General features: G+C 37.4%; 50 protein-coding genes (1 of these 50 running past the window's edge). 31 read left to right on the forward strand and 19 right to left on the reverse strand.

The window, feature by feature from the left end:
* The 4 genes from BTO08_RS04985 to BTO08_RS05000 form a co-directional block, all read left to right on the forward strand.
* Positions 1–914: the 3' portion of a hydroxymethylglutaryl-CoA reductase gene (locus BTO08_RS04985; protein WP_105060137.1), read on the forward strand. Its footprint begins 346 nt before the window's first position; only the last 914 of its 1,260 coding nucleotides appear in the window; the start codon falls outside the window, past its left edge; the stop codon is at positions 912–914.
* A gap of 39 nt (positions 915–953) precedes the next feature.
* Positions 954–1,637: a potassium channel family protein gene (locus BTO08_RS04990; RefSeq protein ID WP_045128437.1), complete on the forward strand. Its 684-nt coding sequence runs from the start codon at positions 954–956 to the stop codon at positions 1,635–1,637.
* A 63-nt stretch (positions 1,638–1,700) separates the two neighbouring features.
* Positions 1,701–2,897, forward strand: a complete 1,197-nt coding sequence (locus tag BTO08_RS04995; protein WP_105060138.1) for a YcjF family protein — start codon at positions 1,701–1,703, stop codon at positions 2,895–2,897.
* On the forward strand, positions 2,881–4,422 hold the full coding sequence (locus tag BTO08_RS05000) for a GTPase family protein (RefSeq protein WP_105060139.1): 1,542 nt from the start codon (positions 2,881–2,883) through the stop codon (positions 4,420–4,422). The genes BTO08_RS04995 and BTO08_RS05000 overlap by 17 nt, the downstream gene beginning before the upstream one ends.
* Positions 4,423–4,482: 60 nt before the next feature.
* Here the strand turns inward: BTO08_RS05000 and BTO08_RS05005 are convergent, their stop codons facing one another.
* The 3 genes from BTO08_RS05005 to BTO08_RS05015 form a co-directional block, all read right to left on the reverse strand.
* Entirely contained in the window at positions 4,483–5,511 is a 1,029-nt protein-coding gene (locus BTO08_RS05005; RefSeq protein WP_105060140.1) for an acyltransferase, read from the reverse strand.
* A gap of 202 nt (positions 5,512–5,713) precedes the next feature.
* Positions 5,714–6,394: a DUF3334 family protein gene (locus tag BTO08_RS05010; RefSeq protein ID WP_105060141.1), complete on the reverse strand. Its 681-nt coding sequence runs from the start codon at positions 6,392–6,394 to the stop codon at positions 5,714–5,716.
* A gap of 167 nt (positions 6,395–6,561) precedes the next feature.
* The gene (locus BTO08_RS05015; protein WP_105060142.1) at positions 6,562–6,921 is read right to left on the reverse strand and encodes a glutathione S-transferase N-terminal domain-containing protein; all 360 of its coding nucleotides are present in this window, start codon (positions 6,919–6,921) and stop codon (positions 6,562–6,564) included.
* 315 nt (positions 6,922–7,236) lie between these two features.
* Here BTO08_RS05015 and BTO08_RS05020 point away from each other — a divergent pair, with 315 nt between their 5' ends.
* The 8 genes from BTO08_RS05020 (at position 7,237) to BTO08_RS05060 (ending at position 17,388) form a co-directional block, all read left to right on the forward strand.
* Positions 7,237–8,205, forward strand: a complete 969-nt coding sequence (locus tag BTO08_RS05020) for a response regulator (RefSeq protein ID WP_105060143.1) — start codon at positions 7,237–7,239, stop codon at positions 8,203–8,205.
* Positions 8,202–9,221, forward strand: a complete 1,020-nt coding sequence (locus tag BTO08_RS05025; protein ID WP_105060144.1) for a GGDEF domain-containing protein — start codon at positions 8,202–8,204, stop codon at positions 9,219–9,221. The genes BTO08_RS05020 and BTO08_RS05025 overlap by 4 nt, the downstream gene beginning before the upstream one ends.
* Before the next feature lie 65 nt (positions 9,222–9,286).
* Entirely contained in the window at positions 9,287–9,631 is a 345-nt protein-coding gene (locus BTO08_RS05030; RefSeq protein WP_105061311.1) for a DUF3802 family protein, read from the forward strand.
* A gap of 324 nt (positions 9,632–9,955) precedes the next feature.
* Positions 9,956–12,037 carry a methyl-accepting chemotaxis protein gene (locus tag BTO08_RS05035; protein WP_105060145.1) on the forward strand — a complete coding sequence of 694 codons (2,082 nt, stop codon included), beginning with the start codon at positions 9,956–9,958 and terminating at the stop codon, positions 12,035–12,037.
* 93 nt (positions 12,038–12,130) lie between these two features.
* The gene (locus BTO08_RS05040; RefSeq protein ID WP_105060146.1) at positions 12,131–12,856 is read left to right on the forward strand and encodes a tRNA-uridine aminocarboxypropyltransferase; all 726 of its coding nucleotides are present in this window, start codon (positions 12,131–12,133) and stop codon (positions 12,854–12,856) included.
* A 232-nt stretch (positions 12,857–13,088) separates the two neighbouring features.
* On the forward strand, positions 13,089–13,997 hold the full coding sequence (gene nagK, locus BTO08_RS05045) for an N-acetylglucosamine kinase (RefSeq protein WP_105060147.1): 909 nt from the start codon (positions 13,089–13,091) through the stop codon (positions 13,995–13,997).
* Between the two features lie 604 nt (positions 13,998–14,601).
* Positions 14,602–15,885: a DEAD/DEAH box helicase gene (locus BTO08_RS05055; protein WP_105060148.1), complete on the forward strand. Its 1,284-nt coding sequence runs from the start codon at positions 14,602–14,604 to the stop codon at positions 15,883–15,885.
* A 186-nt stretch (positions 15,886–16,071) separates the two neighbouring features.
* The gene (locus BTO08_RS05060) at positions 16,072–17,388 is read left to right on the forward strand and encodes a GGDEF domain-containing protein (RefSeq protein ID WP_105060149.1); all 1,317 of its coding nucleotides are present in this window, start codon (positions 16,072–16,074) and stop codon (positions 17,386–17,388) included.
* Positions 17,389–17,450: 62 nt separating this feature from the next.
* Here the strand turns inward: BTO08_RS05060 and BTO08_RS05065 are convergent, their stop codons facing one another.
* The 4 genes from BTO08_RS05065 to BTO08_RS05075 all read right to left on the reverse strand — a co-directional run bounded on the left by BTO08_RS05065 (position 17,451) and on the right by BTO08_RS05075 (position 21,432).
* Entirely contained in the window at positions 17,451–18,863 is a 1,413-nt protein-coding gene (locus tag BTO08_RS05065) for a basic amino acid/polyamine antiporter (protein ID WP_105060150.1), read from the reverse strand.
* 193 nt (positions 18,864–19,056) lie between these two features.
* Positions 19,057–19,518 carry a cell division inhibitor SulA gene (locus BTO08_RS05070; protein ID WP_105060151.1) on the reverse strand — a complete coding sequence of 154 codons (462 nt, stop codon included), beginning with the start codon at positions 19,516–19,518 and terminating at the stop codon, positions 19,057–19,059.
* An 895-nt stretch (positions 19,519–20,413) separates the two neighbouring features.
* Positions 20,414–20,566, reverse strand: a complete 153-nt coding sequence (locus tag BTO08_RS22295) for a hypothetical protein (RefSeq protein ID WP_198038414.1) — start codon at positions 20,564–20,566, stop codon at positions 20,414–20,416.
* A 146-nt stretch (positions 20,567–20,712) separates the two neighbouring features.
* Entirely contained in the window at positions 20,713–21,432 is a 720-nt protein-coding gene (locus BTO08_RS05075) for a sulfite exporter TauE/SafE family protein (protein WP_105060152.1), read from the reverse strand.
* Positions 21,433–21,633: 201 nt separating this feature from the next.
* On the opposite strand from BTO08_RS05075, the gene bla reads away from it, so the two are divergent.
* Both bla and BTO08_RS05085 read left to right on the forward strand, forming a co-directional pair.
* Positions 21,634–22,521 carry a class A beta-lactamase gene (gene bla / locus BTO08_RS05080; RefSeq protein ID WP_105060153.1) on the forward strand — a complete coding sequence of 296 codons (888 nt, stop codon included), beginning with the start codon at positions 21,634–21,636 and terminating at the stop codon, positions 22,519–22,521.
* A gap of 156 nt (positions 22,522–22,677) precedes the next feature.
* The gene (locus BTO08_RS05085) at positions 22,678–23,220 is read left to right on the forward strand and encodes a prepilin-type N-terminal cleavage/methylation domain-containing protein (protein ID WP_105060154.1); all 543 of its coding nucleotides are present in this window, start codon (positions 22,678–22,680) and stop codon (positions 23,218–23,220) included.
* Between the two features lie 42 nt (positions 23,221–23,262).
* Here BTO08_RS05085 and BTO08_RS05090 read toward each other — a convergent pair whose 3' ends face one another.
* Both BTO08_RS05090 and BTO08_RS05095 read right to left on the reverse strand, forming a co-directional pair.
* On the reverse strand, positions 23,263–24,126 hold the full coding sequence (locus BTO08_RS05090; RefSeq protein ID WP_105060155.1) for a MurR/RpiR family transcriptional regulator: 864 nt from the start codon (positions 24,124–24,126) through the stop codon (positions 23,263–23,265).
* A gap of 28 nt (positions 24,127–24,154) precedes the next feature.
* Positions 24,155–25,426, reverse strand: a complete 1,272-nt coding sequence (locus BTO08_RS05095; protein WP_105060156.1) for an amino acid deaminase — start codon at positions 25,424–25,426, stop codon at positions 24,155–24,157.
* Between the two features lie 176 nt (positions 25,427–25,602).
* Here BTO08_RS05095 and BTO08_RS05100 point away from each other — a divergent pair, with 176 nt between their 5' ends.
* From BTO08_RS05100 to BTO08_RS05140, 9 genes are all read left to right on the forward strand, one after another.
* A complete protein-coding gene (locus BTO08_RS05100) occupies positions 25,603–27,042 on the forward strand; it encodes an N-acyl-D-amino-acid deacylase family protein (protein WP_105060157.1) in 1,440 nt (479 codons plus the stop codon).
* 54 nt (positions 27,043–27,096) lie between these two features.
* Complete coding sequence (locus tag BTO08_RS05105; protein WP_105060158.1) at positions 27,097–27,489, forward strand: RidA family protein; 393 nt, start codon at positions 27,097–27,099, stop codon at positions 27,487–27,489.
* Between the two features lie 100 nt (positions 27,490–27,589).
* A complete protein-coding gene (locus BTO08_RS05110) occupies positions 27,590–28,549 on the forward strand; it encodes a sugar kinase (RefSeq protein WP_105060159.1) in 960 nt (319 codons plus the stop codon).
* A 151-nt stretch (positions 28,550–28,700) separates the two neighbouring features.
* The gene (locus tag BTO08_RS05115; RefSeq protein ID WP_105060160.1) at positions 28,701–31,157 is read left to right on the forward strand and encodes a family 20 glycosylhydrolase; all 2,457 of its coding nucleotides are present in this window, start codon (positions 28,701–28,703) and stop codon (positions 31,155–31,157) included.
* Positions 31,158–31,230: 73 nt separating this feature from the next.
* Positions 31,231–32,277, forward strand: coding sequence for a lactonase family protein (locus tag BTO08_RS05120; protein ID WP_105060161.1), 1,047 nt, complete (start codon positions 31,231–31,233; stop codon positions 32,275–32,277).
* A gap of 100 nt (positions 32,278–32,377) precedes the next feature.
* Positions 32,378–32,971: an alpha-ketoglutarate-dependent dioxygenase AlkB family protein gene (locus BTO08_RS05125; protein WP_105060162.1), complete on the forward strand. Its 594-nt coding sequence runs from the start codon at positions 32,378–32,380 to the stop codon at positions 32,969–32,971.
* Between the two features lie 138 nt (positions 32,972–33,109).
* Complete coding sequence (locus tag BTO08_RS05130) at positions 33,110–33,568, forward strand: hypothetical protein (RefSeq protein WP_105060163.1); 459 nt, start codon at positions 33,110–33,112, stop codon at positions 33,566–33,568.
* A 498-nt stretch (positions 33,569–34,066) separates the two neighbouring features.
* Positions 34,067–35,941, forward strand: coding sequence for a 2-oxoacid:acceptor oxidoreductase subunit alpha (locus BTO08_RS05135; RefSeq protein WP_105060164.1), 1,875 nt, complete (start codon positions 34,067–34,069; stop codon positions 35,939–35,941).
* Positions 35,928–36,896 carry a 2-oxoacid:ferredoxin oxidoreductase subunit beta gene (locus BTO08_RS05140; RefSeq protein ID WP_105060165.1) on the forward strand — a complete coding sequence of 323 codons (969 nt, stop codon included), beginning with the start codon at positions 35,928–35,930 and terminating at the stop codon, positions 36,894–36,896. The genes BTO08_RS05135 and BTO08_RS05140 overlap by 14 nt, the downstream gene beginning before the upstream one ends.
* A gap of 90 nt (positions 36,897–36,986) precedes the next feature.
* Here BTO08_RS05140 and BTO08_RS05145 read toward each other — a convergent pair whose 3' ends face one another.
* Positions 36,987–38,276 (reverse strand): hemolysin family protein, encoded by a 1,290-nt coding sequence (locus tag BTO08_RS05145; RefSeq protein WP_105060166.1) that lies wholly within the window; start codon positions 38,274–38,276, stop codon positions 36,987–36,989.
* Between the two features lie 398 nt (positions 38,277–38,674).
* Between BTO08_RS05145 and BTO08_RS05150 the strand changes: the two genes are divergently transcribed.
* The gene (locus tag BTO08_RS05150) at positions 38,675–39,043 is read left to right on the forward strand and encodes a spore gernimation protein (protein WP_105060167.1); all 369 of its coding nucleotides are present in this window, start codon (positions 38,675–38,677) and stop codon (positions 39,041–39,043) included.
* Between the two features lie 365 nt (positions 39,044–39,408).
* Here BTO08_RS05150 and BTO08_RS05155 read toward each other — a convergent pair whose 3' ends face one another.
* Entirely contained in the window at positions 39,409–39,801 is a 393-nt protein-coding gene (locus BTO08_RS05155; RefSeq protein ID WP_105060168.1) for a nitrous oxide-stimulated promoter family protein, read from the reverse strand.
* Positions 39,802–40,042: 241 nt separating this feature from the next.
* On the opposite strand from BTO08_RS05155, the gene BTO08_RS05160 reads away from it, so the two are divergent.
* Positions 40,043–40,336 carry a hypothetical protein gene (locus BTO08_RS05160; protein WP_005367981.1) on the forward strand — a complete coding sequence of 98 codons (294 nt, stop codon included), beginning with the start codon at positions 40,043–40,045 and terminating at the stop codon, positions 40,334–40,336.
* 185 nt (positions 40,337–40,521) lie between these two features.
* Here the strand turns inward: BTO08_RS05160 and BTO08_RS05165 are convergent, their stop codons facing one another.
* Positions 40,522–41,397: an NAD(P)-dependent oxidoreductase gene (locus BTO08_RS05165; RefSeq protein WP_005367980.1), complete on the reverse strand. Its 876-nt coding sequence runs from the start codon at positions 41,395–41,397 to the stop codon at positions 40,522–40,524.
* A gap of 304 nt (positions 41,398–41,701) precedes the next feature.
* Here BTO08_RS05165 and BTO08_RS05170 point away from each other — a divergent pair, with 304 nt between their 5' ends.
* The gene (locus BTO08_RS05170) at positions 41,702–43,039 is read left to right on the forward strand and encodes a PLP-dependent aminotransferase family protein (RefSeq protein WP_105060169.1); all 1,338 of its coding nucleotides are present in this window, start codon (positions 41,702–41,704) and stop codon (positions 43,037–43,039) included.
* 129 nt (positions 43,040–43,168) lie between these two features.
* Positions 43,169–43,807, forward strand: coding sequence for a thiopurine S-methyltransferase (locus tag BTO08_RS05175; RefSeq protein ID WP_105060170.1), 639 nt, complete (start codon positions 43,169–43,171; stop codon positions 43,805–43,807).
* 104 nt (positions 43,808–43,911) lie between these two features.
* Here the strand turns inward: BTO08_RS05175 and purT are convergent, their stop codons facing one another.
* The 7 genes from purT to sbcB form a co-directional block, all read right to left on the reverse strand.
* On the reverse strand, positions 43,912–45,090 hold the full coding sequence (gene purT, locus BTO08_RS05180; RefSeq protein WP_105060171.1) for a formate-dependent phosphoribosylglycinamide formyltransferase: 1,179 nt from the start codon (positions 45,088–45,090) through the stop codon (positions 43,912–43,914).
* 193 nt (positions 45,091–45,283) lie between these two features.
* On the reverse strand, positions 45,284–46,168 hold the full coding sequence (locus BTO08_RS05185; protein WP_005367974.1) for a DMT family transporter: 885 nt from the start codon (positions 46,166–46,168) through the stop codon (positions 45,284–45,286).
* A gap of 149 nt (positions 46,169–46,317) precedes the next feature.
* Entirely contained in the window at positions 46,318–47,205 is an 888-nt protein-coding gene (gene cdd / locus BTO08_RS05190; protein WP_005367973.1) for a cytidine deaminase, read from the reverse strand.
* Positions 47,206–47,434: 229 nt separating this feature from the next.
* The gene (locus BTO08_RS05195; RefSeq protein ID WP_005367972.1) at positions 47,435–48,118 is read right to left on the reverse strand and encodes a CidB/LrgB family autolysis modulator; all 684 of its coding nucleotides are present in this window, start codon (positions 48,116–48,118) and stop codon (positions 47,435–47,437) included.
* Positions 48,115–48,459, reverse strand: coding sequence for a CidA/LrgA family protein (locus BTO08_RS05200; RefSeq protein WP_005367971.1), 345 nt, complete (start codon positions 48,457–48,459; stop codon positions 48,115–48,117). The genes BTO08_RS05195 and BTO08_RS05200 overlap by 4 nt, the downstream gene beginning before the upstream one ends.
* Before the next feature lie 125 nt (positions 48,460–48,584).
* Positions 48,585–49,106, reverse strand: a complete 522-nt coding sequence (locus BTO08_RS05205) for a hypothetical protein (RefSeq protein ID WP_105060172.1) — start codon at positions 49,104–49,106, stop codon at positions 48,585–48,587.
* Positions 49,107–49,345: 239 nt separating this feature from the next.
* The gene (gene sbcB / locus BTO08_RS05210; RefSeq protein ID WP_105060173.1) at positions 49,346–50,767 is read right to left on the reverse strand and encodes an exodeoxyribonuclease I; all 1,422 of its coding nucleotides are present in this window, start codon (positions 50,765–50,767) and stop codon (positions 49,346–49,348) included.
* 582 nt (positions 50,768–51,349) lie between these two features.
* Between sbcB and BTO08_RS05215 the strand changes: the two genes are divergently transcribed.
* From BTO08_RS05215 to BTO08_RS05235, 4 genes are all read left to right on the forward strand, one after another.
* On the forward strand, positions 51,350–53,605 hold the full coding sequence (locus tag BTO08_RS05215; protein WP_105060174.1) for a retron Eco8 family effector endonuclease: 2,256 nt from the start codon (positions 51,350–51,352) through the stop codon (positions 53,603–53,605).
* A 136-nt stretch (positions 53,606–53,741) separates the two neighbouring features.
* Positions 53,742–54,923, forward strand: a complete 1,182-nt coding sequence (locus BTO08_RS05220; protein WP_105060175.1) for a reverse transcriptase family protein — start codon at positions 53,742–53,744, stop codon at positions 54,921–54,923.
* A 1,106-nt stretch (positions 54,924–56,029) separates the two neighbouring features.
* Positions 56,030–56,332 (forward strand): hypothetical protein, encoded by a 303-nt coding sequence (locus tag BTO08_RS05230; protein WP_105060177.1) that lies wholly within the window; start codon positions 56,030–56,032, stop codon positions 56,330–56,332.
* A gap of 482 nt (positions 56,333–56,814) precedes the next feature.
* Positions 56,815–57,567 (forward strand): SDR family oxidoreductase, encoded by a 753-nt coding sequence (locus BTO08_RS05235; RefSeq protein WP_045084525.1) that lies wholly within the window; start codon positions 56,815–56,817, stop codon positions 57,565–57,567.
* The last annotated feature ends 104 nt before the right edge of the window (positions 57,568–57,671 follow it).

The following is a 57,671-nucleotide window of genomic DNA, read 5'->3' on the forward strand; positions in this document are numbered from 1 at the left end:
CAACAGAAGCTGCATTAGTTGCATCCTATCATCGTGGAGCCTTACTAATTAGTGAAGCGGGAGGAGCAAGTGCAATTTTGTTAAACGAAGGTGTAACACGTGCACCGGGATTTGCATTTGAATCACTTGTGCAGGCGAGTAAGTTTATTACTTGGGTCACAACACAATACGATACTTTTAAAACGATTGCAGAATCAACTACGCGCTACGGTAAGCTATCAGACATTAATTTGAGCATGGAAGGTAATCATGTTTACTTAGTTTTTGAATATCTAACCGGTGATGCATCAGGTCAAAATATGGTAACGATTTCGACCAATGCCGTTTTTGAATATATTCTTGCTAATACGCCTATTAAACCTGTTGAGGCATTCTTAGACTGTAATTTATCCGGTGATAAAAAAGCAACAGCACAAACGTTGCGTTCGGTTCGTGGGAAGAAAGTGACTGCTGAAGTACATTTAAGCCGTGAACTAGTGAAGAAATATCTTCATACAACGCCTGAAAAAATGGTCGACTTTGGTAAAATGACGACAGTAGGCGGGGCATTAAGCGGTACTATCGGTGTTAATGCACATTATGCGAATGCACTTGCTGCATTTTATATTGCGTGTGGGCAAGATGCGGCATGTGTAGCGGAATCTTCTGTTGGTATAACGCGAATGGAACTAAATCAACAAGATGGGCTCTGTGTATCTGTAACATTACCAAATTTGATGGTGGGAACAGTCGGTGGAGGAACACATCTCCCGAGTCAAAAAGCGTGTTTAGAGCTATTAGGTTTATATGGAAGTGGCCAATCGCAAGCATTAGCAGAAGTGTGTGCGGCACTATGTTTAGCAGGTGAGCTTTCAATTATTGGGGCTTTTTGTTCAGGCCATTTTGCCAAAGCGCATCATCGGTTAGCACGATAAGTCTAATCAAGTCGTTCATTGCATGGAGTGTAGAACGCTGTGTTACAAAAAAAGATAGAACAGATTAACTCGCAGAATAATTTCTTTTTTCTGACGATAGCTTTAATAAGCTTATTAATTAGTGCATCACTAGAGAAAGTGATCCCCCATGGTTTTGTTCAATATGCGTTAGAAGCCTTTACTGTCATTACGTTTCTTGTCTGCTTATTAAGTTTACGTTTTGATAGATCATGGTTTCGGTTTTTAACATCTTTGGTCGGAATCTGGATTATGGCAATGATTGCTAGGATCCTCTTAGGTATTGAAGAAATTGAAATTATTATGCTATCGCTGATGTTTGTTTTCTTCTTTGGCACGTTTAAGTCTATTATGCGTCAGATCTTGTTCACAGGCTCAATAAATACCAATAAGATCATTGGCTCTATGGCATTATTTTTATTGCTCGGCTTAATGTGGGCGATTGCGTATTTGATTCTTATCCGTGTTTTTCCCGATTCAATTCATGGAATCAATTCAGGGCCATGGCATGAGAATTTCTCTGATGCGGCGTATTTTAGTTTTGTTACCTTAACGACATTAGGTTATGGCGATATTTTACCGGTTACTCCGATTGCGAAAGTCTTCGCATATTTAGAAGCCATTGTCGGCGTATTTTATATGGCAATCGTAGTATCGAGTTTAGTCAGCTCTAGTGGTAGTAAGCATTTAGGTCGTGATGAGTAGTTAACTATCGTTTGATAAAAGCGATAGTCGTTGTTTTTGAACGTTATTGAGTATTTATAAACAATGAATCGTTTTTTTAAAAAAGTTTATGACTATATTAACCCAACGGTTAATCCAGAGCTTGAGCCTGCATTCGATGAATGGCAAAAGCATATTCCAACATTATGGCTTTTAGGTAAAACCGGTGCGGGTAAATCGACGGTTATTCAAGCTATTACAGGAAGTAGTTCGGTTGAAATCGGTAATGGTTTTCAACCGTGTACACGTACTGCAGAAGTTTACCAATATCCAACAGATAGCCCTTTAGTCCGCTTTCTTGATACCCGTGGTTTAGCAGAAGCTAATTATGATCCTGCTGAGGACATAGCGATGTGTAGTGGCAAAAGTCACGCATTGATCGTTATCATGAAAGCTGAAGAACCTGAGCAATCATCAGTTCTTGACGCGTTAAAAACAATTAAGCGTTCAGGAAAAATTAAGCATTTATTGGTTGTTCATACCGCAATAAATAGCCTGATTGATAGCCAAGAGCGTGAGCGAGCTATTTTTTATAACCATCAGCGAGTGATGGAGGTATGGGGTATTAAAGAGTCCGTTTGGCAAGCGAAAAATACGGATGAAAAATTAAATACTTATCAGCCAATTAGTGTTGATTTGATCCCTGATGATCAACAGTATATCGGCTTAGATACCTTAAATGCTGTTCTTTCTGAAACGCTGCCTATGTTGAGCTTGCTTTCAAATAAACAGGCACACAGTAATAGAGAAGAGCAAAACTTCGAGCGATTACGTAAAGAAGTCTTATGGTATGCAGGCGCTGCAGGCGCGAGTGATGCGATCCCAGCTATTGGATTATTTTCGGTTCCTGCGATTCAAGGAAAAATGTTACACAGCCTTGCCAATCAATATGGTGTAACGTGGAATAAGAAAGACTATGCAGAATTTATTAGTATGCTTGGATCTGGTTTCTTACTGCATTATATCTCCAAGCTAAGCGTTAATCAGTTAGTGAAGTTTATTCCTGCTTACGGGCAAACTGTCGGTAGTGCGACGGCTGCCGCAATGAGCTTTTCATCCTCTTATGCGATTGGTCGTGCAGCCGCTATGTACCTCTATCACCGTAGTAAAGGTGAAACCGTATCAAAAGAGTTATTAAAAACAACATATCAGCAAGCGTTTAAATCAGTTAAAAAAGTAGCTGAACAGCAAGTTAATCAAAATAACCTTGATAGTAAGGATAACCATGAAACGCGTAAATAAGAGTTATCAGCTTGTTAGTCAGCTATCAGATGGTTTTATTCCGCTGGTGGCTGTTGCTATTTTATTACCAGTTATCGTGTTATCAGGCTTTGGTATTGTCGCTTTAATCAATAATGGTCAATGGATACTGTTTTTCGCTTTAATTGCAATTTCGTGTCTAATTGTTTTTGTCCCTTATTGGTTTATTCGTCGTAAAAGAGTGGTGAATGATGCGGTCAGTGATGATTTAGCTCCATTGCATGTGGAAGGTAATCCACAATGGGGAGCGCATGAAAATCAGGTGTGGCAAGAAGTGACATTCATCATTCAACAACAACTGAGTGATGCACCTGAGTGGGAGTCATTACAAGCGCATTCATATGTCTTAGTTGCAGAAGTCGCGGATCGTTTTAATAAAGGTAAATCAGCCCAACACCTATCTTTTACTGCCCCTGAGTTTTTACTTATGGTGGAAGAAGTGAGTCGGCGTTATCGTTATTTTTTACAAGAGCATGTGCCATTTGCTGAGAAAATAACTTTAAAAAGCCTTCAGCAAGGTTATCAATTAAAGGATAAAGTGGGCTATGCGAAATCTGCCTATGATGTCTATCGATTATTTCGTATCGCAACTCCAACAGGATGGTTAGCAGAAGCGCGTGGATTAGTTTTAGGTAAGCTGTTTGATGATGTTAGCTTAGAAGTGCAAACCAAACTAAAAATGACCTTGCTACAAGAAGTTGCCTCAGTCGCAATCGATCTTTATAGCGGTCATTTCAAACTTGATGATGCTTCCGTTCCGCACAGTAAAATGCATGACAAAGATCAACAGGCAGCAGCGGTTCCTATTGAACCACTACGTGTTGCAGTAATAGGTCAAATTAGTGCGGGTAAATCATCTGTGGTTAATGGTTTACTCGGGGAAATGTCGGCAGAAATTAGTGCGTTACCTTCAACAGATAAAGCAACAGCGTATCGCTGCGAAGTCGAAGGAACTGATGTTATTAATTTAATTGATCTACCTGGTATTGACGGTACTGAAAGTATTAATCAAATGCTGCTAAAACAAGTCACGCAGAGTGATGTAGTTTTATGGGTACTTAAAGCGAATCAATCATCGCGCCAAGCTGACATCATGTTAAAACAGATGATTGAAGAATTTTATACACAACCGAAAAATCAGCATCGTAAAGCACCAAAGATTGTTGTTCTTGTTAATCAGGTGGATAAGTTGAAGCCTGTTGATGAATGGTTACCGCCTTATGATTTGAATGATATCCAAACCAATAAAGGGAAAATCATTTTAGATGCCGTTAATTACAACCAAAACTTGATGAAAAGCGACATTATCATTCCATTATCTGTTAGTAGTGAAAAACTGACTTATAACTTAGATGTGCTGCAAGAGAAGATTCAAGAGGTATATCAAGAGGGCATTAATACTCAGTTAAATCGACGTCGTATTGATGGTGATCGTATTGATTATACAGAGCAAGCTCAACGATTATATCGATTAGGCAAACTGGTTTTTGATACTGCAGTAAAATAAAAGTATATAAATGAAAAAAAGCCCTCAAGTGGAAACGAGAGGGCTTTTTTTATCATGATGTTAGCGAACTAAGAGGTACCCAAAAGGAAGTTTCCGTATTAGCTTCACTAAGATTAATGAAATGATAAAAGCAAAAGGTAATGCTAAAAAGCTGGATAATATCGGGTTGATATTAAGCATGAAAACCAAGTTAAAAAAGTAAATGACGATGAGCAAGTGACAGAGATATATGCCTAAAACATCTTTACTAAATGCTGTTGGCTTTAATCGCTCTCCAAAGTTAGGCTTTTCTTGAAGAAACAAGAAAATCCCTACAGCCCATATCGGTGAACTCAATAAGAAATCATGGTAAAAGGCGCCATTAGCGAAGAAATAGAGGTAATTTGCTTCAATTAAAAATATAGCAAAACCAATACTCGCAACAGTTAGGCTTAGCTTGGTGTTCAATGTTATCTGGCGACGATGTATTTCATAACCTAATACAACAAATAACGTACTAAAAAAAGGACCGTTACGGGTTAAAATTGGTGCTTCTATATTTGTAATTGGAACATAACTGCCTGCAGCACAACCATAAATGAATAATATAAAACCAACAGGTAATAGTAGGTTATCAAGGCGATATTTATGTAACAACGTTATGATGCCTATCGCGCAAATTAGAGCAGGAATGTACCACAAGTGTACAAGAGAACCTTCAAACAAAGTATTTAGTGGGTTTGCTAGTAAATTATTCCAGTGATTACTGCGTTCGGCAAGGTAACCGTCACTGAGTAGTATCGAAAAGTTAAATGGGATTATTAGAAAAACAACACTCCAACTTAACCACATAATGATCAGAGGTTTTGCGTACTTTGCAAAAACATCTTCTTTTGACTTGCTGGCGACTAATTTGGGGTAATAAAAATAGCCTGCAATAATGAAAAATAGCGGTACAGCAAAACGACTCATTTGATTTAAGAACATCCCAACAATGGGCTCTCCGAAAATCAACGGTGTTTTCATAAAGACTTGACTGTGTAAGCCTATAATTGCGAGTAAAGCAATGAGTCGCCCAGATTCAAAACTAGTAATACGCTTGTGTGTCATTACAGCATTCTCATCAAATAATTTCGCAAAGAAGGTAAACTTAAAAGTCTATTTTGTAAATTAAACTGGAGGGAAAAAGAGTGGTTAGCTGGAGGAATAGATATAAAATGTGATTAGTATCTCATACCGATATTTGTTTCGAGAAAAGACAATACATGAGAGCAATATATTGCCTTTTGCATGGTTATTAAAGCCTATTAGATTAAATACCTAGCTGATCAAAAAGATCTTGGTCGTTAATATCATTTAATTTTTGATTTTTAGCATTTTCTTTTTGTTGTTCAAGCTTGGCTGACTCAAATATGCTGTCGGTGTCTTGAGTATCTTGTTCAAACTCTTCCAGTTGGATAAATTCAGTTTTATCCATAGCAAATTCAAGATAGAAAATGTTGTTCTTGGCTGTAGTAAAGCTAACACGTCGAGCTTGAGGACGATCTAAGTTGGTATCAACAGATAATAAGATTTGTTTGTTGAGGGCTAACATCTTTGGTTGGTTTTGAGTAATTGAGACTTTTAATTCACGTCCGATCTTACCCGTAAAATCTCCAACGACTTGATTCATTAATTCACCAAGAATATTCGCAACTTCATCAGATGTATGGTGGAGGGCGAGCTCATCTTCAGAAATCCCCATACGTTGCATATATTCTTTATAAAGCTCCATTGCTGCTTGGCTGGTAAAGTTTGTAACGACTAAACCTGTAAAACCGCCATCAAATAGAACAAAGCAGCCAATATCAGGCTTTAAACTTGTTTTATTAATTTTTTGTACCATAGCAGAATAGGAAACGTCAGTTTCTGTTGCTTTAGATAAGACATCGGAAAGTGATTGGCATAGTTTTAATAGAATATCATCAGTAGTGACGGTTTTTAATTTTCTCATTGTACGTCCTGTTGTATCAAGATGTTGAAGGCAGCCACTAAATAGTTGTTTAAATAAAGTGGAGAAGATGCCGATAAAACAATAACGAATTGTTTATCGGCATCAAAAGAGGGAACTTTAGTCGTTGTTATTGAATGGTTATTTTGGGGGAGTGTTAACTCAGCAACCTAGCTATTAAAACGTTTTTGAAGATAGGCAATAATATCGCTAGACTCATACATCCACTCAACTCCGTCTTCGTTTTCAATGCGTAAACAAGGAACTTTACGCTTACCTCCTTGTTCGATTAACTCTTGTTCCCAAGGTGATACCTTTGCATCACGTGTTTCTAACGGTAAGCTTAGGCGCTTAGCTTCGCGACGTACCTTTACACAAAAAGGGCAAGCATCAAATTGATATAGCTTGAGTTGAGCTACCGCCTTGTTGACCTCATGTTGCTGCTCGGAAGAACGTTTTATCCCGCGAGGAGAAAAAATAAAATTTAGGACAAGAATAATACGCCCAAGAATCCAGCGAATAACCTTCATACTGACAAACCTTACATAATTAATATAGTGTTAATTTATTATCATTCATCCAAATGGACAGTACTAGAATACCGTGAAATTATAGTTATTTATAGTCATCATATATAACAACAACATCATTCAAAGAGTATAAAGCCAAGGTTATCCGAATATCATCGATAAACTCATCACTCTGTTGTAATGTAATTTTTGGAACCAAAGTCAAAAATTCGACCGATGTCACTTATCAACTAAATTTCATAATCAAATGATAGATATTTGTAGCAATATCTCTATGATATTTTTATTAATGTTAAAAAGATCTAATCTATTATTATGGCTAAAAATATACTAATTTGTGATGATTCACCGCTAGTCCATAAATCAATGACGCGTTTATTGAAGGATAGCTATGACATAAATTTATATTATGCTGAAAATGGTAGTGATGGTCTGGATAAAATAGCTAAAAATAACATTGATGTCGTTTTCTTAGATCTTACTATGCCTATTATGGACGGTTTTGAAGTATTAAAACGGCTTCCTACTCTCGCCTATAAGCCTACAATCGTTATTATTTCTGCAGATGTTCAAAAAGAAGCAGCAAGACGTTGTTTGATGCTTGGTGCTGATTATTTTTTGTCAAAGCCATTTGAAAAGAAAAAGCTCAAAAAACTGTTATCGGATTTACACATAACGGAGTTAACAAATACAACTGCGAATGAAAGTGTATTATCTGTAGATTATATTGAAGGCTTTAGGGAAATCGCAAATATCTCACTCGGTCGTGGCGCTGCAATTATTTCAGACCATCTTGGTGAGTTTATTAAAATGCCATTGCCGTATGTCGCAACAATGCAAAGTAGCGACCTTGCTATGACAATTGCTGATATTCGTAGTGATCATCAATCAATTGCAATTGCTCAACGGTTTGTTGGTGGTGGTATTCATGGTGAAGCTTTAGTTGATTTACGCGGTAAAGATATTCTTTTATTTGGCGAAAAATTGGGTTTTAGTCAAACAAATGAAGATAAAAATGAAGTTGTTATTGATATTAGTAATATCATGGTTTCTTCTTTTCTCGTTGCGTTATCAGAACAAATAAGTATTCCATTCTCAGTTCGGCAACCAATCATTTTGGAAGAGTATATGAATTTGAGCCATAAAGAGTACGAAGAGAATGATTTCTTTACAGTGGAATACGTATATAAAGCTGAAACACTGGATCTTGAATGTGAAGTACTATTTATGATGGATAGCCACTCCACTAAAGTTATTCACCAGATTATGGAAACATTAAATTGAGTGATATTTCATTAGCTGATTTTCATTTAACCATGCAGGTCCTTGATCATTTAGATGCAGGGATTGTGATATTGGATAAAGATTATAATGTATATGCATGGAATACATTTATGCAGGCATATAGCGGTATATCAACCGATCAAATAATGGGTAAGCCTTTATTTGATGTCGTAGCGAATTTACCTGAGAATTGGCTAAAAAATAAGATATCTTCAACATTTAAATTAAGAATGCGATCTTTCTCTGCATGGGAAGATCGGCCTTGGGTATTTAAGTTTAGTAATTTCAGTCCAATCTCTGGAGGCGCTGATTTCATGTATCAAAACATGACATTAACGCCTTTGAAGTCTTTGACTGGTGAATATACTCATATCTGTTTAACGATTACAGATGTAACCGATATAGCAAAAAATAAAAATCACCTAAGGGAGTCAAACGAGCAATTAACGCACCTTAGCATCACAGATCGATTAACCCAGTTGTATAATCGTGGTCATTGGGAAAATTGTTTAGTTGAAGAGTTTGAACACTATCAGCAAATGCATCAACCTATGACATTAGTTATGTTTGATATCGATCATTTTAAAAATGTAAATGATACTTATGGTCATGTTGCTGGTGATGCAGTCATTAAAACGATTGCCCATATTGTACGTAAAGCGAAACGCCAAAGCGATATAGCAGGGCGGTATGGGGGAGAAGAGTTTGGTGTGATTCTACCGGGAACAACGGCAGATATGACCAGCTATTTTACGGAAAGGTTACGTAAAAAAGTTGAAAAAGCGAATGTTGTTGTTGATGGTAAGACAATTAATGTCACTATAAGTTTAGGTGTGTGCCAACTACACCCAGGTATTACCAACTATGAGTCATGGTTAGAACAAACAGATTCTGCTCTGTATGAATCTAAGAATAAAGGGCGAAATCAAACGACAGTAATGCAAGCAGATGGTAAATTTATCTCTCTAGAGACAAATGTAAAAAATATCAATGAATTCAACAGAAACATTGGTTAATGGAAAAATAAATAGTACAGTATATTAAATTTTGCTGATTATATATGGATAGTATTGTGGAAAATCTGGTCGTAAATACAGAAGGATATGAAGCTTTAGTTGAATATTTAGCATCAAGCTTAACCTTGTTTGAAGGTTTATCTGTATCTGTAAATAGCATTACTATAGAAGATGTTGTTACTGATTTGATTGCAACACAATTGATGACAGTATTTTCGCAAAATCCTGATATTGAGCAAGACGTCCGCTTTCAGTTAATGCAAGAAGCTGATGCAGTTCTTGCTGATCTTAATCAAGTTCTTGAAGGAATTTGGTTATGTGAAGCTTCTGATGTGCAAATTAGTTTTTTAGAAGACTTTATTAGTTTAGTAAAAAACTTATTCGACTCCGCAATTTCAAAATTGTCTTAATAAAAATTTTAATGTAATTAATCTTTTTAATAAATGCAGAAAAGGAATGAGGTATTTAACACCCCATTTTATTTCAACTTTTTTCTGCATTTATTCATATAAATACCTCAAAAAATCCCTATATGGAATGTGAGTTAAGTATTATTTAATGCATGTTGATTACCCTTATAAATAATAATGTTAATAAAATAAATAATTGAAATATTTCTTTAACAATTAATTATTACCTTAATGCTCTAAAGAGAGTATTCATAATATTAATAATTGGTAGTTAGCATTTTGCTTATTGCTTTTCTCTCTTAACAATGTTCTGAGGATAGGTTAATGAAGCAAGTACATCGCGCAAAAAAATTATCTGTTGTTTTAAGGATACAGTTTGTTTTAGCAATACTAGTAACAATCAGTGTTGTGCTTTCTTTTTCGGGTAATAATGGCTTAAATAACATGACCCGTGAATTTGATGTATTAAGCAACCAAGCGGTTCCTGTATCACTAAAAAATGCCACCATTGTGACAAGTGCATTAGAAGTTGAACAAAGTTTAAGTGATATGTTGATGAGTGATAATGAACAGTCACTGAATCAAACATTTGCTATTTATAAGAATATGCATAGCCAAGGTGAAGATGCCGGTAAAGAGTTAGAAGTTTTAGCAACAAATTATAAGATAAACTGGTTAAAACAATATGCAGATAAATACTTGTCTGAAGTTGAATCTATTAATGAGTTAGCATTTGATATTTATTCCATTCAAAAAGAAATTATTTTAAATAAAGAAAAGCTATCAACTGAACGTTCAACGATGAACTATGCGGTTTCATCTGTACGTTCAGAAATGAGTCGTGTCGGTATAACATTATATTCTGATAACGAGTACGCGATGAGTAATGTCACTAACTTTTTAAATCATGCTGTTGAGTTAAGCGGCAACTTGATGTTGTTAGTGACAGAGCCTGATGTAGTTAAAGCAAGATTGATAGCAAAAGATCTTAAACGTACGAACTTATCAGGGATGAAATATGCTTGGGGTGAACTGGTACGTGAAAATGATGCGATAAATGATTTTTCTAGCCTCACAGTGCCTTTTGAAATGGTAAAAAAGTTGTTTGCCGATCAAGGGTATATTGAACGTTATTTAAATGTATTGAAACTCGATGAAGAACAAAGCATTAAATATACCGAAGTTAAACACCAAACAAGTTTGATTATGGATTTGCTCCAAGTGATCACCCAACAATCACATGGCTTAATTAAAAATGGTGAAAATGGGTTCACACATGCAAGTAATGATGCACGACAAATGTTCCTAATTTTCAGCATCATTGGTTTAATTATTTCAGTGTTTGCAGGATCGTGGATAAGCCGCGTCGTCAGAAAGTCTATTGAACATATTAGTGACGTAGTAAATAAAATTAGTGAAGGAAACTTAACAGTTAAAGCAAATACTAATGCTGCAAGCGAATTTGCTCAGTTAGCAGAAGTGCTCAATGATCTCTGCGATCATGATAGAGAATCACTGCAACAATTAATTACTAACAGTAATGAGTTAACCAGTGCGGCTGAATTAAGTATGCGTGCTTCCACAACTTCACGTGTTGCGCTACAAAATCAAAGTGAAGAATTGGCTGTTGTAACAACATCGATGACACAACTTGAGGGATCTATTCGAGAGATCTCGCAAAGTAGCTCTGAGTCAGAAAAACAAGCGCAAAAAGCTCAACAGTTGGCATTAAATGGTGTTGGGATCATAGAGTGCAGTACTCAAGGCTTATTAGCGCTAGAAGAGCAATTCGCAATCAATGAAAAGCGAATGCAAGAGTTAGATAACTACGTAAAAGAAATTACAGAAGTGGTAGAGCTGATTAGTTCTATTGCAAATAACACCAATTTACTGGCTTTAAATGCAGCCATTGAAGCAGCAAGAGCGGGAGAACAAGGCCGTGGCTTTGCTGTTGTTGCAGATGAAGTTCGTCAATTGGCAAGTGAAACAAATCAACAAACAGAGTCTATTCGCAATACGATAGCATCGCTTCATAAAGCGGCAGATGACGTCAATGAAGCGATGTTAGTGAGTCGCAAAGAAATGATGTCGTCTATTGAACGTAGCAGTGATGTGCAACAAGCTATCAATTTGATCAAAAATACCATTTCAGATATCAATCAACAAATGGTGACGATAGCTGTCGCGACACAACAACAAGAACGAGCGTCACAACATGTAGCCCAAAATTTGGAGCAGGTTGCAAGTCGTGCCCAACAAAATAATCACCAGCTTGATACGCTTGTTGATGAAGCTGAACGTGTCGCTGTCATTGCACAACAACAACAAGGTATGTTGAGCCGTTATCATTTAGAGGATGAAAATGATCCCGTCTTATCATTCGAAACACCAGTATCGACTAATTAATAATCAGAGAAGAACTGGATAGAGTTAATTTTTGTATGTTGCGCATGGTATTCGGTAGAATGCGGCAGTTCATTTTGTCTCAGGTTATCCTTCATGCGCATACATGCTGTACATACATTATATGACGAACGTTTAGCGCGTTCGACTCGTCCATTTTTAGCTCGCGGTTGTAAAGTTGAGCGTTGTCGTCAATGTATGCTGCGAACTCATCTCTGTATTTGTGAGTATCGACCATTAGCAACATCGAATGCTGCGTTTTTACTCGTAATGTTCGATGACGAGATCTTAAAACCAAGCAATACAGGCCGTTTGATTGCTGATATTTTTGAAGATACCTTCGCTTATATTTGGTCTCGTACTGAGCCGAATACAGAGATGTTAGCACTGCTTAATGATCCACAATGGCAACCTTATGTGGTTTTCCCTGCTGAATATGCAGAGCCTGAACGTGTTGTCGAAAACGTTGAACTGCCAGACGATAAACGTCCCTTATTTATCATGCTGGATGGTAGTTGGGCTGAAGCAAAAAAAATGTTTCGTAAAAGTCCTTACCTAAATAATTTCCCAGTCTTATCGATAAACCCTGATAAACCATCACGTTATAAAATGCGTGAGGCGTCTAAGGATAACCAATTAGGTACAGCAGAAGTTGCTGCTAAAATTGTTGATTTATTTGGTGAGCATGAAAATGCTGAAATGTTAGACCTATGGTTTGATGTATTTCGTGAAAATTACATCGCAGGTAAAATGAATCGACTATTGCCTGATGACTCTGCCTTAAAAACACTTCAAAGTTTTATGCTTGATTACGGAAATTAAAGACAAACGTTACATTGTCACTTGCTGTTAATGAGAGACGTTGTCATTTAACCAGTGATGATTATGTAATTTAGCTAATTTTTTTCTTTAAACGAGATCTTTACACCTGATCATGAGGCTAAATTTGCTATTAGTCACAGATAGAGTGGTGCTTAGTGTGGATAATTTTCAAAGTAGTGAAAGTTTTGTACACTGGTCGGGTGTTGTTGAGCATTATTTGTGAGGTTATAGGATGTACTACGGCTTTGATATCGGCGGTACCAAAATTGAATTTGGGGCATTTAATGAAAAGCTTGAGCGTGTAGCAACAGAGCGTGTGGCAACACCAGGTGATGATTACAATAAGCTAATCGATATAGTTGTTACTTTGGTTCAACAAGCCGATGAAAAATTTAGTTGTGAAGGCTTGGTAGGCATAGGTATTCCTGGTATTGAAGATGCACGAAATGGCGTTGTATTGACGTCTAATATTCCTGCTGCAAAAGGGCGTACGTTACGTGCAGACTTAGAAGCGAAACTGGGTCGTAAAGTGGCACTTGATAACGATGCGAATTGTTTTGCATTATCTGAAGCGTGGGATGATGAACATAAAGATTCGCCATCAGTTCTAGGTTTAATCCTTGGTACTGGCGTTGGCGGCGGTATGGTATTTGATGGCAAGGTGTTTTCTGGCCTAAACCATGTAGGTGGTGAACTAGGCCATGCTCGATTACCGTTAGATGCATGGTTGTTTTTAGGTGAAAATGCACCGTTACTGGGTTGTGGATGTGGTCAAAAAGGCTGTATTGATAATTATCTTTCGGGTCGTGGTTTTGAATTGTTATACCAGCACTATTACGGTGAAAAGTTAAAAGCAATTGAAATTATTGGTCATTATCGTGAAGGTGAAGAAAAAGCAGTTGAGCATGTAGAACGTTTCTTAGAGTTGCTTGCTATCTGTTTAGCTAATATCTTTACCGGCTTAGATCCGCACGTTGTGGTACTTGGTGGTGGTTTATCTAATTTTGATGTTATTTACGATGAATTACCAAAGCGTTTACCTAAATATTTACTGTCTGTGGCTGTTGCGCCAAAAGTAGTGAAAGCAAAATATGGTGATGCGGGTGGCGTACGTGGTGCGGCATTCTTAAATATAAAATAATATTTTTTAGATTTAATCAAAAGGGCTCTTATAGAGCTCTTTTTTGTTAAACGAGCCTCATAATTTTACCTCTGTTTAAAATTCTTATTTTTAAATTGCTAGTATGAATATACTTCAATAAGGAAACGAATATGGACATTGCAGAGCTTGAGCAGGAATTAAAAAAAAAACTCGCAGCCTTATGAGATAAAATCTTATGGTTTAGACATTAAGTTTGGTTTTCTCTTAGGCAGTTTTTCAGTGTATTACGATAAGAAACGCGACGATTTACGATTTGGTTCGCCACTGAGGTGGATATTATATTTAATTTCATTCAGTGCATTAGGCTATCTTATGATGAGCTTCGACTATTCTCCACTACAAGCATCTTTCCTGTTTATCATTGTGATTATAAATTTTGTTTTTGCCATTATCAGAGAACTGCGAATTTATAGACTAAAAAAACGGCTCTATATCCAATAACATCCTTTCTTCAAATGTGCATTGTTGGTGATTTTTATATATTGTTTCAATTGATAAAAGATCGCTTATTTCCTTTTATGGTAGAATCACGGCTCTTACTTGTATCGAAAGTTATAAGTGTTTTTACTGTTAGGAAATCATTATGTCGTTTCAATCCCTAAACCTTCATCCCAATTTGTTAAAAGCATTGACTGAATTAGGTTATTCAACACCTACAGATGTACAGCAACAAGCAATTCCATTGGCATTGAAAGGTGATGATGTAATGGCAGGTGCACAAACTGGCACAGGTAAAACAGCAGCATTTGCACTTCCACTATTACAACGCTTAATGAGTTTACCATCGCAAACTGAGCAGGTATCGACAGCGGTCGAAAATAATCAGAAATCACGTAATAAAATTCGTGCTTTAATTTTGACTCCAACACGAGAATTAGCTCAACAAGTATTTGATAGTATTACAACGTATGCCAAATATACCGAGTTAAAAGTGGCGGTTGCTTATGGCGGTACGAGTATGAATGTACAAGTTAAAGCCTTAAATGCAGGCGCTGAAATCTTAGTCGCGACACCTGGACGTTTACTTGATCACGTCTTTAATGGTTCTGTCTCTCTATCTGAAGTTGAAACGTTTGTATTAGATGAAGCAGATCGTATGTTAGACATGGGGTTCATTGTTGATATTCAACGTATTATGAAGCGAATGCCAGCTGAGCGTCAGACATTATTTTTCTCTGCGACTTTTTCAAAGCAAGTTAAAAAACTAGCATTTGATATTCTCACCAATCCTAAAATGGTAGAAGTGACGCCAGCAAATACTGCAGCTGAAACCGTTGAACAAATGGTTTACCCCGTTGATAAACATCGTAAAGCTGAATTACTTGCATATTTAATTGGTTCTCGTAATTGGCGACAGGTACTGGTTTTCACCAAAACCAAACAGGGCTCTGATCAATTAGCTAAAGATCTAGGCCTTGATGGTATTAAAGCATCATCGATCAATGGTGACAAAAGCCAAGGTGCCCGCCAACGTGCATTAGATGATTTCAAATCAGGTAAGACTCGCGTACTAGTTGCGACTGATGTTGCAGCAAGAGGCTTGGACATTGAGCAACTTGAATATGTGGTTAACTTTGATATGCCTTTCAAAGCTGAAGATTATGTTCACCGTATTGGTCGCACAGGTCGAGCAGGGATGACAGGGCATGCGATTACTTTGATGAGCCTTGATGAAGAATGGGCATTAAAAGCGATTGAAGATTTATTAGATAGCCGTCTACCACAGCAATGGCTTGAAGGTTATGAGCCTAACCCTGCATTAATAGAAACACAATCTGTTCACCGTGGTGCGGCAGCTGAAAAGAGACGAGCAAAATCGAAAAGTAAAATTCACCAGAATAGAGGTAAGCATAGAAATCGTCGATAATATACGGTTAAACGATAATGACAAACTCAAGATAACTTATTGTTTTAGTGGTGTTAATTTTCTTCATTAAAAGTATAATAAGGCTTGCAGATTGACGATTATCTTATTGTTATTATCGTTGAGCTTTGCTAGTTTTGCTATTAACTTACATGCATATTTTTTGCTTTATTTGTCTTTGAGGTTTTCATGGCAGGTTTAACAAAACCAGTCCGTTATACTGTATTCTTTCTTGTTATTTTCACCTGTATTGTTTACGTGTGGTTTATGCTTGGCGGTGCAAAGAAAGAGTACATTGTGACACCTGTAAATAGTACATATCAACTTATTGATGATACAGGGCAGAATGGTGCAACAGAGTCGTCTTTAAAGATAGATAGAAGCGGCGCATTACTTGAGTGTAATATAGTTAATAAAGCGCAATGGCCTTTTTGTGAAATTGCCATATCACTGACAGATTCAGTTGATAAAGGCATTGATCTTAGTGATTATGATAGCGTTGGGATTGATATTGATTATGATAGCCCTTTAGATGGAGAAAGAGTTCGTATTTATTTACGTAATTTTGATCCAGCTTACGCGAAGTTATCAGATCCTATTTCTCTAAAGTTTAATGCAATTGAGTATGCCCCTGGAGAGGATAAAGGACTGATCAAATTTCCTCTTCGCTCTTTCCAAGTTTTATCATGGTGGATAGCGGATTACGAAGTGCCTGTTGATAAATCCAGTCGACAGTTTGATAACATTTCAATCATTGAAATTGCTACAGGCAGTTATGTAAAAGAAGCCAATTATTCTATTAAATTAAATAAACTGATTTTTTATGGTGAAAGGATCAATGAACAAACGTTAGTAAAAGTATTGCTATCGCTATGGGTGATAACAGCAATATTTTTTATTATTATTGATCGTATTTATCTACGAAAACAGATTAAAGAAACGGAAGAACGTACACAGCGGTTACGTGACGCTAACCGTGTTTTATACGAGAAAAGCTTAGTGTTTGAAGAGCTGGCATTTACGGATCCATTAACACGTACGCGTAATCGACACGAGATCAATGAATGGTTAGCAGAAGTTACAACACACTCTATTGATAACAAAATTTCTTTCTCAATGATGTTTATCGATATCGACCACTTCAAACAAGTAAATGACAAGTATGGTCACCGGTTGGGTGATGAAGTGTTAAGACGATTTGCAAGTTTGATCAATAAGCGTGTTCGAAAATCTGATGTCTTTGCACGTTGGGGAGGAGAAGAGTTTGTAATTTTTTGCCCAGCAACACCTCTAGGTGCAACCGCTGAACTGGCCGAATCTATACGTGAATGCATTGAGAATGCAGTATGGGATAACGGGATGAAAGTGACTTGTAGCTTAGGTGTCGCAGAACTTGAAAATGAAGATTATAGCCACTTCATTGAGCGTGCTGATGAAGCATTAATGAAGGCTAAAGAACGTGGAAGAAATCGAGTTGAGATAGCTTGGAACGAGCGACAATTATAAGTTAATCAGATGATGTAAAAAAACCGTGTTGATTTATCAACACGGTTTTTTGTTATTACAAATTAGATGACTAATTTTCCTGTTGCAAGTAAGTAGATTCCAAACGCTGAAATAGTAATAAGGAATAAAACAAAATAGATTTCTTTACCTACAAAAACAGGCTTATTTTGTTCACGTTTTGCTTTGATAAAGAAAAATAGCCCCGGTAAATACAGAATTGCAGATAATAGCAAATGGTGTAAACCTGATGCGTACAGAAGCCAAATACCGTACACGGTTGCAAAGATACCAACCCAGAGTAAAGTGCCTCTATTTTTAGTTTTTATCGCTATTTTTAACGTATATGCTGCAACTAGAAAGTAGGGGATTAAAATCATTTCAGAGGCAATGACCAGAATGTTATTGTAGGTTCCACCTGCAAAAGTCACTGCAAATAAAGATATCTGAATACAAATAGTCGTTAGGTTTAATGCGGTAACAGCTGTACCAGCTTCATTTTGTTTCTTATAAATTTTAGGAAATACATTGTTATTCGCGGCAAGAAATGGTGCTTCTGTCGCTAAAACCGTCCAACTAAGGAAAGCACCACATACAGAAATAAGTAAGCCACAGCCAATTAGTACGGCTCCCCACGGGCCTAAAATGTGTTCTAATACTTTAGCCATTGATGGATTTTGTAACTTAGCAAGCTCTGGTGTGCTGATGACACCCATAGAAAGAAGCGTTACAAAAATATAAATAATAAGAGCTGTTAATAGACCGAGAATAGTTGCTCGACCGATATCTTTACGATCTCTAGCTCGTGATGAAACAACGACAGCGCCTTCAACACCAATAAAGACCCATACAGTGATTAACATAGTGGATTTTACTTGATCAAGCAGATCATGTTTGGAGCCAAACTCAATGCCGGTAAAATCAAAAATGAATGTGTGCCATTTGAAGGCAAGCATGGTGAAGAACACAAATAAGAAGAGCGGAACTAATTTAGCGATGGTTGTTACCATATTAATTTTTGCTGCTGTTTTAACACCTCGCAAAATTAAGAAGTAGACTAGCCATAAAATAATAGAAGCACCAACAACAGATTGCCAGGTATTACCAAGCCCAAAAATGACATCATTAGGTTTATCGAAAAACATACCTAATGTGCTAAAGACAATCACCAAATATGAGACATTTGCTAACATTGCACTAAGCCAGTAACCCCATGCGGAACAAAATCCGATGTAGTCACCAAAACCAGCTTGCGCATATCCAAATACACCGCTATTGATTTCAGGTTTTAGAATCGAAAGGTATTGAAACGATAGGGCGAGAAAGATCATGCCGATACCGGTGATCATCCATCCAATCATTACAGCCGCTGGACTTGCAACGAGTGCCATATTTTGAGGAAGGCTAAATACGCCGGCACCAATCATTGAGCCGATCACGAGTGCTGTTAGCGCTCCTAATCCAAGCTTATTATCCATGTTGTAACCTAATCTTTAATTATCATATTAATAAGATTATATGGGCTTTTTATGTACCTAAAAACTATTATCTTAATAAAATGATAGTTTGTATGTTTATTTAGGATAGTACAGGGACGATATTTAAATTTATTAACGTTAACCACATTAAAAACACGTTAATTTAACCATTTTGTTACGAATTCAGTTCATGTTAGTGCACGGTTAAGTGGGCTGTTGTATTTTTATTTAGAACAAATGCCATTGCTTTTCCGTGTGTCGCCGCAGAGTTTATAAGGGGAGTATCAAACTGTTCGATTTCACCTGCAACAATAACAGCACTGCAATTTCCCATCTCTAATGCCTTAACCATTAAATTATGTTTACTTTGATGAGCTGGTGTTTTTAACAGTAAGACTTTGTTGATGTCGATACCTGCATTTTTCAATAATGATTTATCGATTAGTGCGTCATAACCTATGAACATAATCCAACGGTTTTCACTATTTGCTTTTTTTAATAGTCGTAAGAAATATGCTAATTGAGTTTGCTGCTCTGCACTATAACTCACTTCAATTGGTTGTCCTGCCGCAGCGGAAAGTGGTTGCTGAGTTGAATCTGCTGCAAATGTTGATTTGTAAACTTGTGAAGCAGTAATTGATGAGTGGTAGTTCATTAGTGCTTTCCTCAACTAGTGGTTATATATACATACTGTATGCGTGTACAGTAGTTTTATTTGACTCCTGATGCAAGTGTTTTTTGTGTGATCTTTTTATATCTTGTGTGTTTTTTTATAGGTGGTGTTTGAATTTAAATTCACTTAACAAGCTGATTTTAAATGAATATTTAAGTGAATTTTATTTGTGTTATTTTGTTTTATGAAAACTGAAAATTATCATTAGTTAAAATATTGCGCTATGTCACAGGTGTTTACACAGTAATTCATACAGTGTTTTTTACAGTGGTTGGGTTAAAACCAGACACATTATTAAACGGTTAATTTAATGTTTAGGTTGTCTGTGGACGATTAATCATCGTAATTAATGGCAGTAATGTGAATAGAAGATATCTCTTTGACTCATTCATCATGGTATTACACATAACCGATGTATTGTGTTGTATGAGCAGCACACTATCAAATGAGACATTTATGTGTATCAAGAAGGGCTTGTATTTAGGGGAAAAAGATTAATGAGTTCTAATCTGGAGAAGGCAGTCATTTACTTCTATACGATTTGGTAATAAGGAAATAACGTACTTGGGTATGCTTATATGCAATTAATGTAGTATATAACTACCTGATTAATTTGATAAATCAAATATAAATTTCTTTATAAATACAATGTGAAAGTAACAATATTATTTTTATGAGTTTAAAATAATATTATTTAAATAAAGAATATTATATGGATGCAATGAAGTTTACATTTTAGGAATAATTAAGGTATGTAAGGATAATTTTTATCAATGAATTTGAGATAAATAAAAAGAATCAGTTTTCAATAGAGCCGCATTGATATGATGAGATCAATAAGCATCTATTATATAGATGCTTATATAAAGAAATTAGACTATAAACAATATGCGACAATCGCTTTTTCGTAAGTGAAGCCTGTGTCATTTTCAACCCAGCACTCAATACAACTTCCTTCAATATCATCTGTCGTGATGCAGTCTTCAACAATACCGAACTTTCCATTCGTTAAGGCAACAACAATATCCATATTATACCCCTTAAATAACTGATAAAAATTAATTTTTGTTAACATATATTTATCAAGTTGTATCGGTAATGGTCAATCATTTTGTTTGGTTTAATTGATGCTATGGGTACTAATTTTAGTGATATGTGATATTGAGTACATATTTACTAGTGAATACTTTCATAGATGGCAATGATGCCACAGATTAAGCACAAGATAAGAGCAGCGTATCGAATCTTTTCTTTCGGTAGAGACTGGGTAGTTTTGAGTGCTAACCAATATCCCAGCCACGCACTTGGAATTAAAGGTAGAGTGATCCAAAGTTTATCTAAGGAAAGAAAACCGACAGGAATTTGCGCCGCTAAAGAAACAATAGAACTAAAAACAAAGAATGCAGACAGGTTACCACGTAACTGGTTGGCTTCCTGATGTTGTAACAATATAGCCATTGGCGGTCCACCAATGGCAGAACTTGTACCGAATAAACCTGAGAAGAATCCAGCAATAACCATTCTACGAGGCGTCGGTTCAATCCGATAAGGTAAGACACTCACAACCACAGCAAGTAGTACTAGTAAACCAATCCACAATGTTAGGACGTGAGCCGAAACATAAACCAGTAAAGCCGCACCTGCAATAGAACCAGGAACTCGCCCTAAAATTGCCATTTTTAAACCACCAAGTTCAATGCTACTTCGATGTTTTAAGGCGTTAAGTAACGAGATAAATAAAGCAATAAGGCAAATAGGGGCAGGGACATATTGTGGAGCATAAACAATCAAAATAGGAGCTGAAACAATCGCTAAACCAAAGCCGATAGCTGTTTGGACGTAAGATCCGATAAAGATCGCTGTAATCGCAAGTAAGGTGGTAGGTTCAATAGTCATTATATTTATGTAGTAGTTTAAATATGGATGGTTACATAGATTATGTAAATACTAAATCAAACTAATACTAATAATGAATAAAGTAAAATAGTAAATGAAAATATAGATAATTATCCGATTTTAATTAACTTTATGTTACAAAAGTTACTTTTAATAGATTTTTTTACTGATAAAATGCATCAGTGATTATCAGGGGGATACATGAGTTATTTATCAAAAAAAGTATCAAAACACATTATTGGTTCAGTATTAACCGCCTCTCTTTTGGGCTTTTCTAGCGTCAGCCTAGCGGAAAATATGACAGTTAATTCAGCGATTGAACATGCTGAAAAGCAATTAGATGCAAGAATTGGAGTATCAGTATTAGATGGCAAAGGAAAACAGTTATTTGGTTATAACAGTGATCAACGTTTTCCATTAATGAGTACTTTTAAAACACTTGCTTGTGCAAAGTTGCTACATGATAACCAAATCAATAATGGCATGATGGATAAAACCTATCTGATCAACGCCGATACAATTTTAGATTATGCGCCAATATTTAAAGATAAAGTCGGGACTGAAGTATCATTAAAAGAGGCATGTTTTGCCACCATGACTACCAGTGATAATTCAGCGGCGAATTTAGTACTAAATCATATTGATGGTCCTGTTGGTGTAACGACATTCTTAATTGACAGTGGTGACAACGTAACAAGATTAGATCGTGTTGAACCATTACTCAATGAGGCAACACCAGGCGATAAACGTGATACCACTACGCCTTATGCGATGAATAAAACCATTTCCAATTTAGTATTAGGTAGTGCTTTAAACGAATCCTCAAAACAACAACTGAAAGATTGGATGGAAGCAAATAAAGTCTCGAATGGCTTGTTGCGCTCAGTTCTGCCAAAAGGGTGGGAGATTGCAGATCGGTCAGGTGCTGGTGGTCATGGCTCTCGTGGTATTACTGCGGTGGTATGGAATGAACAAAAACAACCTTTAGTGATCAGTATTTACCTAACAGGTACTAAAGCGAGTATTCCTGAGCGAGACGAAGAAATAGCTCAGATTGGTCAGGCTGTTTTTAAGCAGTTTGGCGCTTAAAACACACGAATAAAAAGCACAGTGTAATATAGGTTGTGCTTTTTTATCTCTTGATAGTGGTAACATTTTTCTAACACTATGTTTGCTATTTATCGCTTAGTCAATAGGATATAGAAATACACCATAATGAATTGATGCAAATAAAGGATAACTATAGTGAAAATTAGAGGTTTTAGTCTTATTGAACTAGTTATCAGCATCGTTATTGTTGGAATTATTGCTGTTTTCGTTGCCCCTAAGTTTTTAAATATCAGTAGAGATGCTCGCATTGCTTTATTAAAAGGTGTGAAGTCTTCACTGATAACGGCAAGTGATTTTGTCCATACTCGTGCCACTGTTCTTGGTGTTGAAAATGATCTTAATAAGTCAGTGATAGATGCTGGTGATGTTAATATAGAAATTGTTATGGGTTATCCAACAGGGCATTGGATGCGTAGCATGCGCTATTTACTGACTCTAAATGATATATCCTATACAAGAGGTCGAGATACCCAATGCCAATCGGAGTGGTGCGGTTTGGGTAATCAACGAACAGTACCTAGTGGTCAAATACCGCCATTACCAGCAGGAAGTACCACACCGAAAGTCGGTAAAATATTTCCTCGCGGCTTTAGTTATAACGATCAGTGTGGAGTTTACTTTGTAAATTATTACGATGGGGAACCACCTGTTGTCGGTATTGAAGATAAAGATTGTTAACCCAGTATTTCTCTTTAAACAGCCACATAGATATTTCTCTTATTAATCACCCAGTGGTTGTCTATCGAGTCCCCCGCGATGGGCATCAAGGGCTATTTTTAACCGTCGTAGTTTATCTCTTGAACGTCGTTTGTTTTTAACCGCAATGGCCATTGATATGACATCAACCAGTGCCAGCATGGCGTAGCGTGAAGCTGATGGTTTATAGATAAAGTCTGTTTCTTGATGTTTAATTGGTAGCACTAAACTAGCTAATTCCGCGAGTGGGGTATTACTCGGAGTTATAGCAATAATCTTTAAGCCATACTCTTTGGCTAACTGCGCGGTTTCAACCACGATTGGCGTGTAACCGGTAGATGAAATCATCACTAAAACATCACTACTTTCGGCGGTTGCGGCTATCATTCGTGATAACAGCCCATCGTTATAAGCTACGACTGGGTAGCCTAATCTAAATAGACGGTGCTGCATTTCTTGTGCGGCAATTGTTGAACCGCCGCCCATTCCAATAGCGATGACTTGCCGAGCGTTGTGTAACCAATCAGCAGCGGTATCAATATCTTTTTCGACAATTAAACTGCGGTTTACATCTAACGACTGTTTGATTGATTCATAAATACCTTGATAACCACCTTGATCCGGTGGCTCTAGAATAAATCGCTGACCGACAGATAAGCTTTGCGCGAGTTTAATTTTCATGTCACGCACATTTTTACATCCAATCGCTTTAGCAAAACGAGTAATAGAAGCTTCACTAACATCAGCGCCTTGTGCTAATTCAGTAATACTGGCATTGGCTGCGCTTTGGATGTCATCCATGATCCATTGTGCGACTTTCTTTTCTGCATCACGAAGGGCATTATAACGCTCTGTTATTTGAGAAATAATATCGACATCTACACTCATATTGTTTTCCTCTTGTTAATTAGTGCGTTTAAAACCACGTTTTTACCCAGTGAGTGACGCGATCGTTATCATCAGATACAGCGACAGCACGCCATTTATCAAAGGTTAGACAAGGGTGAGAAGTTGAAAATACGAGGACATCACCTACTTGTAGGTCGCAATCACTTGAAACAGAGAGAAGTGCATGTTGATCCATCACAGCCGTTGTTTCTACCTGATCAAAAACAACAGGTTCACCATTACGATAAGCTCTTTCAAGAATAGGTAATCCTGCATCAAAAGCTGCATCACGTTTGCCAAAGCCGACAATCACTTTATTCGGCTCTGGTCGAGAAACCACATATGCCCAAAGCTCTAGTGCTGATGCTAAATCACCACCTAAATCACACGCTATTCCCTGATTTTTTTCAGCACGCTGCATGACTTTATTTTGCGCATCAAGATAAATGCCCGTGTCATGGATGGCATAACAACCGGGACGAATAACAGCCTCTAGCTCTCGATGCTTATTAAAGCATTCAGCAACAACGTCATACCAAGCAGAGCCAGCGCCTGTGACTAATGGTACTTCTTGAATGAGGTGTTCTTGTTGTAATTGAATGGTGATTGCAATAGTACGATTGAGAAAGTCTCTGACTTGTTGTTCTGCATTATTGCCATGAATAACCCCTTCGTAGACTTCAATACCTCTTAAGTTTAAGTGGGGGCTTTGGTGAATATGTTGTGCTAACGCCATGATTTCTTGCGCAGTGCGACAACCGCAGCGGCCGCCATCAACACCGATCTCAATTAATATATTCAGTTTTTGCTCATGGCTGGCAAAGAAGTCTTCCAAGGCTTCAACATTGCGTTTTGAGTCGACACAACAATAAAAATCCACATCATAATGTTTGATTAATTGCGAGATGATCATCATGTTTGCGCGACCCACTAATTGATTCGCCATAATGATATTTTTTGCCCCGCTGAGTACTGCTATTTGGGCCTGAGCAGGGCTTGCAATAGTGATACCCCACGCGCCGTGTTCAAGTTGTTGGCGGAAAAAAGCGGGTGTCATGGTTGTTTTACCGTGAGGCGCCAATTTTACGTTATGGTGATTAGCAAATCGTTGCATCCACTGGAGGTTATTATCCAGCAAAGAAGCTTTAATCACTGCTGCAGGTAAGGCGATTTCTTCATCAATAAGGCTGTAATTCCGATTTGACTTAGTCGTAATTGGTTGCGATTTATCACCAAAACTTGGCGTAGTAAAACAGTTATCATGATAGTTTGTATCATGTCTCAGGTTTTTTTTATCCATGTTGCACCTTTTCTAACATTGTTTAACTCATTGATAATTATTTCATAAGTATGTAAAGGGTAAGTTACATGTTAGAAACTATCAAACAATTGTTACCTTTTTGTGTGTTTTATCACTGATTAAAATCCGCATTTCTTTACTATGTCCGCATCTTATAAACCTAGAGCGTGTTCAGTATGCTGTGCGATACCATCATTAAAAAAGCAGTCATTGTTGACGGTACTGGCGCGGCATCGTTTATTGCCGATGTCGCCATTTGTCAGGAACGTATTCAAGCGATTGGTCAATTAGATGGTTATGGCGCTAAGCAGGTTATTCACGCTGAAGGACGAGTGTTGTCACCGGGTTTTATTGATGTTCACACCCACGATGATACCAATGTGATCCGTGCGCCTGAATGTCTTTCTAAAATTAGCCAAGGTGTCACAACCGTGATAGTGGGTAATTGTGGCATTAGTGCGAGCCCGACTATTCTTAAAGGCGAGCCACCAGAGCCGATGAACTTATTGGGTAAAAAAGACGATTTTCAATATTCAAGTTTTGGCGATTATGTAAAAGCGGTACAAGCAGCGGAGCCTGCGGTGAATGTAGCTGCGTTGGTGGGGCATACCACATTACGCAATAACGTGATGGATAATTTGCAACGTACTGCCACAGATGAAGAAATTGAATCTATGCGCCACAGCTTAGCTACAGCGATGAAACAAGGTGCTTTGGGGTTAAGTTCAGGATTAGCTTATCAAAGCGCAAAAGCTGCAACAGCAGATGAAGTCATGAGATTGGCAACTGTGCTAAGTCAATATGGTGGTATTTATACAACCCATATGCGTACAGAGTTTGAAGCAATCATCAGTGCGATGGAAGAAGCCTTTGAAACAGGAAAACATGCGCAAGTACCTGTGGTTATATCTCACTTAAAATGTGCAGGAGCTGGTAACTGGGGGCGTACGGTAGAAGTGTTATCCTTGATGGATAAAGTCTCTGAATATCAAGATATTGCTTGTGATTGTTATCCATATTCAGCCAGTTCATCAACGCTAGATTTAAATCAAGTTACAGATGATTTTGATATTTTAATTACTTGGTCTGAATCCAAACCAGAACTAGCAGGTAAAACCCTAAAGGTGATAGCTGAAGAGCTGAACCTTTCATTAGTAGAAGCAGCAAAAGTATTACAACCGGCAGGGGCTGTTTATCACTGCATGGATGAAGACGATGTAAAACGAGTTTTGAAATATAAATTGACCATGGTGGGGTCTGATGGTTTACCGAATGATCCGAAGCCACACCCTCGTTTATGGGGAGCGTTCCCACGAGTATTAGGTCAATACTGCCGTGAAGAGCAGTTATTTTCATTAGAAGAAGCGGTTCATAAAATGACGGGAATGTCGGCGAATCGATATCAATTAAAAGATCGTGGTGAAATAAAAATAGGGGCGTTTGCCGACTTAGTTTTATTTGATCCTGATACCATAAAAGATACAGCCACATTTCAAAACCCAATATCTATTGCTAATGGTATAGAAAGCGTCTTTGTAAATGGACAATTAACATATTCAAATGGCAACGTCAGTGGCAAAAGGAAAGGTGTATTTTTATTTAGAAATAACACCTAAGAAAATAATTAAAAAATAAATTTAAATAATAACTAATTATCGGTGGAGAGTAGTATGTCAATCAAACGTTATGGTGTAGAAGGTGGGGTAGGCACAGGAGGTCAACACTTGCCATTTGCTCGCGCAACCGAGGCTGGAGGCTTTCTTTATGTCTCTGGTCAAACACCTATGATTGATGGTGAAGTAGTTGAGGGTGGAATCGTTGATCAGTCTCGTTTAGCGATCCAAAACTGTATAGATATCATGGACGAAGCAGGCTATACCCTTGCCGATGTTATGCATGTAAAAGTCGTGCTTACTGATGCTCGTTATTTCCAATCTTTCAATAAAGTGTTTCGTGAATTTTTTGGTGAACATCCACCAGCACGTATTTGTATGGTGTGCGATTTGGTTGTTGATGTAAAAGTCGAAGTCGATGTGACTTGTTACCGAGAAGAACGACGTTAACTCAAGACTTAAGGTTTATTTCGAGTGCCTAAATGCCATCTCTTCAATTATTTAGGCACTCTTTTTTTATTTATATATTTACATATTGAGCTTTTAATTAATGCTTAACTCCACTGTAACCAAAATCGCATTTTTTGGTGAGTGTATGATCGAACTTAGCGGCGATCCTATTCGCAAAGGCTTTGGTGGCGATACATTAAATACTGCGCTTTATCTTTCAAGATTAACTCGCCAACACGCAGTACATGTTTCTTATGCGACAGGATTAGGTGTCGACACATTATCTCAAAAACTACTGGAAATATGGCGTCAAGAAGGTATCCACACCAATTTGGTTGAAACCTTTGCTCCGCAATTACCCGGTTTATACATGATACAAACGGATGAGGTTGGTGAGCGTAGCTTTCTCTATTGGCGAGATAACTCGGCAGCAAAACACTATTTTTCAACCTCATCGCTGAATAAATTAGAAATTGCATTACAAAATAAGCAATACGATTACTTTTACCTGAGCGGTATTAGCCTTGCTATTTTAGACCAAGCAAGCCGCTTGCGACTTAAAGATCTGCTTGAAGCTTTTTCGCAAACAGGTGGAAAGATTATCTTTGATAATAACTATCGCCCTAAATTATGGTCGAGCGAAGAAGCGCAACATTGGTATAGCCAAATCTTACCGCTGGTTGATATCGCGTTAATTACACAAGACGATGATGTATTGGTGTGGGGAGATGATGAAAGCGTTACTGCTCGTTGTTTACGTATGGGCTGCAATGAAATAGTGATCAAACGAGGCTGTGAACCTTGCCAGCTTATTTGGCGACAAGATCAGTATGTTTACCACACTTATGTTGCGGCAGAGCAAGTTAGTAATGTGATTGATACTTGTGCTGCAGGTGATTCTTTTGCTGCGGGTTATTTAGCTGGGCGAGTTACAGGGCAAAGTTATCAAGATTCAGCAATGTTAGGGCATGCTTTAGCGGCAATTGTGATCCAACATTCAGGTGCGATTATCCCCGAAAATGCAATGAAACATTTAACCTTACCCTCAAAAAGTGCGTAACGTTATTCTTTTGAATACGAGAAGTGATTGAGCCAGTGGCTGAATTTTTCAGACGTTGGCTGATATTGGTGAAAACAGTAATTAGGATTAATTGCATTAAAGTGCAATATGTTTTCAGTTGTACAATAAAATAAATAGTAGGTTCTGACGCATGTATAAAGGGACATTAGCATTACTTATTTCTAGTTTATTCACTCTTCCAACGGCAGCGATAGCAATGACGCCAAATAGCGATTTAAATTTAATGCCTTATCCACAGAATGTGGCTCTTAAAGAAGGTAAAGTCACTTTGGATAAATCTTTTTCGATTTATATCAAAGGTTATAATTCGCCCCGTGTTCAATTCAATGCTAAAAGAGCCATGGAGCGACTTTATCGTCAGACAGGGTTGCCCATGTTGAACTGGCAAGCACAATCTGAACAAGATGCGACGTTAGTGATTAATATTCATCATCGCCCCAAATCAGATGTTCAGAATATTGATAGTGATGAGTCATACAAGCTTGATGTTGGTAACGGTAAAATTGTAATTAATGCTGAGCGTCCTTATGGTGCATTTCATGGCCTAGAAACCCTGCTTCAAATGGTTTCTACGGACGCTACTGGTTATTTTGTTCCTGCTGTTTCTATTCAAGATAAGCCACGCTTTCCTTGGCGTGGGGTATCTTACGATACTTCAAGACATTTCATTGAGATTGATGTGATCCTTCGTCAATTAGATGCAATGGCATCAGCCAAACTTAATGTTTTTCACTGGCATCTATGGGACGATCAAGGCATACGTATTCAACTTGATAAATACCAAAAACTTTGGCGTGACACGACTGATGGTGATTTCTATACCAAGGATCAGATTCATCAGGTTGTTGATTATGCGCGTAATTTAGGTATTCGTGTTATTCCTGAGATCTCATTGCCGGGTCATGCATCTGCGGTTGCTCATGCTTATCCTGAATTAATGTCTGGCATAGGAAAACAACAATATCCTCAGCAACGTGGATGGGGGGTATTTGAACCCTTAATGGATCCTACTAATCCAGCGCTTTATGAAATGCTAGCGAGTGTGTTTGATGAAGTTGTCGCCTTATTTCCTGATGAGTATTTCCATATTGGTGGGGATGAGCCTAATTATCAGCAGTGGCGTGATAACCCGAAAATTCAGCAATTTATTAAAGATAATCATATTGATGGTGAACGCGGTTTACAGTCTTATCTTAATACTAAAGTAGAGAAGATGTTGGAAGAGCGCGGTAAGAAAATGACCGGATGGGATGAAATCTGGCATAAAGACTTACCCAAATCGATAGTGATCCAAAGCTGGCAAGGTCATGACAGTATAGGTCGTGCTGCAAAAGAAGGGTATCAAGGTATTCTTTCTACGGGTTATTACCTTGATCAGCCACAACCGACAAGCTATCACTATCGAAACGACCCTATGCCCAAAGGGATCACTGTGGATGACAAACTTCATCAAGGCGAGGTATTCGAGACTTATGAATGGGTGAAGCCTAGAAGTAAAGGCGGTCCACGTAAAGGTAACTTAACTATTATTACCGCCGCTGATGGCAGTTACCGAGCATTTACGGATTATAACGGTAAATCCCGTGAAGAAGTGTACATTCTTGAATATGTACCAGGTGTTAAATTCCGAGGCCATTTCGATAACTTCATGTCATACACCGAATTTAATTACGATTTTGCCAATGACAAACTTGCAGACAGCAGTTATCAGTTAATCGGTAATGTGCGTTGGCCTGCAACAGGGCAACTTGTTGCAAGTAGTGATATGAAAGGAAGTCAGATCCCAGAACCTAATGGGGGTTATCCAGCAGAATTAACTGAAAAAGAACAAGCCTTGATTTTAGGTGGTGAAATCACAATATGGGGCGAAAACCTCGATTCCACGACGATTGAACATCGTTTATGGCCACGAAGTTATGCAGTTGCAGAGCGTTTGTGGTCAAGCCAAGCGTTAACCGATGAGCGCAGTATGTATAAGCGGATGAAAGCAATAGATACGTGGTCAGAGATATCTGTTGGGTTACGCCATCATGCAGATGCAAACATGATGCTAAAACGTCTTGCTAATGGTGCTGATTCAAGCGCGTTACAAACCTTAGCCAAGTACGTTGAGCCAGCCCAATATTATGCACGTCATTGGGAGAAGTGGAATTCGACACCAACGAAAGGCGATTTATATAACCAGTATGAGCGTTTAAATCGCTTTGCTGATGCATTGCCTGTTGAAAGTTTGGCAGTGTATGAGATGAACGATCTGGTTTCACGTATTAGTAAGGGGGATATGTCAGCCCTTGCTACGCTAAATATGCATTACTTAACAGTTGAGCTAGCCGCGCAGCAAGCCAAACCGATTTTTGCTAACAATATTGCTGCTGTAAATACTATGCCTATGACTGATGCTGTTACAGCGGTTGCAGATCTCGGAATGAACCTGATTGATAAAATAAAACAGGGAAGCCAGTTATCAGAGCAAGAGGTAGCGGCTTATCATCAAATTATTGATAAAAATGCCGTCATATTTGACGAAACCATCGTTGCTATCGTCTCGCCAACTAAGCAGTTACTTCACATTTTAGAAAATCATTAAACGAAGTCGTTGCCGTCTGTTTATTCAGGCGGCATTTTAATGATTGATAACGCATTTATTTATGAAGGTTTCCATGACAAAACAATCTCCCTTACATTTTTATGTAGGTACTTATACCGATGCACCGAGTGATAGTCATGGTGTTGTAGGCATTTCCCTTGATCCTCAATCTGGCGTATTAACGTTAAACAATGAGATCGTGCCTGATACGTTGCAACAGCAGCATAATCCATCTTATCTCGCTTCGACTCTAAACGGGTTATATACCTTTAATGAAGTTGATCGACACAGTGGTGCACAACTTCATTTTTCTGATCATCAAACGCGTTGTTCTTTAGCTATTGCTGGGGATTATCCTTGTCATATTGATGTAAAAGATAAGCTTTTGGCGGTGGCGAACTATGGTTCAGGTAATGTCACTGTTTATGGTTTAGATGAAGAAGGTCAACCGACGGAGTGTATCGCAGATTTATTTGTTGATGGCTGTGGACCAAATGTTGATCGTCAAGAAGCCCCTCATGCACATCAAGTTACATTTCTAAAGCATACCAATCAGTTAGCCGTTGTTGATTTAGGCAGTGATTGCATTTACTTTTACGATTATGACGTAAACACATTATCATTTGCCTTAAATCAAACGCTAAACATGCCAGCAGGATCTGGCCCTCGACATCTTGTTTTCAGCCATGATGAATCAATCGGCTATGTTGTGTGTGAACTGTCTGAAACGCTTGTGGTGATCACTAAACAAAATGGCTGCTGGGAGCAAGCATCACAACAAGCACTGCTTGCTAATGAAGAAAATAAACAAGCGGCATCTGCTATTTACTTATCACCAGATGAACGCTTTTTATATGTTTCTTGTCGTGCTCAAAACAAGATTAGTTATTTTAATGTAAACGGTGAAAACGTCACTCAATTAGCCGCTGTTGATTGTGGCGGGGCATTCCCTCGTGATTTTGTGATTTCCCAAAATGGTGAATGGTTGCTGGTGGCGAATCAACATTCTAATAATATTATTAGCTATCACCGTAATGTTGAAACGGGCGCTATTAAAGCAACAGGTTATAGTTGTAAGGTCGGTGCACCTGTGTGCCTTATCGAGATGCTTTCACGATAATCCAATTGATCTTAACGTCTTAAAAGCCATAGTGTTAACTGTGGCTTTTTTATACCTTAAAAACGTATAGTTTGTTGTTAAATGAATTTAGGATATCACGATGGATTTATTTGCTGAGCAAGGTGAGTGGATAACAATCAACAATGGATTACTCTATTGGCACCCACAGTTTTTGAATTTACAGCGGTCTGAACAGTATTTTCAGCAACTGAAAAGCGAATTGAATTGGCAACAAGAACACATAACGCTATTTGGTAAGTCAGTGCTTCAGCCGAGGTTACAAACATGGCTCGGTGATGCTGTTTATACTTATTCAGGGCTTACTATGCATCCACAACTTTGGACATCAGCAATATTAGATTTAAAAACACAGTGTGAACAGCAAGCGCAAACGAGGTTTAACTCTGTGCTTGGTAATTTATACCGTGATGGTGAAGATTACATGGGGTGGCATCAAGACAATGAGCGTGAATTAGGTCATCAACCTGTTATTGCTTCTTTAAGCTTTGGTGCAACACGGCAGTTCGTGTTTAAACATAAAACCACCAAAGAGAAAATTGCCTTCCAATTAACACCGGGATCTTTGCTGATAATGGCAGGAGACACGCAGCAGCATTGGCAACATGCACTACCTAAAACTAAACGTGTAAATGAGCCACGTATAAACCTAACTTTTCGTTATATTAAACAGTAATTGTTTGTACGGTCACGTTCGATTGTAATGACTATCATCAAAACGTTCTAATTTGATAACTCACTCTAATTAATCAATTATTACAATCACTATCTCCACCTTCACAGGATAGGCTTATTGACAATAAGGGAGGGGGATATGTATTTTTTCAATTTGAAAGCCTTGTTGCTTGATTTAAAACACAATAATGTCACTGAGCGGGAATCTGCGTTGTATGTTTTGATTCCGATTATTTTGATGATGCTGTATTCGTATTACTTACCACAAACAGATTCGTTAGAATCACTCGCTAATAATGTCATTATGATAATTAACTTTATTATTTTATTTATCGTCAATGGTGGAAATAACGGAAAGAACTTTTTAATTAAATACGTTTCGTTAAGCTGGGTTGTAGCGTGGCGAGTTACAATATTTTACCTCGTTCCATTTATGTTTGTATTTTTTGGTCTTATGTATTTTGTTTTTCCCGATTCTTTAAAACATGATACCTACGGCTTATTAGTATTTGGTATTGCTTTTGAAGTATTTTATCTTTTTTTTATGATCAAGGCATTTAGAGCAACGTTACAAAAAGTAGTCATAGCTTATGACTAGTAGAAAAAAGTAATTATTTTTACTTTTGTCACATAGCTAAACAACGTAAATAATAGCTCTATTAATTTATGAGTAAAAATAAATAGAGCTATTTTTTGATCAATTGAAATAATTTAAAAATAAAGATCTGTTATTTACTATATTTTATTATTTTAAAATAAGAGGTAAATTACTGCTTTTTAATTTAAATAAAATAATGGTTTCAAACCCTCTTATAAATTAGTTTATATATTAATATTTTATTAATATGCCCATCCCCACTTCTTATTCTTACAAATCAATATCTTAAGCTGTAAATTATGCTTCATTAGTTTGTTTTTCTTTATATTATCTTTACATGACTCAGATCTCGTCTTGATTATATGATGGAAACTAAGGCGACCAGAATAATGGTTATCCTATATCAGAAATCCTAGGCTAAATGATTTCGAAATAGCTTAAATATGTTCTCCCTTATTATAAAAGAGCCAGATAAATTTAACTGAGGTCAATAATATAATGAACTTTAATAGTCCTTCATCAAAGCAGTCATTAGATTCAGAAGTGATTCGCTTTGCAGGCGACTCTGGCGATGGCATACAATTTACTGGAAATAGATTCTCAAGTAGTGTCAGTTTGTTTGGTAATTCGCTTGTAACGCTACCTGATTATCCCGCTGAGATTCGAGCACCGGCTGGCACCGTTTCTGGTGTTTCGTCTTTTCAATTGCAATTCGCTGATCATGATGTTTATACACCTGGCGATCAGTGTGGTGTTTTAATTGCTATGAATGCCGCAGCACTTAAGAAAAATATTGCTGATTTAAAGGTTGGTGGTCTGCTCATTGTCGATAAAGCAGGGTTTAGAGACTCGCTAATTAAACTTGCAGGCTATGATGCCAATCCACTGATAGATGGGTCATTAAAGGCTTACCGTATAATTGCTGAAGACTTTACACAACTGACTCTTCATTCTCTTGAAGGGTTAGGACTGCCTGGAAAAGTTGCTCGTCGATGTAAAAACTGCTTTATGTTAGGTATTGCGTTATGGATATTTAGTCAAACGTTAGAAGAAGCTGAAAACTGGATTAAAGATCAATTTTCTGAACAGCCACAGATAATAAATGCAAATATTTCAGCGTTGAGAAGTGGTTATAACTATGCGGATACGACAGAAATCTTTGGCGAGAGTTGGCAGGTAGGAAAAGCAAATATTGAACCTGGACGATACCGTTCAGTGTCAGGGAATGAAGCATTGTCATTGGGGTTAATTACGGCATCCTATGCTGCTGATAAACCGTTATTTTTAGGTTCTTATCCTATTACTCCTGCTTCTGATATTTTGCACCAGTTAGCAAAATATCAACAATTTGGTGTGACTACATTTCAGGCTGAAGATGAAATTGCAGCTGCAGGGGCCGCATTAGGTGCATCTTATACTGGAGCTTTAGGTGTTACCACGACATCAGGTCCGGGACTATGCCTAAAATCTGAAATGATCAATTTGGCCGTTATGGCAGAGCTACCCTTGGTTGTTGTTGATGTTCAAAGGGGAGGACCATCAACGGGGCTTCCGACCAAGACAGAACAATCCGATCTCCTCTTCGCACTGTATGGGCGTAATGGTGATTCGCCTCTTCCTGTAATTGCTGCATCTTCACCGGGTGATTGTTATGCGATGGCCATTGAGGTTTGTCGATTAGCAACTACTTTTATGACTCCTGTTGTTCTCCTTACCGACGGCTATATTGCTAATGGTACTGAGCCATGGAAAGTACCATCAGAGGAAGAGATTCCTTGTTGGGATAAACCAGAAGTGAGTGTTGCAGGATCTTATTATCCATACCTACGAGATCATGACACTTTGGCGCGAGAATGGGTTGTACCGGGCACGGAAGGTAAGCAACACAGAATTGGCGGGTTAGAAAAGAAAAGTATTACGGGGGAAGTGTGTTATGAGCCCAATAACCACCAGAAAATGAGTAATGAAAGAGCATTAAAAATTAGCAATATTTCCCGCTTTATTCCAAACCAACCTTTACTGGGTTCTGAATTAGACGAGTTATTGGTTATTTCTTGGGGAGGGACACTAGGATCAGTCAAAACAGCGGTGAATGAGCTTCGAGAACACGGCTACTCTGTTGCACATACTCACTTACAATACATTAATCCGCTACCTAGTAATTTCTCTGAATTATTGAGCAATTTTAGCCATATTTTAGTTGTCGAGTTAAATAACGGACAACTAAAACAATACGTTCAATCACAAGTTCCAATACCTATTGAAGGTTTCGCTAAAACGGATGGAACACCCTTCAAAGTTGAGGAGTTAACCACAGCAATTAAAAAGACGTTAAAAGAGATCGAAACTGGAGTTGAGCGTGTTGAATCGTAAAGATTATATTTCAGATCAAGAAGTAAAGTGGTGCCAAAGCTGTGGCGATTTTAATGTATTAAAAACCATGCAGTTAGTCTTAGCTAAAATGGGTAAAACGAAACACAATACGGTATTTGTTTCTGGTATTGGATGCTCTTCTCGATTTCCATATTATATGGATACATATGGCTTCCATACTATTCACGGAAGGGCACCAACAATAGCGACTGGCATTAAAAGCGTGAATCCTGAACTCGATGTATGGGTTGTTACCGGTGACGGTGATGCATTGAGTATTGGAGGTAATCACTTTATTCATGCAATACGCCGTAATCAAGACATAAAGATCTTATTGTTTAATAACGAAATATATGGATTAACAAAGGGACAATATTCACCAACCAGTTCACAAGGTTGTGTGAGTAAATCGACGCCAGAAGGAAGTATTGATTATCCACTGCGTCCCTTAACGATAGCTGCGGCAGCTAATGCCAGTTTTATTGCGAGAACTTCTGATAATGATCCCAAGCACATGGCTGCAATTTTTGAAGCAGCAGCCAACCATAAAGGATGTGCTGTTATTGAAATTCTCCAAAATTGCGTTATTTTCAATGATAAAGTGCACGAACCATATAATGGTCCAAAGCAGCGTAAAGAACACTTATTATATTTAGAAGACAAACAGCCAATGTTGTATGGCACAGACATGGCACTTAAGTTATCAGGTCTAACACCTGAAGTTACGCATAGTTCAGACAAATCTGTATTGGTTCATGAAGTTAATACAAGTAACACATCACTTGCTTATATGTTGGCGAACTTAAGCTATCCTCAACACCCTGTACCTGTTGGTGTATTTCATCAAACGCAGCGTGAAACTTATGATCAGTTGCTTGATAAGCAGCAATCAAAGGTAAAGCTTAAAAAATCACAATTAATGAGACTTCTTGAACAGAATAGTTATGTTTTATAGTTCTTATTAAAAAAGCCGCATTTGATGCGGCTTTTTACGAAAATAGGGTGACCTTACTTAGTAATCTATTAGTTCTAATCGCGGTAAGGGTTATTCGTAGCGTTGAGCTAATATCCTATCTATACGGTTATTTTCTAATGTTAGAATGCGAAATTGCCAACCTTGCCAGCGAATACAGTCATCCAATTTAGGTAAATCATCTAATAGCCACACTAACATTCCGCTCAGCGTGTGATAACCACCGTCTTCTTCGTCTGGCAATTTATTAATATCTAATAAATCTTTAAATACAGTGATTGGCATCATGCCATCTAAATTCCAACTGCCGTCTGGATTTTGCTCAGACCAAACATCTTTTGGATTATCAGGGGTAAATTTACCGGCTAATGCCTCTAAAATATCTTGAGAAGTCACGATACCTTGAATATCACCATATTCGTCAACCACGAAAGCAAAGTCAGACCCTGAGCTTTGGAACATTTCTAATAGCGTTGTACCTGTCCAGTTTTCTGGAACGAAAACGGGAGGGGTTAAGTAATCTAAAATTGATAGCGGATTTTCAGCCGTATTATCATTGATAAACTGTAATAACTGCTTGGCATTTAATGTGCCCTTTAAATCGCTGAAGCCGTTATTTCCAACAGGAAGGCAAGCATACGTGCTTGACAGTAATTTTTGTAAATAGCTCTCAGGCGAATAATTTAAATCAAGATACGCAATTTCATTTCGTGGCGTCATCATTGAAGATACTTTTCGGTCATCGAAATTAAATACGTTACGCATCATGTTATGTTCATGCTGGTGGATCACACCAGATTGAGAACCTTCCGCAATTACTGCGCGGATATCATCTTCTGTTAGTGCTGAACTGTCGTCTTTTCCTTTTCCCATTAAACGTAATAGTAAATCGGTTGAATTTGCTAATAGCCATACAAATGGACGAGAAATAAAAGCGATAACTGCAATTGGGCGAGCGAAAAATATCGCAATAGAAACAGCGTTTACTTGACCTAATCGTTTAGGAACTAATTCACCAATAACAATCGATACATACGTTAAAACAATGACCGCAATTGCTGAAGCAGTAAAGCCAACGGATTTTGCAGGAAAGCCTAACTCAATTAACCAATGTGAAATAGGGCCAGCTAAAGCAGCTTCGCCAATAACACCGTTCATAATACCAATAACAGTGATACCGATCTGCATTGTTGATAGAAACTGAGTCGGTGATTCACCTAGCTCTATTGCTTTTTGAGCAGAGATATTCCCTTCATCTGCTAATCGTTGTAACCGGTTTTTCTTTGCTGTGACAAGTGCTATCTCAGACATAGCAAATAATCCATTAATAATGATCAAACAGACCAAAATAATGATACTCATTTATTTCTCCTAGAAACCTGGTGGGCACCATAGGGTGGGAATAAAAATAGGTGCGCCTATAACGTGAATAAAGGAAAGTCTATTCACACATTGTAGGTGATTATATCTATAGTATGCCTATAAGGTTAATTAAAAATTAACCTTTATCGCTTATTGGTAAGAAAGAAATTACGCATTCGTTTAGCCAATAGACAGAAGTGAAAACAATCGGTGTTATTTGTACAAATAAAGAAAACAAACCATAACCAACTTGTTATCAGCTAGTGGTTGAGCATTATTAGTGCTGTCTCGGTAATGCTAATTCATTGAACTTGTTATGTTTGATATAGTCTACGTAAAACTTTCTTTGTTATAGTAAGTAAATATCACGGTTAAGTGGAATACATGAGGATATCAGTGTGAGAAAAATTCAACTAGGCCTTGTTGCAGTTACAACGGCATTATTACTAACAGGCTGTGGGGAAGCAAAAATCACCGGTACGCCAATTAAGAATGTAGATTCTATCGCGGTAACATCCGCTGAAGATATTGATGTGTTTTGTCCTACAGGTATTTGTACTTTTGAACTAACGGCTTCTAAACCTGTTACCGCAACTGTCACTATGCATTACGATTACACCAAGTTATATACCAAGATTGAAGGTGTTGACGTCATTGGGGAAGGGGCTAAAAATGCTAAAGTTGTCGATGAAGATCAGTTTACTGTTGATATTAGCAGCGCAGATAAACCTGTTAAAATTCAAGTAATTGATTATTATCGAAACTAAATATAACTTATGTGTTATCAAAAAGCAGCGATCATCAGTCGCTGTTTTTTACCGATAGAAATATACCAAATACTTAAAGCCATGCATCTTTACTAATAAATGTTAGTCATTTGTTACCGCAATTCACATATTGTCTGTTTTGTTTATAAAAAGTCATTAAAATAAATATTTATGCATATACGGGCTATTTTCAATAGTTTCCTTATTATATCGGTATTTCTTGTCATTACAGTGGTGTGTGTTTTTTACACAGCAGTAAATAGGCTGATTATAAAGTAGCCAAGCCATCAAGCGGACTTAAAAGTGAATGAAATATAAAATTAAAAATATATTTTACGGTTCATTTAACTTTTACTTGTTGTTTATTATCTATTTCTTACTTTTCTGTTTGAAGTCATCTCTTGATTTAGCGCTTTAACTTTTCTTTTATCATTAATTAAGTGTGTAATAGCCATTATTGGATGTTTATACATCATTTTAGGGCCTGAATAACGCATAATTGTTTGTGATTTGACCTTTTCTTGAGCTTTGTAGCAATGAATAGGGCACTGTCGACATGTCGGCTTGCTGATACCATAAGGACAACGATCTAACCTTTGTTTTACGTAGCTTTTGAAAGATTCACAGTCTTCACATAAATTAACTTTTTTACATTTTTCGTAATGGTGATGTGAGCAGTAAATTTCGATCATTGCTGAAATCGTCAAATATTCACGATTTAATTTACCTAGTAGCTTAAAGTTAGTGTTTATAGTCATCGTTTTGAATTTCTTAATAGATTCTATCTAATACTGCCATTATACAAACATGCATATGAAATGATATTTAAGTTTTTAGAGGGGGAATATGAAATTAAATCGTGTTTTTAATGATAAATAGCATCATCTTTGTTGCCAAATTGAAAAAAAGTATCAGTTTTTTAAAGAAACATAAGGCGATGGGTTGATTTAAATAGGCTAGAGCAGTAGTATCCACGCCTCGATTTTTATGGTGGTGTATATGAGCAGATTTGAGTGCCTTGAAAGAATTGTCGACGAATATCGTAAAAAAGTTCGTGACGCTGAGTTTAACCGTCAGAACGATAGCGAAGTTGCTAAAGTTCTTGTTTTACTAGTCGGTAACTCTATGTTCAGTCTGGCTGATGAATTTGCTGATTGGGTTAATCGTGGTGGCGATCGTAGCTACGGTGGTAAGTTTTTCGTTTCTAAGCAACTAATGACGTTGTTAGAGCCTGTAACTTTCCGTGGTGTAACAGTACGTCGTGATTCGATTAAACTATTCAGAATTTCGTAAGCTGAATGGATTCAATCGGTATTCCATGACTCCAATGTAGAATTGGAAAACGGATTTTTGATCTTGATGTTTATCGGGGTCGGCAGAAGGGGATGCGAGTGCATCCCTTTCGCTTTTCTGGCGTTATGTAATATCGGTTTTCACAAAGTCACTATCTCGTCTCAGTGATTGTGTTTTAGATTAAATTAAACCGTTTTATTGAAAGCTTTAATCAAGACAGATGTATCCATTCTGCCTAGCCCTTCGTTTTGTAATAAGCCATAACGTTTATCCACTGCGTCCGTCAGTGGTAATTCAAGATCGTGTTTTTTCGCTTCATCTAAACAAAAGCCCAGATCTTTACGCATCCAATCAATAGCAAAGCCAAAATCAAATTTATCTTCAGCCATCGTTTTAGCGCGATTTTCCATCTGCCAAGAGCCCGCCGCACCATGCTTTAGAACGCTGACGACTTGTTCGATATCAAGGTTTGATTTTTGTGCCAGCGTTAATGCTTCACTCAATCCTTGCAGTACACCTGCAATACAAATTTGATTCACCATCTTACAGCGTTGACCTTGTCCATAACCGCCAACCAATACCGCTTGTTTCGCGTAGCTGTTTAAAATCGGTAATATGCTATCAAAAACAGCTTGTTCGCCACCGCACATAATAGTCAGCGCACCATTTTCAGCACCGGCTTGACCACCAGAAACTGGTGCATCAATAAAGTTAACGCCTTGAGCTAAGCATGCTTTCGCCAATTCTTCAGCAAGTTCCGCAGAGGTCGTCGTATGATCAACAAGCGTAGAGCCCGCTTTCATGCCAGCTAAAACGCCGTCAGCGCCAAATACAACGCTTCGAACGTCATTATCGTTACCAACACAAAGCGCAACTACATCGCGGTTCTGAGCGGCTTCACGCGGCGTTTCACTGTATTGTCCTGAAAACTCCGATGCCCATTGCTGTGCTTTAGAGGTTGTGCGGTTATACACAGTGGTGTCGAAACCTGAATTAAACAGGTGACGTGCCATTGGGAAGCCCATTACACCCAAACCAATAAAAGCGATACTTGTTGTCATAGGTTTCTCCTTACCAAATACAGTAAAATTGAGTTATGTCATTGCGATATGTTGTCAGCAGGCAATGTCTTTATTAAAAGCGATGGCGAGCTGAACGTTTGTTGTTAAAGGTTGTAACTACCTTTGTAATTTCAGATTTTATCCATTTGTGCTCATCGTTAGCCAAATGGTTACCAAATGATGGTTAGTACACTAGGGGTTACATTGACATATGTCAATTTGTTTATTTAAGGTATCATTTTTTAGCTAACTTGGTTAAAGTTAGTTAAGTGATTGGTGATAATGATAAATATAGGATCAGACTGTGAGTGTCGCTAAATATAAACAAATAGCAAAAACAATAGAGGCGCGCATAGACAATGGTGAATATCCGAAAGGGTTTAAATTGCCGACACACCGTGTACTTGCGGATGAATTAAACACCACACCAGCGACGGTAGCTAAAGCATATCAGTTACTGGTAGATAAAAAGCGCGTGGAATCGTTTGTTGGGCGTGGGACATTTGTATGCTCACCGTCAAGACTAAGCGATGTTATTCAACCGGCTGATGATGAAACTGATTTTAACTTTTCTATCTTGCAACCTTGCTTGTCTCAAAACCTGTCTCCACTGCGTGATGCCATGATGAATGCAGCAGATCACCTCAGTTGTCATTTAATGGGCTACACCGAACATTCAGGCCATGAAAGCCACCGTTTGGCTGCTGTAACATGGGCGAAAAAGTTTGGTTTGGAAGGGGGGAGTGTTAAAAATACCTTGTTGACGAACGGCGCACAGCATGGCTTATCGTTACTTATTCATACGTTAACAGAGCCTGGTGATACCATCGCGGTAGAAGCCTTAACTTACCCTGGTATTATGGCGATCGCTCAAGCAGCAGGTCGTCATGTGGTTGGGGTTAAACTTGATGAGCAGGGGATGTGCTCTGATGATTTGCAACAGGTGATCACTCAACATAAGCCTAAATTAGTTATTGTCGTGCCATCTCATCAAAACCCGACAGGTATCACCATGTCGCCAATAAGACGAGATGCCATTGCAACAGTGATTGAACGCAATAATATTTGGTTAATTGAAGATGATATCTACGGCTTTTTAAATCCAGATCCTATCGCTGCGATCAGTAATCGTATTCCACTGCATAGCTTTCATATTTCAGGTTTATCAAAAGCCCTTAGTCCTGCTTTGCGCTGTGGCTTTTTAAAAGTACCCGAATCACATATCGCGGTTTTACAAGCCACTATTCGCGCTAACATTTGGCTATCGTCACCGCTAAATTATATTGCTGCAACACAACTAATTGAGAGTGGTGAAGCCTTTGAGTTAGCAGAAAACCAGCGTGAAACTGCCTGTAAAAGACAACAACTAGCCCGTGATATTTTAAGCCATGATGGTAATGAAACTGGCTTTCAAATCTGGTGGCCGTTGCCTCAATATTGGCAGCAGGAACGCTTTGTGATGGAAGCAAAAAACCAAGGGTTAATTGTCAGTAGTGGGCGTTATTTTAATGCAAATGGCGACGATCCGAAGCATATCCGTTTGTCTCTAATGGCTATTAATTCTGAGCAGCGGTTACAACAAGGTTTAACATTATTACGCGATTTAGCTCGCTCTGAAGTCAGCAGCGTTATCCCGTTTTAAGCGCAAAGGTAGCAAGATTGACAGTCACTGCGAAGTTATAAAAAGCGACTGTTAGCACTCTTTGAAAGCCACTGACATATGTTATTATTTCAGCATTATTATTTTAATTAGAAAAAGTCGAGTCATAAAATGGATGCAGAATTTTGGCACTCACGCTGGGCAGAAAATCGAATTGGTTTTCACTTATCAGATGTTAACCCGTTACTGATCAAGCATTGGTCGACGTTAAATGCACAACGTGATGATCGCGTGTTTGTCCCTATGTGTGGCAAGTCGGAAGATCTTGTGTGGTTAGCACAAAAACATAACCACGTGATTGGGGTTGAGCTGAGTGATATTGCAGTTAAAGCCTTTTTTGCAGAAAACCTGTATACACCGTTAGTGACAGGCGTTGGTCATCAACATCTTTACCAATTTGATGAAATTTCGATTTACCAAGGTGACTACTTCACGCTAAATATCGATCCTGTTGATGTGGTTTATGATCGCGCAGCATTAATTGCAATGCCAGAAGACATGCGACAAATGTACGTCGAAAAGCTATTGTCGTTGGTTAAAACTGGCGGTCGTATTTTGTTGGTAACGTTAGACTACCCACAAGATGAATTAGCTGGGCCTCCTTTCTCTTTGCCAAAAGCAGACGTTGAAGCATTATTTTCGGGTTGTAAAGTGACGCATCTAGAACGTGATGATGCCGATGAAAGTCATCCTCGTCGCCAACGTGGTTTATCGCGATTTGCCGAAGAAGTATGGCTAATTGAAGTGTAACTTGTTGTTATAAAAACAAATAAAAATAAAGGCATGGTTTCTTATTAGTGGAAACCATGCCTTTTTGCTGATAGAGAAATTGTAATATGCTGGGTTAAGCGTGATTAATCGAAAATTACTTCAACATCACCAGCAGCATTAACGGCATCATTTACCGCGCTATCAATATCTTCTCGACGTGTAAGCGCGACACCTAAACGACGACGACCATTAATTTCAGGTTTACCAAATAATCTGATTTGTGTTTGCGGACGAGAGAGTGCAGGTAACAGATTATCGAAACTGATGTTTGATGATACACCTTCTGCAAGGATCACTGCAGAAGCTGATGGGCCATATTGGGTGATGTGCTGAATGGGTAAACCAAGGAAAGCGCGAACGTGAAGCGCAAATTCTGATAGCTCTTGTGAAATAAGCGTTACCATACCCGTATCATGTGGGCGAGGGGAGACTTCACTGAATAACACAGTATCGCCTTTAATAAATAGCTCAACACCAAATAAACCAAAACCGCCAAGTGCGTTCACTACTTTTTCTGCTACATCCTGTGCCGCTTTTAATGCTGCTTCAGACATTTGCTGTGGCTGCCATGACTCACGGTAATCCCCATCTTCTTGACGATGACCAATAGGTGCACAGAAATGCACGCCATCAACTGCACGAACAGTTAATAAGGTGATTTCGTAATCAAAATCAACAAAGCCTTCAATGATCACACGACCCGCACCAGCACGACCGCCTTCTTGTGCGTATTGCCAAGCAGATTCAATATCAGCTTCGGTTTTAATCACACTTTGACCTTTACCTGATGAACTCATAATCGGCTTCACGACACATGGCATACCAACGCGATGTACCGCTGCTGAGAAATCATCAAATTGATCGGCGAATTCATAAGGCGATGTAGGAATCGATAAGATCTCAGCGGCTAAGCAACGAATACCTTCTCGGTTCATTGTCAGTTTCGTCGCATTAGCGGTAGGTACAACGTTAACACCTTGCTGTTCTAATTCGACAAGCGTGTCAGTGGCAATCGCTTCAATTTCAGGAACAACAAAGTCGGGTTTTTCTAGTTCAATAATGTGTTTTAACGCGTCGCCATCGAGCATATCAATCACATGGCTACGATGTGCAACTTGCATTGCAGGCGCGTTGGGGTAGCGATCCGCGGCAATCACTTCAATACCTAAACGTTGGCATTCAATCGCGACTTCTTTACCAAGCTCGCCAGAGCCTAAAAGTAAAACACGTGTTGCATTTGAACCATTAGCTGTACCTAACATTATTATTCCTTACTATTTATGTTGGATAGTGTTGGTTGAGCGTGATAATACCTTGTTTTTTTATTTAAGCAAACGTTTGCGTCAGGGTTTAAATGGAATTTAATAGTAAATATTAGAAAGGCTCTAGATCTTATAATAAAAAACCGCCAAGAAGGCGGTTAGTGAATCTTTCATACATTACGGTGTTACTAGGCTATTTGCGCTTTTCCCACTGGGTGATAAAGGCCACAGAAGCAATAATAATCGCTGCGCCTAACCATAAACGACCCGGTGGTACCCAGCCAAATACAAGCCAACCACCTAACACGTTTAGTGGTAATTTTGCGTGGTCGAATGGTTGTACAAATGATGCATCAGCCACGGCATAAGCTTTAGCTATCGCCCATTGTGCCAGTGCGGTTAACAGGCCAGCGGCAATGATTAATGTCCATGTCGTACCGCCTGTTGGCATATTAAAATCAGGCAGAGCCAGTAACAAGTTAAATGGCGTGATCAGAATAAGCAAATACATCACAACAGTGGTTGGTGATTCTGTATTAGATTGCTTTTTCACCATCAGAGAATAACCTGCCCAGAAAACGGCAGCACCGACAGGCAATAACGTAGCAATACTAAATGAATCAGACCACGGCTCTAAAATGATCATTGCACCAATAAAGCCAGCAAGAGTTGCACACCAACGTGCTGCGCCCACTTTCTCTTTCAGTAATACCCCTGAACCAATAGTTGCAAATAACGGTGAAGTCATAAGCAGCGCAATACCTTGCCAAATAGGAACAGGGTAGGCAAGTGCCCATAGCCAGAGTTGGATACCAATCACCGCAAGAAAGACACGGAAACAGTGTTGGAAGAATTGTTTTGTCTTTAGTGATCGGCGAATACCCATGGTTCTCAGCCATGGCAGCATAGCCACCAGCGCAACAAAGTACTGGATCAACGCAAAAGTGGTTGAAGAGACATGGAGTTTAATACTGAGAAATTGTGCAAGGCTGTTTACAATCGCAAAGGCAAGACCTGCGGAAAGCATCCATCCGGCACCTTGGACAGGGTTATGAACTGGGGTATGTGAATCAGACATTAAAAATTGGTTTCGTCAAAAAAGCATAGCGAGATAATACGCTTTTGTTTTTAGATAGCCAATATAACTGATTGAGTTGAATGCATTAGGCAATAAAAAACCGCCTATTATGGCGGTTTTACATCAACAAATATTGCTCGCACTAACGATTAGTAAGCAACATAAGTCATTTGAATATCAGGATTTAGCGCTTCTAGTAGTGCTTGAGTGCGTGCTAATTGGCTAATTAGGCTTTCTGCGCTTTCTACTAATGCCGCTTCGACAAGTTCAGATAGCTTGTAGCCTGACATGTTCATATTAATCAATGCAACTTGAAGCGGTGGTAAGCTTGGGTTAAATGCCGCATTTTCAGCATACATACCAACAAAAACACGACCATCTTTAGCTTTTAATGCAACACCACTGAAGTTCTTAGAGTACGGTGCATGAGAGCGGTTGGCTGCATCACAAGCGGCAACAGCAAGCTCTGATTGCTCAGCAATCGTAATACCATTATTAATGTCGCTTAATAGCGCATCTTTAATACCAAGATCAGCAGGTCCGAAAGATTCAGGCAGGTATTGTTGCAGTGTCATTGGCTGACGTTCAGGAAGTTGAATAACTAAATCTTGTGCCGTATTTAATTCATTCATGAACTGACGACAGTGGCCGCAAGGGCTGTAGTTAATCGTTACGTCTTTAATGCCTGTTTCACCTTTGATCCAAGCATGGCTAATTGCAGATTGCTCAGCATGGATCGTACACGCCATACTTGCGCCTACAAATTCCATATTTGCACCGAAATATAGGCGTCCAGAAGTACCACGAACAATAGCACCAACATAGAAATTAGAAATAGGAACAACAGCGTAAGCAGCAGCAACAGGAAGGAGAGCAAGGCGAAGATCAGTATCAGATAAATTAGTTTGGGAAACTAACTGTTCGAATTGTTCAGGACTAATTGTTGAATCGAAATCTTTATCTTCAATAATTGGTCGTAAAGCTGATGCAAGCTCTTTAGGTAATTGACCTAATGCATCCATAACTTTTGCGTGCATTGGGGTGTTACTCCGTATTGTTGATGGAGAAACATTCTAAGTTAATTGTCATTAATCAAGTGTGATCTAAATCACATTAATAATGATAATGTAGTTCAGCATACATTATCGAGAGCGACCTCACACATATAAATGTAATTTTTCATGTAATAAATAGTTATCAAAACATTATGAGCTTAAAACTAATAAGAATTAGTGTTTAAGCTCATATGCATGGGGTAAGGGTAACTTAGTGGAAAAACAGGTGTTCTAAAATAGGGAACATGATAGGTGCTAATAACGTTGTCATGATCCCACAGATCACTAACGCTAATGAGCTAAATGCCCCTTCTTGGTAATCTTCTTCGACAGCTTTTGCTGTGCCTAAAGCATGAGATACCGTACCAATTGTTAAGCCTTTTGCTAACGGGTGGCAAATACGAACCAGTTTCATCACTGGGTAACCTAACACCGCGCCAAATAGACCAACAATAATCACCATTGCTGCTGTAATCGCAGGGATCCCGCCAATTTGCTGAGAAGCTGCCATCGCAAGTGGAGTAGTAATAGATTTAGGTAAAATACTGGCTGCAAGTTGAGCATCGGCACCCATTAAAAACGCAATGGAGGTACCAAATGTCATCGACAAGATACTACCAGCAAAACACGCACTTAAAATAGTTTTCCACTTACGCTTAATTAAAGGCAGTTGCTGATATAAAGGCAAGGCTAATGCCACAACAGCAGGGCCTAATAGATAGTTAATTATTTCGTTATCAGCAAAGTAGGTTTCATACGGCACCTGTAACCAACGCAGTGCAGCAATTAAAATAATCAGCGAAATGAGTAGTGGATTAAATAGCGGATTACGAATTTTTATCGCTAAATAGCGCATGCTGTAAAATACCACTAGCGTTGCAACTAACCAGATCATGACTCTTTTTCCTTATGGTGAAGCGCAAGGCCGATCACAAGCAATACAATTAATGTGCTGCCTAATGTGCTCGCAAAGATGATAGTTGCATTGTGCTCAATTAAACCGAGGTAGTTCATTAAGCCAACCCCAACAGGCACGAATAGCAATGCCATATGTTTGATGAGTAAATTACAGGTTTTATCGACCCATTTTGTTTTGCATATGCCAGTAACAAGGCCAAAGAACAGTAAAAACAAGCCAATAATACTGCCAGGGATCGGCAAATGAGTCAGATGTTGTATGCCTTGACCAAGTAAAAAGCAAAACATAACAATGGCAAAAGATCGAATGTAATCCATAGTAAAAAGGGTAATGCTAGAGAATTTGATTCATCATACAAATAAATGCGCTATTTGTCACACAAAAAAGAGCGTCATTTAGATAATTGATAAGAAAATATAGATAGTGAGATATTTATTGGTGATTAATACCACAAAATTAGACCAATGAGCGCAGCGAGTGTTAAAAGAATCGTAACTTTTAGCCAAATAAAATCGATTACCACATACTTAAACCATGCTTTATTAAATAACAATGGCTTTTTTTTAGAGGGGGTAGCATTAGGGCAAGGACGAGTAGTAAAAGGCAGTCGACGTGATGTTTTCGTCGGAAGCGGCACACGAAAGCCATAGTGAGGCACAACATGGATAGGTATCGCCATTACTCCGTTACATTGTAACTTACCTGTGAGTGATACCAGCAGTAAGTTCAAGTCATAATTGTGATCACTGGTTTCTTCAAACGCATCTAATGACGTAAATGTTTTACGGTAAAGTGAATCAGCCCCAATCACTTCACCAGCAAAGAGACATAACACTTCCAATAACCGAGATTCCTCTCGCGTTAATAACGTTTGCGTATGGTCTTTCCATATTAATAGATGCTTTTCAGGAAAAAAATCTATGTTGTCGTAGCTATAACATTTCAATAAGGTTTGCGTTGTCATAGTGCACACCTACCGTTTAATAGATCTCGAACGTAACGGTATCAATAATCGCTATTCCGTTATTAATAAACTCAAATCAGTAAACCGCTTTATTGTTGTCTTTAATTGTTAGCGTTAATGGCGTAATCATCAAATAAATCACTACATAATAATCTTAAAAAAAAGAAGCCTATTCGCGACATTCAAAAAGAAAATCACGTAATAGGCTTCATTTATCGCTATCGTATTAATAAAAAGGTTTAAACCAATTTAGAAACATAGTCATAGAGAGATTTTAAAACTTTCATCTTATTTTCGTCAGATTCATGCTCATAGGCGACAGCCTCAAAGTTTTCCATATACTTTGGCATATTCATTTCAAAGAAATCCTGACAATGATGCTTCCAGCGTACTTGCTCTTCATAACTTAACGTCATTGGGAAGTTACGGGCACGATAGCGGAATAACAACGGCTTAATACGTTTGTCATCGACATTGATTTCAAGTGAAGCTAACTGATCGGGTGCTGTTTCACGGATAATATCCATAGTCGAACGATCAGCTGTTGAAAAGAACCCATCGTAAAGCATCGCATCAACATTATCGTTGGCTGCATATTCACGTTTAACACTAAACATTTCGATTAACTTTTCACGAATTTCAGGGTGCTGCTTAATCAAGGCAAGGTTCTTTAAACATTGCTCTCTATCAATCCCTAAACGCGCGGCATCTTCAGCTTTTAATGTTTTAGCTGGAGCAAGAACAGGGCACTTATTCAAATGCACTTCTTTAACGGGCACAGGTAATTCATCTGGCGCTAAATCAACACGCTTGGTATATAAACGCTCACGCAGTTGGTCGGCATCAAGCTCAATTAATGGGGTAGGATCAAGCGCGAGGTTCACTGTAATTACAGCGTTCTTATTATCAGGGTGCCATGCCACAGGCACAATCCAACTCGTATTGCCACAATCAGTACCAAACATGCCAGAGATATGCACTAACGGTGTTAAGTTAACAATATCGATTAATTCTTGTAGCTTGCGTTTGTGACGTAAATCAAACAGGTAATCAAACAACTTAGGTTGATTCGTTTTAATGATTTTTGCCAGCTCTATTGTCGCGTAAACATCGGCCATTGCATCGTGAGCATTAGCGTGTTCAATGCCATTAGCAATAGAGAGCTTTTCAAGCTTAAAGCTAGGACGATCTTCATCATCAAGCGGCCAGTTGACACCCTCTGGGCGTAATGCGTAACAAGTACGCATAATATCTAATAAATCCCAACGCGAGTTACCATTTTGCCACGCCCAACCGTATGGGTCGAAGAAGTTGCGGTATAAGGTGTAGCGCGTTACTTCATCATCAAAACGAACGTTGTTGTAACCAATGACACATGTATTGGGTTTTGACAGTTCAGCATGAATGGCTTCAATAAACTCAGGCTCTGATAAACCTTTTTCCATCGCTTCTTGCGGTGTAATACCCGTGATTAAACACGCTTCAGGTGACGGTAAGTAATCTGCTGGTGGTTTACAGTAAATAACGAGTGGCTCACCAATAATGTTCATGTCCATATCAGTACGGACACCCGCAAACTGGCAAGGACGATCATTGGCAGGGCTTGCGCCAAACGTCTCGTAGTCAATCCAATAAAGTGTTGCTTGGTTCTTATCGTTCATAAATCATCCATAGCCATTACGGTTGTTATTATTACTCTTTATCTAAGCAATGGCTTGTTGTTAAAACCGCTTATAAATTCAGCAGTTTATTGTATTTAAGTCGTTAAACGCTTCAGAGTAAAACCCTAAGCACGCATAACTTTAAGTATCCCGTATTTAAGGGCAAATAGGCAAGGCGAGAGGCGGATAAATTAATGGTAGTGTTGAGATATGTGGGGCGAAATTCCCATTTTTGTTTGTTATCGAACGTATTCGCGCCAGCTCATCGAATAAAGCATTACATCTGCTAATCGTTATATCCGCCGTATTAACGGTTTATAACAAACATGATTGGTTGAAAGATTAATTCGAAGGGTATGAGTTGTATACGGAAAAGCTGGATAGTTATTTGAAGTAGCTCTGCAGGTTATAAATTAATTATAAGAAGTTGTTAATTTAGTATTTCTCAATATGTTTTTTTATAATGGTGATAGTTTAAATGAAATTTATCTTGTTCATTTAATAAGTAATGCAAAATAAATATTTATAATGAAATCCCTTTGAAATCAGTAGTTTTTGGAGTATCTTTACTGGGTGTAATTCATGGGTCAATCTATAATGGCATTATCATCAGTTAGAATTAAGAATATCCTATCTTTTAATGATTGCATTGTCACTGATTTTAGTGATTTTAATTGTATCATTGGTAAAAATAATGTAGGTAAATCAAACTTTCTTAAAGTTCTTCAGTTTTTCTATGCGCATTTGAATAATGAGTCTGTTATTCCGTTACCTTTAAACTCTAATTATTCGAGTATCGGAACAATATCGATATCATATGATACAACTAGACTTGAAGAAGTTGTAAAATCAAGAAAAAATAAGAGTATTTATCAAAAACATATATATAGTTCTTTGTTCAAAGATGACAGTTTTAACTTGGTTTCTAGTCGAATAATCAGGAAAAACTTCACCCTTACATTAACTGTAAATAGAAATGGTTCTGTTAGTTGGTCAGATAAAGATAAAAATGTAAGAAAAATAATTAATAGAATATATCCGTTATTCTTTGTAGATACGAGAAGAATAGATTTATATGATTGGGATAAGTTATGGAGTACTGTCAGTCGTCTTAAATTTATTAATGCTAGAGCATTAAATACTGAGCAAATTATAGATTTTTTTGACGAAAAAGTATCTAACAATAGTAATTCATATAAAGAATATGTCAAAATTATAAGTGAGTTAACAAATGCATCGCCTTATAATTATCAAGATCTTGTTTTAAATTATATAAAAGTAGGATTGAGTGGCCATAAGTTTAATATAGATGGTTTTGAGTTAACTACACAATCAGATGGTACAAATTCACATAAATTTATTGAGTTGTTTATTTCTTTAATAATAACTTTAACTAGACGTGAATTTATTACACCGATCGTATATATAGACGAACCCGAATTGGGATTACATCCAAAGCTAAATGAAAAGCTAATTTTTAATATTCATAATCTATATAAAAGTTTAAAAAAACATACTGATAAGAAAGAATTAGGTAAATACGCAACACCTTATCCTACAGTGCTAATGACAACACATTCGCCTAATATATTAAAGTCTGTCATTAAGTTATTTAGAGGTCATAACGAGCATAATATTTATCATTTTAGTCTTAATTCAGATAAAAAAACAAATGTATCATTACTTAATACTAATTTTAAAGATAAACGTTTTTTAAATATTTTTAGTGATAATGAAGCTCGCTTATATTTTAGTGATTTTATACTCTTTGTAGAAGGGGAAACGGAATTAGAATTATTTGGTAATATGAGTCTAATAGATAAGTTTGATTATTTAAATAAGATAGATGTATATAAAACAAATGAGGTAATTCTACGTTCTATTAATCCAAAAGCATCAAAATCTCCAACTCCATATTTGAATATTTATGATGCTGATAAAATGATCAATTATGATTTTACTGAAAAGTCTTTTATTATAAAGCAAAAAGAAGTAAATCTCTTCGAAATTCTAAAGAGGTACAAATATACATGTTTTATATCTCAGAATTACGCAATAAAGAAAAGTTTAGAAAATATTGTCAATCTTAATGAATCAAAATTTTTAATTAATAAAAAAGGTACTGAATTTTCAAAGTTTCCATACTTGAATTTTATAAGATTTTGTAATGGGGTTTTATTAAAAACAGATCGAATTTATATTGCTCCATCTACAATTGAAGAGACTCTACTTTGTAGTCAATCTCGTAAAATTGCCATAAAGTGGCTAATTAACCAGACTAAAGATTTAGTTGAAGGTGATTTAATGATTGATGGTAGAGGTGATGTAAATAAGAAACTTGATGGATTTAGGAGAAGTTTTAAAAAAGAAAATATTGATCATGTTTATGGGCGAATTTTCACATCGAAGGAATACAAAGGTGAATTATCTCCTGAAAATAAAGAGTTTATAAAAATCGTTCTTATATTAAATTTGAAAAAATTACTTAAGCAGTTTTATCAAAAAAATATTGATTTAAGTCGTACAGATCAAGTTACAATTTTGCGTCTTGCTTTAGATGGAAAAACCCATACTTTATGTAGTCAAAAGAGTAAATCGTATGAGTTAGCTATAAATGACGACATAAGAAATGCTGTAGAAAGTATAAAAGAGCAATGCTTAAAAAAACTTCCGATACAACTTGGTAAAACAGGTGGCTGGGTAACATCTTTTTTAAATTTTGCGATTAGTGAGATAGAAAATAGCTCGAAAGATGAACAAGAATTCAAGAGAGTTTTTGCTTTAACTTTTCCGCATCTACATGATATACTTAAGACGATTTCAGATTCGATAGATTAGAGAAGCAGTGCTTGCAATGCTGATATCTTTATATCCTAGTCTCAACATTGTCTTAATCTGTGCATCCCTCGCAGATGTACTTTTAATGCACGACAAGTTCGTGAAAAGATGAATTAGTATCAATTATGGAATCAAAATGAAAAATTACACAGCTAATAGTTTTACGCTATCATTGCTTAAACAGTGTACTTTTTTCAATGAAGAGAGCGGGTTAATCTCGCTCCCTTCATCTCATGTTATAGAAACACGGGTGGGAAATAAGTATATTTATAAGTTGGTTGGTTCAGAAAGTGAATTAATCAATAAATTACACGAAAATCTTAATGAGACATTATTTTGTCGAATTCCCGTAAACCAAGCAGCTACTGCTTATACTAAGAATAAATCATATTTGGATTTTTTAGAACCGCATAGAAATAATTTCTATTTTCTTAGAGTTGATCTAAAAAACTTTTTTCATTTTATTAATAGAGAAATTATTAAAGATTCCCTAAAAGATCATGTATCCTCAAAGCCAATAATCAGTGGATGTCGTCAATCAAATCTAGATTTTATTGTTAATGTTTTAACAATAAAACTACCTGAAACATCAAAGAATACCGATTTTATAGGTAAATCAATTTTACCTATCGGGTTTAAATCCTCGCCAGTAGTATCTAATATTATATTTAGAAAATTAGATATATTGATAGAAAGGTTTTGTTTTGAACATAATATTATCTATACTCGTTATGCTGATGATATGTTGTTTTCAAGCTCCGATCTAAGAAATGATAAATACCAAGAGAAATCAGTGTTTGATGATTTATTTAAGAAGAAAGAAAAAAATAATTTTCTACACTCAGATAGATTTCTTGAACAAATATCATTTATAGTAAATATTGATGGTTTTAGAATAAATAGTAAAAAAACAGTCAGATCAAAAAAACATCTAGGGTTAAATGGATATTTAATATCAGGATCTAATTATCCTTACATAGATGGGAAAATAAGAATATCAAATAAAAAAACGAAAAAAATCTCTAAACTAATTTACGAGTGTAATACTGATAAAAGTGATCTTGATATTTTTAAAGTTGTATTTAGTATAGACCCTTTTAGAATAAAGTTCAGAAGGAAACCTAAAGTTGAATTTTTGAATAATTATTGCTGCGCGCAAATAAATAATAAGATTATAGGTTATCGTTCATATTTAATATCTTTATTGAAATATAATGATAAATATTCATGCTTAGAAGATGACTTTATATTTAAAGTTAAAGGCCTAATAAAAGAATCTGAAAAAATTATAAATAATCGGATGAAGAAAGAGATATAAACTCTATATTTATAAGCTTATAAAATTTAATAATTAGCTATATTTATACTCTTTAATTTTTAAAAGCGATCTCTAAGATCGCTTTGTTTCTAAACCTCTTATCAAACCCGCTTATTTTATCTTTCTATTCTACAATAAAAGAACGTAGAAACGGCAGGGTATAATAGTGGTTTCTTTAAAGCCTTTGTATATTTTCTGCTACTAAATAACATTACTCAGACTTTAATCTACATTGGTTTTGATAAAACTTAGCCGTGTCCAACTGATTGGAAGTTATTCATGAACAACAGTGAAGTGCTGAATGACATGTGTGGTATTAGTATCGTTCAAGCTGATTTTACAAATATAATATTAGTTAGCTCATGGCTGTAGTTATTAAAGTAAACTTTGAATATACAGTTTATATATTGATGACAACACTACGTTAATAGTAATCCTTGATATTATCGAATGAATCGGATTTCTATACAAATTTCTACCGACAAATGAATGAGTAATTCTCTAATGAAGAATGGGAATATGCATTAGTTGAAGGTATCCGAAAAATTTTACCTGAACCGATTTTAGTAGAGCGTACGGGTGGAATTTTAGAGAAAGAGCATGGAACCGATATTCTTATTACATTGCCGGGTTTGCTCGGTAAGAGTTATGGCATTGCCATTCAGGTAAAAGATTATCGTGGGTTAATGAGTGATGGGGCGATAAAACAAATTCAAAAAGCGGATCATTGGAATAATGAGAATTTCACGATTATTGATAAATACGTAATTGTGACCCAATGTTCAAAAGACGATCATCCTGAGGACTTCTAGAATACTGATGGTGTCACTATTTTATTTGCAGAGCAGTTAGAAAGCTTACTTAAAGATATTGCTGCTGGGTTTATTGGTTTGGATAAAAACTAATATTTAGGCTATTTCTAGGAAGCTAATTCAAATTATTGTTCCGAATATGTTGAATTAGTTTGTGTCTAGTGCGATTCAACGCACGACTATGTGTATATATCGTTGTAGCACGTTTACCTTGCAATGCTAGGTGCGTAAGGTGCTGTTTTAAGGTAAACGGCAGGCAACTTGTCTTCGCGCCTATACCAAGATGGAGTAAATGTGAGTACTGCAGCGATATTTCTGATTTTATATCTGATACCCGTACTGTCTTTTGCGGGTACGATTGGTACTTATATGTTGCTTCATGGTGAGAGTCTTAGCCATCCTCTCATCAATGTTGTTTTGCTGATAGTCGCTTCTGGTTTTATCGTTTCTTCTCATCTTTCTGTAAAGTTGATCTCTAAGTTCGTTAGCGAGAAAGTGATGTATTTGGGCATCGTTTTTATTGTATTAGCTTGGCTATTAGGAGTGATAGCGGTGGTGTTTTATCTTGTGATGTTTAAGGATCTCTTCAGTATCTAGGCGGTACTCAATAGATCAATACATACAGGTGAAAGTATAAAATAGAGCCTAAATCATGCTTAAGCTACGCTTGTATTAACTGTGATTGTCTTGAAAATACCTACCTTCTTTGCTTATAAACTTTCAACAACATCCCCTCAATGAATCCTTAAGTTACTAAAAGTATTTATTTACATGCTCACAGGCAATTAATGTGTTCATAATTGATTTAATTATGAAATAAAGTTACAAAATGTTAATTTGGTTCACAATAGGAAATAAAATTATAACAAACATATTACGTGTGAAATGAGGCGTTGTAGGGTGGATTATCTGCTTTTAAAAGCGATGCGTTTAGTTGAGATAAAGCATCGTGAGATCAGGAGCAGATATTTGTATAAAGAAGTAAAGCCAGTACAGAATCGGACATGAGATAAATGAATGGCTCTATTTTTCATCTTATGTGCGTAGAAGTGCATGGCAAATATAAGAAAGGAAGATCAATGCGCGCTCAAAAAGTAGTTGTAATTACAGGTGGTGGGAGAGGAATTGGCGCTGCAGCAGCCAAGTTATTTGCCAAAGAAGGCTATGCCGTTTGTATCAATTATAAATCGAACTCAGAGACGGCGAATACACTTGCCCAAGGGATCATTGCTGAAGGTGGCCGGTGTATTACGGTTCAAGCAGATGTTTCTAACGAAGCTGACGTTATTCGTATGTTCTCGACTGTTGATAAGGAATTAGGCGCGATATCGGTTCTTGTTAATAATGCTGGAATATTAAAACAGCAATCACGATTAGAAGAGATGACGGCAGATCGAATTAACGAAATACTGTTCAACAACGTTACTAGTTATTTTATTTGTAGTAGAGAAGCTGTGAAGCGTATGTCTACTCGTCATGGTGGTAATGGCGGCGTAATTGTTAATGTATCTTCTGGTGCGGCACGTACCGGATCACCAAATGAATATATTGATTACGCAGCATCAAAAGGGGCAATTGATACCTTAACTAAAGGGTTATCATTAGAAGTAGCAGCCGAAGGGATCCGTGTAAACTGTGTACGTCCGGGGTTAATTCATACCGATATGCATGCTGATGGTGGTGAGCCAGAACGTATAGAAAGGTTGAAGAGTAAAATCCCTCTGCAAAGAGGTGGAGAGCCTGAAGAAGTCGCAGAAGCTATTTACTGGTTAGCATCCGAGAAATCATCATTCTCTACCGGAAACTACCTTGATCTATCAGGCGGGTTATAACATCAGCGGTTAGAGATGATTTATCTGGCTGTTATTTAAGTGTGTCGGATGATAAAAACCCAAACACTTGTATCTAAGTGTTTGGGTTATAAAGTATTAATTGT

It is taken from the genome of Photobacterium angustum, from assembly GCF_002954615.1.
GTDB classification, from domain to species: domain Bacteria; phylum Pseudomonadota; class Gammaproteobacteria; order Enterobacterales; family Vibrionaceae; genus Photobacterium; species Photobacterium angustum_A.

Coding starts and splice junctions, on each gene's coding strand:
- BTO08_RS05055 (WP_105060148.1), top strand. CDS start 14,602: ATGTCGTTTCAATCCCTAAACCTTCATCCCAATTTGTTAAAAGCATTG.
- purT (WP_105060171.1), bottom strand. CDS start 45,090: ATGTTAGGTACAGCTAATGGTTCAAATGCAACACGTGTTTTACTTTTA.
- BTO08_RS05020 (WP_105060143.1), top strand. CDS start 7,237: ATGGCTAAAAATATACTAATTTGTGATGATTCACCGCTAGTCCATAAA.
- sbcB (WP_105060173.1), bottom strand. CDS start 50,767: ATGAACGATAAGAACCAAGCAACACTTTATTGGATTGACTACGAGACG.
- cdd (WP_005367973.1), bottom strand. CDS start 47,205: ATGCACGCAAAAGTTATGGATGCATTAGGTCAATTACCTAAAGAGCTT.
- BTO08_RS05130 (WP_105060163.1), top strand. CDS start 33,110: ATGTATTTTTTCAATTTGAAAGCCTTGTTGCTTGATTTAAAACACAAT.
- BTO08_RS05010 (WP_105060141.1), bottom strand. CDS start 6,394: ATGAGAAAATTAAAAACCGTCACTACTGATGATATTCTATTAAAACTA.
- BTO08_RS05040 (WP_105060146.1), top strand. CDS start 12,131: ATGCGCATACATGCTGTACATACATTATATGACGAACGTTTAGCGCGT.
- bla (WP_105060153.1), top strand. CDS start 21,634: ATGAGTTATTTATCAAAAAAAGTATCAAAACACATTATTGGTTCAGTA.
- BTO08_RS05120 (WP_105060161.1), top strand. CDS start 31,231: ATGACAAAACAATCTCCCTTACATTTTTATGTAGGTACTTATACCGAT.
- BTO08_RS05125 (WP_105060162.1), top strand. CDS start 32,378: ATGGATTTATTTGCTGAGCAAGGTGAGTGGATAACAATCAACAATGGA.
- BTO08_RS04995 (WP_105060138.1), top strand. CDS start 1,701: ATGAATCGTTTTTTTAAAAAAGTTTATGACTATATTAACCCAACGGTT.
- BTO08_RS05100 (WP_105060157.1), top strand. CDS start 25,603: ATGCTGTGCGATACCATCATTAAAAAAGCAGTCATTGTTGACGGTACT.
- BTO08_RS05195 (WP_005367972.1), bottom strand. CDS start 48,118: ATGATCTGGTTAGTTGCAACGCTAGTGGTATTTTACAGCATGCGCTAT.
- BTO08_RS05000 (WP_105060139.1), top strand. CDS start 2,881: ATGAAACGCGTAAATAAGAGTTATCAGCTTGTTAGTCAGCTATCAGAT.
- BTO08_RS05060 (WP_105060149.1), top strand. CDS start 16,072: ATGGCAGGTTTAACAAAACCAGTCCGTTATACTGTATTCTTTCTTGTT.
- BTO08_RS05095 (WP_105060156.1), bottom strand. CDS start 25,426: ATGGATAAAAAAAACCTGAGACATGATACAAACTATCATGATAACTGT.
- BTO08_RS05090 (WP_105060155.1), bottom strand. CDS start 24,126: ATGAGTGTAGATGTCGATATTATTTCTCAAATAACAGAGCGTTATAAT.
- BTO08_RS05035 (WP_105060145.1), top strand. CDS start 9,956: ATGAAGCAAGTACATCGCGCAAAAAAATTATCTGTTGTTTTAAGGATA.
- BTO08_RS05005 (WP_105060140.1), bottom strand. CDS start 5,511: ATGACACACAAGCGTATTACTAGTTTTGAATCTGGGCGACTCATTGCT.
- BTO08_RS05160 (WP_005367981.1), top strand. CDS start 40,043: ATGAGCAGATTTGAGTGCCTTGAAAGAATTGTCGACGAATATCGTAAA.
- BTO08_RS05145 (WP_105060166.1), bottom strand. CDS start 38,276: ATGAGTATCATTATTTTGGTCTGTTTGATCATTATTAATGGATTATTT.
- BTO08_RS05105 (WP_105060158.1), top strand. CDS start 27,097: ATGTCAATCAAACGTTATGGTGTAGAAGGTGGGGTAGGCACAGGAGGT.
- BTO08_RS05175 (WP_105060170.1), top strand. CDS start 43,169: ATGGATGCAGAATTTTGGCACTCACGCTGGGCAGAAAATCGAATTGGT.
- BTO08_RS05070 (WP_105060151.1), bottom strand. CDS start 19,518: ATGAACTACCACTCATCAATTACTGCTTCACAAGTTTACAAATCAACA.
- BTO08_RS05135 (WP_105060164.1), top strand. CDS start 34,067: ATGAACTTTAATAGTCCTTCATCAAAGCAGTCATTAGATTCAGAAGTG.
- nagK (WP_105060147.1), top strand. CDS start 13,089: ATGTACTACGGCTTTGATATCGGCGGTACCAAAATTGAATTTGGGGCA.
- BTO08_RS05205 (WP_105060172.1), bottom strand. CDS start 49,106: ATGACAACGCAAACCTTATTGAAATGTTATAGCTACGACAACATAGAT.
- BTO08_RS05165 (WP_005367980.1), bottom strand. CDS start 41,397: ATGACAACAAGTATCGCTTTTATTGGTTTGGGTGTAATGGGCTTCCCA.
- BTO08_RS05115 (WP_105060160.1), top strand. CDS start 28,701: ATGTATAAAGGGACATTAGCATTACTTATTTCTAGTTTATTCACTCTT.
- BTO08_RS05110 (WP_105060159.1), top strand. CDS start 27,590: ATGCTTAACTCCACTGTAACCAAAATCGCATTTTTTGGTGAGTGTATG.
- BTO08_RS05215 (WP_105060174.1), top strand. CDS start 51,350: ATGGGTCAATCTATAATGGCATTATCATCAGTTAGAATTAAGAATATC.
- BTO08_RS05155 (WP_105060168.1), bottom strand. CDS start 39,801: ATGACTATAAACACTAACTTTAAGCTACTAGGTAAATTAAATCGTGAA.
- BTO08_RS05235 (WP_045084525.1), top strand. CDS start 56,815: ATGCGCGCTCAAAAAGTAGTTGTAATTACAGGTGGTGGGAGAGGAATT.
- BTO08_RS05185 (WP_005367974.1), bottom strand. CDS start 46,168: ATGTCTGATTCACATACCCCAGTTCATAACCCTGTCCAAGGTGCCGGA.
- BTO08_RS05220 (WP_105060175.1), top strand. CDS start 53,742: ATGAAAAATTACACAGCTAATAGTTTTACGCTATCATTGCTTAAACAG.
- BTO08_RS05075 (WP_105060152.1), bottom strand. CDS start 21,432: ATGACTATTGAACCTACCACCTTACTTGCGATTACAGCGATCTTTATC.
- BTO08_RS05200 (WP_005367971.1), bottom strand. CDS start 48,459: ATGGATTACATTCGATCTTTTGCCATTGTTATGTTTTGCTTTTTACTT.
- BTO08_RS05065 (WP_105060150.1), bottom strand. CDS start 18,863: ATGGATAATAAGCTTGGATTAGGAGCGCTAACAGCACTCGTGATCGGC.
- BTO08_RS22295 (WP_198038414.1), bottom strand. CDS start 20,566: ATGGATATTGTTGTTGCCTTAACGAATGGAAAGTTCGGTATTGTTGAA.
- BTO08_RS05015 (WP_105060142.1), bottom strand. CDS start 6,921: ATGAAGGTTATTCGCTGGATTCTTGGGCGTATTATTCTTGTCCTAAAT.